Raw genomic sequence first — 41570 nt, 5'->3', positions numbered from 1 at the left:
AATATGTACGGATCTGCCAGATGGATAAGCGTGAGCCTGTTGAACAACCTAAGTCCTTTCTAATGAGAACAGCAAGGAATTTGGCTTACGATCATCTAAAAAAATCGGAAACGCGACTTGCTGATGGTGTAGAAGCCGAATGTGATTTTGACATTGACACTCTTGACCACGATGAGGTGTTTGAAAACATCGCAAGCAACCAAGAGTTTGCGCATTTTTGCGAAGCAGTTCGTCAATTACCGGTTCAGTGCAGACGCGTTTTTGTATTAAAAAAAGTGCACGGATATTCTCAAAAAGAGATAGCTAAAGAAATGAATTTAAGTCAAAGCACGGTTGAAAAACATATTGCCGTTGGATTTAAACGATGTGCAACTTACATGCTGGGTTTCAGTCAAACGAATATTACGCCAAGTCAGTCTAAACCTGCGGCAAATTTTCAAGGGGGTCGAAATGAGTAATATAATCGATATTAACATCAACAAAGACCCTATGGATGAGGCAAGCTTATGGATTACTCGTCTAGACAGAGGTTTATCTGATGAAGAACAGGTTGAACTAAGGGTCTGGTTACAGGCTTCGCACACTCATCTTAAAACTTTTATGCAGTTGGTAAAATTATGGGACAAAATGGAGTCACTGTCACAGCTTAGTGAATTGTTTCCTCACAAGTCTCGACATACCAATAATAACAAAACGCCTATTTTTGCATGGGCCGCGAGCTTTATTTTTGCTTCGCTAATTTCGTTAGGCTTGTGGCTCAATGCAGACGTTTTCTTTGGGCAAGACACCATGCAGGTTGTACAGTTTAATAGTGAATATGAAACTAAAGTGGGTGAACAATCTACTTTCTTTTTACAAGATAAAACCAAAATAAAATTAAATACCAACAGCTTTGTCAAAGTCACCTATACCGACAAACAGCGCGTGTTCGAGTTATTACGAGGGGAAATGCATGTGGATGTTGCTCACAATAAACAAAAGCCTCTAAGTGTCTATGCTGGCTCAAATATCATCCAAGCTGTGGGTACATCCTTTAATGTTGAGCTCAGTAGTGAAAACGTTGAATTAATTGTGACTGATGGCAAGGTATTAGTATCAGATATCAACACCCTGAATGTTGCTCCACTTAAGCTAAAAAATGTGCATTTATCCCCAAAATCATTTGCGGTTAGCAAAGGTCAAAAGGCGAAACTAAGATCGACTAATACCACTATTATTGGTAGTGATGAACGAAAGCTTGCTTCAGATTTAGCTTGGCAGCAAGGCAATCTGATTTTTCGTGGTGAAAGTCTTCTTGAAGCAATGCAAGAAGTTTCCCGGTACACCAACTATCAATTTGATTTCGGTGATGAGGATACTAAAGCCCTACAAATTGCCGGACTCTTCAAGACATCAGATATCAGTGGTTTATTGGCTGCTTTAGAAAGTAATTTTAATGTGGTCTTCGAAAAAATGAGCAAAAATAAAATAAGATTGAGTAAAAAACCCTAAACAACTAAATCAATTCCTTAATCTTATATAACGAGCCGCGGCTGAATTCCTCCCTGCGGCTTTTTACTAACCCTACAAAGTGAAATTCAAAGATGAACAACCATTCTCAAAAAGAAAATCTACTTTTTATTATTATCATCAGCACCGTAGCAACCATAGGCGGATTTTTGTTCGGCTTTGACAGTGGTGTTATAAACGGCACTGTCGATGGACTAACAAAAGCATTTAAATCTGAATCTATTGGTCAGGGGTTTAATGTTGCCAGTATGCTATTAGGCTGTGCTGTCGGCGCATTTGCCGCTGGAACATTAGCTGATTTACTTGGCCGCAAAGTGTTACTTATGATTGCTGCAGTATTTTTTATATTTAGTGCTTGGGGTTCTGGTATCGCAGCAACTTCTGGAGAGTTTATTTTCTATCGTATTATTGGTGGACTTGCTGTGGGTGCAGCGTCTGTGATGGCCCCCGCCTATATAAGCGAAATCGCACCTCCTAGAATGCGCGGTAGACTTGCTACCATTCAGCAAATCGCAATAATCTTTGGCTTGTTTTGCGCATTTATCAGTAACTATCTACTCGCTAAGGCCGCCGGTGGTTCTACAGAGGTATTTTGGCTTGACTATCAAACTTGGCGTTGGATGTTTTGGATTGAGCTTGTGCCAGCAGTTATCTTCTTTTTGTCTTTGCTTGCCATCCCAGAAAGTCCGCGTTTTTTAGTGATGAAAGGTAAGCGCCAAAAGGCATTAGACACTCTCACAAAACTCTACGGGGTTAACCAAGCAAACGACACGCTGAGTGAAATTGAACAATCTATTGCTTCAGAAACCCATCAACCAAAAATATCCGACTTAGTATCTGGTGGAAAGGTCAGAACGATTGTATGGGTAGGGATAGGTTTGGCCATGTTCCAGCAATTAGTGGGTATCAATGTGGTGTTCTATTATGGTGCGGTATTATGGCAAGCCGTAGGTTTCTCTGAATCAGACTCACTTATGATTAATGTGATTGTTGGTGCTGTCAGTATTGTTGCTTGTGTTATAACCATAAGCTTAATCGACAAACTTGGAAGACGTCCGTTTTTAATTATTGGTTCAATAGGCATGAGTGTTACCTTGCTTACTCTTGTTTGGGTATTCGGCAATGCCGATGTGGCTGAAAATGGTAACTTAATATTGGGTGGAAATGGAACGTTAGCTTTGATTGCAGCCAATGCCTATGTGTTTTTCTTTAACTTATCATGGGGTCCGGTTATGTGGGTATTACTGGGTGAAATGTTTCCCAACCAAATCCGTGGTTCAGGGTTAGCGGTTGCAGGCTTTGCGCAGTGGATAGCCAACTTTGCGATTACCATGACCTTCCCAATTATGCTGACAACCATCGGTTTAGCCAGCGCATATGGATTTTATGCATTATGCGCATTGTTATCAGTGATCTTTGTTATAAAAATGGTTAAGGAAACAAAGGGCAAAACCTTAGAAAGTATGCAAGGTTAAATAAACTGAGATAGAAGACCCAATTTATTTTTCTATTAAATTAAGGTCAAAATATCTTACTTATCGTCGAGCAGGATTTGAAACATTCTGAAGATACTATTTTAATATTTTCAGAATGTTTTGAAGCTTATCCGGGCAAACATTTTAATTTTTTAACACTAAGCTTAAGTAATAGTTACAAAGTGGCGTTATCCAGAAACGTTGTAAAAAAAAGACAACTTTAACTCAATCCTTGTGTTGTTACCCCGCACACAATTAACCTTATCCTTTCTACAATCGTCATTAATAATGAAGCAAAAATTATCTTCGACGTATAGACAGATAGTATCTAAAGTATCTAATATAATTTTAATTTTTCAGTGAACGAGAAGGCTTATTGTCTAAATTGGGTCTTATTTTACTTATGAGGAACTAAAGGGGTTTGAGAGCTTAAGTAACATGGCAAGAACTTAATTTATTATAGTTACTGCGAGACCAAACTTGGCTAAGAGGTCGCTATAAATTAGATGCCCTCACCTGCCCGATGATATCTAAGTGTCATTTAAAAAGAGACGGTCTGACTTTTTAACGAGTTATAGCTTGAAATGTATCGCCTGTTCACTCTTTTAGAGATTTTTAATCCCGCAACAATTTGTAGTAGTGAAAATATCAATACTTTAAAGTTTAAAGTTTAAAGTTTAAAGGTAACGTTGCCATGGACATAACAGGTACAGGTCCGCGTTTAACTACATCATAAAATATCTGAGGGCATAAAGTATTTCATTTATATAGCAGCCATTACCTTCAATTATTTATCTAAGACGGTTGTGGATTGATGGTGTTATTTCGCGGTTAGAAGTTAAGTATTTGTACCTATCGTAACTGATTATTTAGATCTTGTTATTTAAACGATTTTAGAAATAATTTATGTATAGATAAATAGCTAGAAAATAAATATTTAAAGTCACGTAATGACCTATTTCGGTGTTTTTTAAATGAAAATGTGTTTCCCTATTTCTTAATATGGAAAATTAAAATAAAAACTGACCTATTTTTATCTTGTTGAACTGAAATAAAAGCCGGCTGTAGGCTTAAGGTAGCAAAATGATTAAACCTGAAACTCCAGAAAATGAGTCGGAACGATTACATGCTTTGAAAACGTTACAAATTCTTGATACTACCCATGAAGAACGATTTGATCGTGTTACTCGTATGGCTAAACGGATCTTTGGTGTGTCTATTTCACTCGTTAGTCTGATTGACCAAGATCGTCAGTGGTTTAAATCTAAACAGGGTTTTGAAGCGACTGAAATGCCAAGAGATATTTCTTTCTGCGGTCATGCGATCAACCAAGATGGTTTATTTATTGTACCAAACGCGAGTAAAGACGAACGATTTTTTGATAATCCACTAGTAACTTCTGCGCCAAACATCCGCTTCTACGCGGGGTACCCCTTGAAAATACGAGGAGGGCTGAACATAGGTACCTTGTGTCTTCTTGATGAAGCACCAAGAGAAATGGATGAGGAAGATCAGCTACTTTTCAAAGACTTAGGGGCAATTATTGAACAAGAAATCAGATCGATACAATTAGCCACACTTGATGCGCTGACGTTAATTTCTAATAGACGCGGTTTTTTAAACCTTGTAGATTATGGTTTTAAAGTGTGTCAACGAAATAAAATCTCTATGTCGTTTTTGCTGTTTGACCTGAATAAATTTAAAGCAATTAATGATCAGTATGGGCACCACGAGGGTGATTTTGTATTAGTTAAGTTTGCTCAACTAATGATTGAAACGTTCAGGAATAGTGATGTAATTGGTAGACTCGGTGGAGATGAATTTGTTGCTATGATGACCAGCTCCGATGAAGAAAATACCAATACAATCCTAGCACGATTTGAGGTGGCTATTGAAGAAGCGAATGCAACGATGAACAAGCCATACAAAATCGAATACAGTGTGGGTTTAGTTCATTTTCAACATAATACTGAAAAAACGCCAGAGGAAATGATACAAGCAGCAGATGCTGCGATGTACAAAAATAAAAAGGGGATTTAAATGAAACTCTTTAAATGAAACTCTTTAAATGGAATTCTTTAAATGGAATTCTTAAGGTGAAGCCTACCTTTGTGCCTCTTAAAGCACGTTTTGAGGCTATAAGCCCAATACTTACATAAATACAACACTGAATCTGCCAAACACGCATCACCATGTTCGATATTGCCTTAAAAATTTAGACCTATTTAATCAAGAATAATGACGCTTGTTTGTCTATTCATTCAATTAGTTTTACCACCCTCTTTTACGTCATTTAGGAAACATTCGACTCTCAAGTTTTGTGCTATTACCACAACCTAATCTCAACATGTTACATTGACCTTATACTTCACTTATCTTCATTAATACCTATTTAATGGGTGAGTGAATCAAACGTTTGACGGTTTTCAGAATACTGCTTTTATCGATGCTCCACAGATGCTTACTATCTTGTTAATGAGTCGATTAACTGATTATTCATAGGTTTGTCTTATGTATTAAGTATTTTTTATTAATAATGAACTTCAAAAGACATTTACCCCTATTCTATTGTATTAATTTATTATTATTCTTAAATATATGAGTGCACTTTATTTATGACTTCAGACAAAAATTCCAAAGAAAACACAAATGAGATGAAGCATAGCGATGGTCTTGATGCAGGAAAAACGGAAAGATCTTTGGTGCTTGTTATTTTTCATCTGATCCAACGGATAATATTGATCATTGTTGTTGTGATGACGTTAGGAGCTGTAGCCTTTGAAATTCACGCGATTTATATTGCACAGACAATCAGCTTAGCCGACATCTTGTTAATGTTTCTTTATCTTGAAGTGGTCGGCATGGTGGCAGTATTTTACTCTGACCAACGCTCAGCGTTTGTTTACCCAATTTTTATTGCAATTACTGCCCTCGCTCGATTGATTGTTTTACAGGGTAAGGATATGGCACCTGAAAATATTCTGTATGAAGCAATAGCTATTTTACTTCTGGCCACCGCAGCAGTGATACTGATAAAAATGCGTAACGATTAATTTTTGTTGTCAGATATTAAAACCATCGAGAAAGTACAAATTTGCTCAAATATTTAGTTAATACACCTTTCAGCTCTGTAGTCTTGACCACGTATTACACCCTAACTATTGCAGGTTTTCAGAATCTGAATGATTGAATACTATCCTTATGGAAGTCTGTAAAATTGACTACAACATAGATATAAATCTTCCAGCCAAACATGCCCAAGCAGTCCTTTGATTTTTAGTATAATATTTCTTGTTTGTTGAAAACTTACATTTTGGACTAAAAGCATGTTTAAGCGCCATTCCATTTTAACTTTTGCCTTAGCACTAATATTCTTTCCTTCATCAGTGATTGCAAAAGATAAAGTTGTGGAGTGTGTCATGCAGCTTTATATTAACGCTGATGCTAATTTGACTTTAGCTGGTATAAGGGAACGTTGTAATCTTGATAACGTCTCTGAAAAAGAGATTGAGATAGCCAAACTTAGCATTACCCCCGAAAGTGTCACTGCACTTGGCGTAATATCTAAGCGGATCATTAAAGAACGGCAAACTGAATTTGACCCTTATGTTATTACGCCTTACAAAATTAATTATGTCCTACCACTGACGACTACAAATACAATAAATAAGGAGGCTTATTCATCCTACGATGGGTATGAAGATAACTTGGAAGATGTTGAAGCCAAATTTCAATTGAGCTTTAAAGTGCCTCTCAACTACAACAGCATGTTGATTGAGGGGGATGGCTTGTACTTTGGCTTTACAATTCAGGCTTGGTGGCAAGTCTATGCCGAAAACATATCAAAACCTTTTAGAGAGACCAATTACCAACCTGAGATTTTCTATTTAGCCCCTTTAAATTGGCATCCTTTTGGAGGCAACACTGGTTTTACTGTGGGTATAGAACATCAATCTAATGGTCGAGCGCAAAACTTATCGAGAAGTTGGAATCGAGTTTATGCCAATTTTTTATATGAAAAAGATAACTTTGCATTGTCATTTCGACCTTGGGTAAGATTATCTGAAGACGCGAAAGAATTTGAACTTGATCCAAAAGGTGATGACAATCCAGATATCGAAGATTTCCTTGGCTCTTCTGAATTAATGTTGGTTTATCAATGGGATAATTTGGAATTCAGTGTGAGTGGCCGTAGAAACCTTTCGACTAACAAAGGTTCGGCAGAATTTGGTTTTACCTTTCCTCTATGGGGAAAACTTAGAGGTTATGCCACCGCTTTTTCAGGTTATGGCGAGAGCTTAATTGATTATGACCACAGACAAACCAGGTTTGGTTTAGGTATTGCGCTGAACAACGTGCTCTAACCTCGTTTACAATATCTCAATATGACCAAGGGAAACTGTCGGACTAATTAACAATCTGCTTAATCCCAATGAAGTTATTAGCCAGGTCCTATTTCAGAGCTAGAAAACTGCAGAGTAATTATCATAGCTGTTTGCTAATAGACTGACATAAATCAATAAATTAAGGACCTATTCTGAACAAAACTTTGCTTAAATCTATCGATCTCGTTTATGGTTGCTGCAGCAATAAGCTTAATCAATATAATATGTCTGAACATCTTTTCTACCTATAGCCATTAATAATGTATGAAAGCCCAAAGTGTATTATATCTATTTATTGATAACTTCCGAGTTTACTCATAATGTTCACAAACTAGTGCTTTTATTGGAGCCAATCAAAGATGCTTAAATCCATTCACCATGTAGCAATAATTTGCTCTGACTACGAACACTCAAAACATTTTTATACACAGATTTTAGGACTAGAAATAGTAGCTGAAAATTACAGAGAACTCAGAAAATCTTACAAACTTGATCTTAGGCTTCCCAACGGAAATCAGATCGAGCTTTTTTCATTCCCTGATCGACCTCCAAGACCAAGTTTTCCTGAAGCGTTAGGTTTGAGACACTTAGCTTTTTCTGTCGACTCGGTTGAATCGATGTCTGCTTATTTGAATGCTGAAAACATCAATGTGGAGCCTATTAGAGTTGATGAATATACTCATAAAAAATTTACGTTTTTTAACGATCCTGATGGTTTGCCCCTAGAGATCTACGAGCATGTTGATAGCTAGCGATTCAATATACTGCTTTTAATATATTAAGAGTTCAGTGAATATTATTAATGATCAAAAATTTATTCTCTTACTAAAAAGAACAAAGAGATACTTTTCTTAATGGTTAATGATTATCGCTATAAAATTCCTCCACGGCAGTCACTACTTTAACGATATCTTCTGAATTGATATCAAGGTGCGTCACTAAACGTATCACTTTACCATTACTGATAATGATGTTTTTAGCGGCAAGAAAATCAATTAGTTGTGGTTGTTTTTGTGCACTGAGGAATAACATATTAGTTTGTGCACAACCATGCAAAGTGATGCCCTCGATGGCAGATAGTCCTTGTGCCAATAGCTGAGCATTATCGTGATCATCGTCAAGGCGATGAAGATGATTGTCTAAGGCATAAATGCCTGCAGCCGCCAGCATACCGGCTTGACGCATTCCGCCACCTAACATCTTTCTAATGCGTCTTGCCTTAGCAATAATCTCTGCACTTGCTACTAAAACCGAACCAATCGGGGCTCCTAGACCTTTTGATAAACAAATCGAAATAGAATCAAAGGCAGTCGTGATTTGCTTTACATCAACCCCCTGTGAGATCACTGCATTAAATAGCCGGGCCCCATCTAGATGAAAACTGAGGTGATATTCATCAACTAAGTCTTTTGCCTGATTAAGGTAATTCAAAGGTAGGACTTTACCGCCGATAGTGTTCTCAAGACAAAGTAACTTGGTCTTGGCAAAATGATTATCATCGGGTTTAATAACACGTTTGACGGTGTCTAAATTGAGGGTTCCATCAACATCAAATGAAATGGGTTGTGGTTGTATGCTGCCAAGAACTGCTGCACCACCAGCCTCATATTTGTAAGTATGGGCATCTTGACCAACAATGTATTCATCACCACGATCGCAATGTGCCATAAGGGCAATCAAATTACTCTGAGTGCCACTTGAACAAAAAATAGCGTCCTCTTTGCCTAGTAATAAGGCAGCTTTTTTTTCAAGCATATTGACTGAAGGATCTTCACCATAGACATCGTCACCAAGTTGAGCAGCAAACATTGCCTGCTTCATCTCAGCCACTGGTTTAGTCACTGTGTCACTGCGTAAATCGATGGTTTTCATAAACTACTATCCGATCAAAGTTAATTAATGTTATCGAAAATAAAATTTAAAAAAGCACTTAGTCATGTCGCTTTAAACTAAATTACACATTCTACCAACTTCCGCCTAGCGCAAGATTTAAGTTCACAAACTGGGTAAGTGATGCGCGGTTAATTGATAATAAATTACTGCGAGCTGAAAATACTCGCTGTTGTAGAATAAGCACATCTAATAAGCTTATTTCTCCTTCATTGAATTGCAGATTGGCAATTTTTAAAGCCTTTTCTGATTCAAGCAATACAGTCGTTAGCGCAGCTACACGTTTTCTCAATACAGAACCTTGATCAAGTGACCTTTCAACATCAGCGAAAGCATTCAATGCCACCTGAGCATAACTTGCCACAGCGGCTTTCTGATCTGCTGTTGCAGCTTCAACTTGAGCATCCAATCGTCCACCGTCAATAATGGGCGTGACTAAACTGCCTATGGCCTGCCATGCTAAATTAGCAGGGTTGAGAATATTACTGAGCGAGCTGGAGGCACCACCGAGTGAACCGCTCAAAGATAAATTTGGTAACTTGGCAGCTTTAGCCGCATCTAACCGATTAAACGCTGCTGCAACTTTTCTTTCAGCTGAAACTAAGTCAGGTCTTCGCTCCAAGAGTTGTGATGGTATACCGGCAGACAACGAGTTAGGTAAAATTGGCAGCGATTGATCAACACCTAATTCTGCACTTGGGTATCTGCCCAAGAGTAATTCAAGAGATCGAGTTGCGTCACGCTGACCTGCTTTACTTGATACAAGGCCATCTTGTGCACTAGCTAGATCTGCTTTGGCTAAGGATATGTTTTGTTGATTAGCTAAACCATTATCGAATTGAACCTGCACAATTCGATTAGTTTCCACCACCGTATCAACACTTTTTTGTGCTATTTCAAGTTGCTTGTTGGCTTCAATCGCAACAAAGTAGGTCTTAGCAACATTGGCTGCTAATGAATATTGTGCAAACTTATATTCGGCTTCCGCAGCGACTACATTTTCTTGAGCTGCAAGGTTGCCAGAACGAATGCGGCCCCAAAGATCCGCTTCCCAGCTTGCTTGCAGGCCTAAATTAAAGTTATTGCTGCCACTTCCTTCCACTCCTCCAGCAGATGTATTCCCAACACTTGTCAATTGAGGAGATAAAGAAGAAGCGGCTTGGTTGGCGAGGGCCCTAGCGCCGTCAACACTAGCCGACATGACTTGTAAATTACGATTATTTTTTTGCGCTTCTAAAACAAGTAAAGTCAAAGCTGGATCATTTAACTTCTCTAACCAGCTGACTTTCACATCACCAATACGTTGTTGTATTGAAGCCCACTGACTGGGTAAATCGGGTAAATTTGCAGCAGTGGCTGCTTTTGCATCTTCCACTCGATTTAAACTACTCGTTGCACAGCCACTTGCCAAAGTGACAATACACATTGCGATGACAGTTCTTTTAAAAAGTTTATTAGCTAGCATCTTTTTTGTTGATAGCGTTGTTGTAAATGACATCATGCCACCTCACTTTCAGAATTTTTAATTTTAAAGATCACGACATAAAGAGCAGGCACAACAATCAAAGTCAGCACTGTGGCGAAGGTCAAACCAAAAACCAATACCACCGCCATAGACTTGAAGAATGCATCGCCAAATAGAGGAATAACGCCCAGTACGGTTGTCAGCGCTCCCATCATAACCGGGCGGACTCTGCTTGCAGCTGAGTCCACAACGGCATCAAATCGTGCTTTGCCATCAGCTATTTCGATATCCATTTGATCAACTAGTACGATAGCATTCTTTATTAATAACCCAGACAAGGAAAGAAGCCCAAGGATAGCCATAAACTCCATCGGTGTGCCTGTTACTACAAGTCCCAACACAACACCAATCAATGCAAGTGGCACAACTAACCAAATGACTAGTGGTTGTCTTAATCCGTTAAATAAAATCACCACAACTAAGACCATCGCCAATAGACCCATAGGGATAGTACTAGCTAAATCTCCTTTGGCTTCAGTACTGTTACCCAGCTCACCACCCCACTCAAGTTTTACGCCAGGTGGTAATTCAATCGCATTAATTTGTGGACGTACACGACCCTGAAGATCAGATGCTAGATCTCCAGCAACAGGGTCAGACTGTGCTTTGATTTTCCAAACTCTATCTTCTCTTAATAATAGAGAATTGCGCCAAGCCATATTAATACTGTCTACCACTTGTTCTAAAGGCACTGCAGCACCTGTCACCGGACTGATAATTTGTATTTGACCAATTGATTCTGCATCTAAACGTTCTGATTCTGGCGCACGAGCAATGATTGGAATAAGTGTATCGCCTTCCCGATAAACACCCACAGTTCGACCTGAAAAATTGGTTAACAATGATCTTGAAAGATCTTCACGTGATATGCCTAAACGGCGTCCTTTGTTTGAAGAATAAACAGGCTGAATAATGCTAACAGGCTGTCGCCAATCGTCTTTAATCGATATTGCACCTCCGTCTGCAGTCATAATAGCTTTTGCTTCATCAGCTAAGCGCCTCAATACAGCTGGATCAGGTCCACTGAATTCAGCTTCGATTTTTGAACCGCCACCTGGCCCTAATTCAAATTGCCACACCTTAGCTTGTGCATTTGGGTAACCTGAATCTAAATACGCCTGAATTTTAGGAATAATATCTGGGATGTCATCGTAATTATTGACTTTCAATAAAAATTGTCCATAAGCAGAGTTTCCACTTTCTGCAGCGTATACCAACATGTAACGCAACGTTCCCTTACCTATCAGCGTTTGAACATTTTCAATACCTGAATAAGTGAGAAGCTCAGCTTCAATTTTTAACATGTCGGCTTTGGTCTGAGTTATGTCAGTGCCTTCAGGCAACCAATAATCTACTACTACTTGCGGCGTGGTAGAGGTTGGAAAAAAGCCAGACTTCACAAATTGAAAACCCCACACAGAAACCACAAACAAAATCATAGTTAAGCCAATAGGCACCCAACGTATTTTTAAGACTCTACGCATGAAGTCTTTGTAAGTGGCCATGAATTTGCCGTCTTTCGGTTCCTGTGTGGTTGCAGGGACTTCTTTGAACATAAGATCAGCGAGAAAAGGCACAACTGTAATGGCGAATATCCAACTGTACATAAGTGAAATCATCACCACCCAAAATAGATGCCCCGTATATTCCGCAGTAGAACCAGGGGCTAAACCAATAGGTGCAAAAGCGAGTATTCCTACTAGTGTACCGCCCAATAAAGGCCAAATTGATCGACTAATAATTTTCTTAACGATATCGAGCTTTCTCTCACCGCGTTGTGTACCAACGAGTATGCCATCTGTTACCACAATGGCGTTATCCACTAACATACCTAGTGCGATGATCAATGCGCCTAATGAAATGCGATGCATGGGAATGTTTAATAGATACATAGTGGCAAGTGTTGCGGCGATAGTAATGATCAAAGTCGCTCCAATAATAATGGACGATTTTATTCCCATGAAGAAAAACAAGGTAACAAGTACTATGGCAAGTGCAGCAACAACGTTTAATACAAAGCTTTGTACTGCGTCATCAGTAATTTTACCTTGGTGATAGTACTCATGGATTTCTATTCCAATGGGCCGTTGATTTTCAACGCTGGTAATTTTTGTATCAATTGCATTGCCCATTTTCACCACATTAGCGCCTGTGACATTAGAAATACCAAACCCTATAGCAGGCTCACCGTTGTAGCGAATCTCGTCAGTAAGTGGTGTTTTATAAGCTCTTTCAACAGTGGCGATATCTCTTAAATAAACAAGTGTGCCCTCATTATCTGTAGCCACCACCATGCTTTTAATTTCTTCCACTGAATCAATTGAGCCTGAAGGCTGAATGATCAAACGACGATTTCCAGCCAGAACATTACCCGCTGGACTGACCGCATTTTGTTTTTCAAGCTGCTGGTAGATATTATTAATTGATTGACCTAAAGCGGCTGCTCGTTCGCGAGACACTTCAACGTATATTGCCTCTTTTTGCAGGCCTGATAACGATACTTTTGCCACACCCTCGACGCTTAATACATCTGTGCGTAATTTTTTGGCATAATCTTCAAGTTCTTTGTAGGTATAACCATCACCTGTTAAAAGAAAATACACACCATAAACATCACCAAAATCGTCGTTTACGATCGATGCAATAGCACCTGGTGGCAATGAAGATTGCGCATCATTCACTTTATTGCGAAGTTTTGACCAGATAGCCTGCAATGCCGCCTTGGAGGGTGAAAATTCGTATTTTATTTCAACATTAATTCTAGATAAACCCGCAGATGACGTGGACTTCAAACTTTCCACTTCTTGCATTTGTTGTATCGCAGACTCTAGTGGTTCGGTGATCTCATTTGCCACTTCTGTAGGTGTAGCACCTGGATATTGAGTGATAATAACCGCCGTCCTAATAGTGAACTCTGGGTCTTCAAAACGTGACATGTTTTTGTAGGCATTCCACCCACCCACCAGCGATGCAAGAATAACAATCATTGTTATCAGACGATTCTTCATCGCAAAAATTCCTGGATTCATAAAGATAATTCCTATTGGTTTAGACTAGAAGCTTGATTAGTTTTCTAAACGACGGATTTTCATGCCTTCGTTCAAATACGAAGCTCCCGCCCCAACAATGGTATCTCCTGCAACCAAACCTGAGTCAATCGTTAGCGTTTCACCTACTCCTGCCCCAACTTGAATATTTTGCCTGGCAACTGTCATGGTTTGAGTATCGACTTTCCATACAAATTGGCCATCACTGTCAGATAATACTGCGCTTAAAGGAATGGCAATTTGACCTACACTTTTGGCATCTGTAGACAGTCTAAAAGTTGAGTGAACAACACCTGTCATACCCGGTAAAATAGTGAGCTTCTCAGGGGGAGTGAAACCAAAACGCACATCAAAAGTTTGTGAACGCTCATCTGCCAGCGTGGATATGGCCACAAATCGTGCCTTCATCTCATATTGAGTCGCAGAATCAAGCACAACGTGAGACTCAATAGGTACGATTTGTTTTGAGTGAGTAACTAAACTAGCAGGAACCTTGACCAGTGCCTCGGCAGCACCTTCAGTCTGAATAGTGAACACCGCCTGAGATGGACTCACAGTATCCAGCTCTTCTGAATGTTTGACTGCTACCACGCCGTCAAACGGCGACAATAAAACAGTGTCTTCCATTGCTTTATTAGCTGTGTCCAACTGAGCAGTGGTGACGTTTAGCTGAGTTAGGCGTTGGTCATACACGTTCTGAGCTATAGCATTTTCTACAATTAGCCGTTCTGCACGCTCAAAATCTAACTTTGCAACATTAAATTGTGTCTGAGCAGTTTGTAATCTGTTTTTGAAATCTCGCTGCACTAAGGTCCCTAAAACGTCACCTTGTTTAACCTCTGAGCCTTCTCGCACATTAAGTTTTTCAATTTGCCCTGACACTTGAAAGGTTAATTCTTTCGAACTCAAAGCCTCAACAACAGCAGGGAAGTTAAAGTACTTTATGTTTGAAGACGCAGTAACTTCAATTAATTTAGCAGGTCGGATAACCTCTACTTTTTCAGACGATACTTTTTGCCCACAGCCGCCCAATATACTAAAGGCTGCCATTATCAAAATAATAAGATGTGTCTTTGAAATCATTTCTTTACCTTATTTAATTGTTTTCACAATTAATTTGTTAATGCTATTTATGTTAAGAAACATAGTCACTTAAATGTCTATTACTAACTTTATGTCAAAAGCCTCAATGATATCTACAAAAAAACACTCTTATCATAGGTGTAATGGTAAAAGCCGCAGGTGAAGTGAGGTGATCTCTCTATTAAGTTAGAGAACGTAGGAAGATATCACTACTCAGTTTGTATATAAAAAATGAGATGTCAGTGATTTTAGAAGCTTTTAATTGTTATCTCAACTTGTACGTTTTTGTCGACGTTAAAACTCCTTGAGAGCCACAGTTAAGTATATTTAGAATTTAAATTATTCAATACATAGTTGATGTATATTTTTTCAAACTATATTTTTGTGGTCCGCAACTTATCGGAGAGTTCAGTAGGCTACTTTTGGAATTCGATTATTAAGCTTAATATAATAATTTTTTGCGGGCTGGATTTATCGCTGCTTGCAGATAGTAAAACGGGTTGATACTGAGCAATCTTCAGTGATTTTGATTTAAAAAACACATAAAAAAACCTGATGAAGCTATAAAAGCAGTAACATCAGGTTCAAAATGCTCACCTATCAAAACAATACTCGGTTTCCAGAATTATTATTGATTGACAGTCACTTTTCAGACAATCTAATTAAGCGTAACAAACTCCTCGCTAGAAGTAGGGTGAATTGCCACACAAGAATCAAAATCAGCTTTAGTTGCTCCCATTTTCATTGCTACGCCAAAGCCTTGGAGTATCTCATCCATGCCTGCGCCAATACCGTGTAAACCTACTACTTTTTCTTCAACTCCTGCACAAATCAACTTCATACGTGTCATTTGACGATGTCTAGTAACGGCGGTGTACATTGCAGCAAAACCAGAACTGTATACCGTGATATTATCTTCACCGTATTCCTTAATAGCCTCTATTTCACTTAACCCAATTGTACCGATAGGCGGATGACTGAATACAACGGTAGGGATCAAACTGTAGTCCATATGAGCGTCGGTTTGACCATTAAATAAACGTTCAGATAGTAGACGTCCTGATTTCACTGCTACTGGGGTAAGTTCAACGTAACCAATGTTGTCACCCACTGCATAAATGCCATCGATATTACTGTTTTGGAATTTATCGACCTTAACATAACCGCCTTCGTTTAGTTCAACACCTGTGTTCTCCAAGCCAATCTTATCGTTTGATGGCTTACGGCCGATCGCCCAAACCACACAATCGGTCTCGATTGACTCACCATTGTCAAAATCAATAGTTAACGAACCATCAGCATTTTTAATCACCTGGGTCGGTGCAGCGTGAGTATGCAACGTAGGACCATCTTGGGCCATCAGCTCTACCAATGTTTCAGATATCATAGTGTCAAAAGTACGTAGTGGAGCATGTTTACGAACTACCAAATCAGTTTTTGTACCCAGAGCGTGCATTACGCCAGCAAGTTCTACAGCTATATATCCAGCTCCAACCACAACAGCACGTTTAGGTTGTTCACTTAGACCGAAGAAACCATCGGAGTCAATACCGAATTCTGCACCAGGAACGTTGGGCTTAATAGGACGACCGCCTGTAGCGATAAGAATGTGATCAGCCGTGTACTGTTTACCGTTCACTTCGATAGTGTTCTTATCCACAAAATTCGCAAAACCTTTAATTAGGGTTACACCATTTTTTTCAAAACCACTACTATAACTAGCGTGAATACGTTTGATGTAAGCTTCACGGCTATCTACTAATGTTTGCCAATTAAACTTATTTAATGTGACATCAAATCCATAATCAGCGGCATAAAGATTAATTGCCTCAGCAACGTGTGCGCCAAACCACATCACTTTTTTGGGTACACAACCTACATTGACACAAGTACCACCAATTGCATTTGCTTCTACCAACGCTACTTTTTTACCATGTTTAGCTGCGCGATTTGCAGATGCAATACCGCCGCTTCCACCGCCTATACATATATAATCAAAATCTGCCATAAGTCTGCCTAATTAAAATAATGGGTTAAAGATAGTGCTTATCATACAAAAATAACACCGTAATTTTTCAATCGATGCAATCTATTCAATCGATACGTGTTGTAAATGTAAAAAGAACCTAGCGGCCATGATTAAATTGCATTGTTATTAAAATTATCGGTTACAACCGTCGGTCACCTATTGTGATTTAGTCAATGTAACCCAACTTCATTATATGACTTAGGAGAAAAGACTACTTTATGACTAACCCACTAAATGACTTATCTAGCCTGCCGCAATTTTCGGCCATCAAACCTGAACATATTCAACCTGCTATTGAAAGAGCTATTCAGGCCTGTAAAACCAAAATTACCGAGACGTTGAATCAAGGTAGTTATAATTGGGATGGTCTAGTAGCACCCATTGAAGAAATAGACGACGAACTCAGTCGCACATGGTCTCCGATTTCTCATATGAACTCCGTGGTGAGTAATGATGCATTACGTGAAGCGCATGATGCTTGTTTACCAAACTTATCAGAGTATGCCACCTGGGTGGGTCAGAACACTGACTTATATAATGCTTATTGCAAAATTGAATCAAGTAGTGAGTTTACAGACTTATCAGAGGCACAAAAAAAAGTCATCACTCACGCAATTCGTGATTTCAAACTCTCTGGTGTAGCTTTAGACGATGAAAAAAAGGCTCGTTATGCAGAGGTTAAAAGTCGCTTATCAGACTTAGGTTCAACTTTTAGCAACAATGTTATGGATGCCACCCTAGGCTGGCAGAAACATATTACCGATCAAACTGAATTGGCAGGTTTACCAGGATCCACCTTGGATGCAGCCAAGCAGCTCGCAGAAAGCAAAGATTTAGAAGGCTGGTTGTTCACTTTGGATATTCCAAGTTATCTACCCGTTATGACTTACGCTGACAGCAGCACATTACGTGAACAAATGTATCGAGCTTATACTTCAAGGGCTTCTGACCAAGGGCCAAATGCGGGTAAGTGGAACAATACTGATATCATTGAAGAAACTTTGAGTTTGCGTCAAGAATTAGCACAGTTATTAGGTTTTACACATTTTGCAGAATATTCTCTTGCCAGCAAAATGGCGAATACCGGTGAACAAGTAAATGGTTTCTTGCAAGATTTAGCCAAACGTTCTAAACCCCAAGCACAAAAAGACATCGATACGCTGACAGCTTATGCCAACGAACATTATCAAGCAGATGAATTGCAAGCATGGGATTTTGCTTATTACAGTGAAAAACTAAAAGAACAAACCTATAAAATTTCTGATGAACAACTACGTCCATTTTTTCCTGAAAACAAGGTAGTAAAAGGTCTATTTGAAGTAGTATCGCGCTTGTATAACTTAACTATCAGTGTTCGTGACGATATTGATACATGGCATAAAAATGTACGCTTTTATGATATTCATGACCAAGCTGGCGAGCTTCGTGGCAGTTTTTATCTAGACTTATATGCTCGCGAGAAGAAACGTGGTGGTGCTTGGATGGATGAGTGTCGAGTGCGCAGACAAAAAATAGATGGTAGTCAGCAATATCCTGTTGCATACCTGACCTGCAACTTTAGTGGCCCAATAGGTGACAAATCTGCACTATTTACTCACGATGAAGTGGTCACTTTATTCCACGAATTTGGTCACGGCATTCACCATATGCTAACCAAAATAAATGTAGCTGGGGTGTCTGGTATCAACGGTGTACCCTGGGATGCAGTGGAGTTACCGAGCCAATTTTTAGAAAATTGGTGCTGGCAACCAGAAGCCTTAAGCTTTATTTCTGGGCATTTCGAAACAGGTGAAGCACTGCCCCAAACGTTATTGGATAATATGTTGGCAGCACGTAATTTTCAATCAGCTATGCAAATGCTTAGGCAGTTAGAATTCAGCCTCTTTGATTTTAGTCTGCACGAAAATTTTGTTGCAGGGCAAACTAATGTACAACATTGGCTAGACAAAGTGCGAGAAGAAGTATCAGTGCTTATTCCACCGAGTTTTAACCGCTTCCAAAATAGCTTTGGGCATATTTTTGCAGGTGGCTATGCTGCAGGTTATTACAGTTATAAATGGGCGGAAGTACTATCATCTGATGCATTTAGTCGTTTTGAAGAAGAAGGAATTTTTAATCAACAAACTGGCCAAGATTTTCTGACTAACATTTTAGAGATGGGCGGAAGTAAAGAGCCTATGGAATTGTTTGTGGCATTTAGAGGACGCGAACCAGAAGTCGATGCGTTACTACGCCATTCAGGTATTTCAGCTTAGATTACTCGTTATCAATTATTCTGCTAAGCATTGTTTTGATCCCTCATCCCAATTTTGCATTACTTATATGCTGATTGGGTTTGGTATTCGACAGCTTTGCTGAGAGTGCAATTATTTAGAGTAAACACATATGCAGAACCTTGAAAGATATGCTGCCATTTATCAGCGAGCTTGTGAGCGAAAAGGCGGCCCACAAGCTTTAGCCACTGGCTTGAATAAACCTTTGTCAAACACATTACTAAGCAAAGTTGGAGATGACAGGTTTTTAGCTGAGTTTAGCAAAAAAGTTTTTCAATCTGGATTTGTGTGGCGTGTTGTAAGAAATAAATGGCCCGATTTTGAACGTGTATTTTTTGGCTTTAATATCGAAAAAATTCTCTTAGTTCCTGATGAAATGCTAGAAAAAAAAGCAACCGACCCAAGTATAATTCGCAATTATAATAAAGTTAGAACCATTCGTGATAATGCTGTAATGATTGATTCCGTAGCTCGCGAGCATGGAAGTTTTGCTAAATTTGTCGCTGATTGGCCCAACGAGGATATTATTGGCCTGTGGGCTTATTTAAAGAAACACGGAGCAAGACTTGGCGGCAATACTGGACCTTATAGCTTGCGGATGATAGGTAAGGATACTTTCTTACTTAGCAGTGACGTAGTCGCTTATTTTACTCAGCGAGATATTATTTCTGGCTCCGCAAGATCGAAACGTAGCCTGACGGCCATTCAAGATAGTTTCAATGAGTTGCAACAACAAAGCGGCCGCTCGTTGCAGGAATTGAGCATGATAATTTCGAAAAGTGTGGGTGATAACTATCAATAGTCATTTTCACATGCGTCACTGCTTTCACTCCATATCATTTTTAGCGAAACACCTCCCAATGACTCAGTGGTGGCTATCCCATCATTCTTATCTGTTGGCGTGCGCTTTTATTCGGTAAACTACCTTTAATATCACTACCTAGGATTTCTCATGAGCGCCCCTGAAGCAACTGATACCCCAGCATCGACATCAACATCAGAACAAACGACACACTTTGGTTTTAAACAAGTCGATACCAGCCAAAAAGTGAATATGGTAAAAGAGGTATTCCAATCAGTCGCTGCAAAATACGATATCATGAATGATGTGATGTCGTTGGGTGTGCATCGTTTGTGGAAGCGTTACACCATCGATTGCAGTGGTGTCCGTACAGGGCATAAAGTACTCGACTTGGCCGGTGGTACCGGCGATTTAACGGCTAAGTTTTCGCGTATTGTTGGTGAATCAGGCAAAGTAATACTGGCCGATATCAATGATGCCATGCTTAAAGTAGGCCGTGATAAATTGCGTGATAAAGGCATAGTGGGTAATGTAGAATACGTACAAGCTAATGCCGAAGCATTACCCTTTCCTGATAACAGCTTTGATATTATCACTATTGCCTTTGGGCTAAGAAATGTAACTGATAAAGACAAAGCCTTGGCTTCGATGTACCGCGTATTAAAGCCTGGTGGCCGTTTACTTGTTTTAGAATTTTCTAAACCCACAAACGAGATATTGAATAAAGCCTACGATACGTATTCATTTCATTTGTTGCCTAAAATCGGCCAACTTGTGGCCAACGATGCAAACAGTTATCAATATTTGGCTGAGTCTATCCGTATGCACCCAGAGCAAGAAGTACTGAAGACTATGATGGACTCTGCTGGGTTTGAGCAAACGACTTATCAAAATTTAACTGGCGGCATAGTCGCATTGCATAGAGGTTTCAAATTTTAATATGATCTTTGCCCAATTAGTTACCTCAGGAATCGAACTGGCGATGAATCAACTGCTTAAGCTCGACGATGATAGCCAACAACGCTTGAAAAAATTATCAGGAAAATCATTACAAGTGACAATTAGAGAGTTGCCGTGGCCACTTTTATTCACTTTTTCTGAGCAGATTGATGTTCGCGCTGTTGTCACTTCAGACCATGATGTAGAGCCTCTACCTGAACTAGTAGATTGTTTGATTGAATTAAATTTAGAGACCTTACCTAAACTCAGAGATAGCAGTAAGCTCACCCAGTTGATCCAGAAAAAGCAGCTAAATTTGATTGGCGACATTTATGTGGCGCAAACCTTTAGTGCATTACTCAAAGATTTGGATATTGACTGGGAAGAACACCTCTCCCAATATACCGGCGATGTAGCTGCCCACCAAACATTTACCAGCATGAGAACCTTGTTTGATTCGGCTAAAGCACAAATCGAACAAGGTTCTGTTGAACTTGGAGAACGTTTAACCCAGAGCGATTCAATTGCGGTTAAACCTATCGAGGTAGCTGAATTTAGTCATAGTGTGAGTGAGCTACGAAGTGTCACTGAGCGTTTGTCCGCCAGAATTTCTTTTTTAGAACAAGCAAAGAAAATTGATACAGGGACAAATAACTAGCGTGAGAATTCTACGTTTTTACCAAATTAATAAGGTGATGTTACAACATGGCCTAGACGAGCTCATTCCCAGTAAATGGTTACCTTGGTATGCAAAGTTAGGTCGCTTTGGATTTTTCTGGCTGCGAAACAAACATCCTGATAAATCACAAGGAACACGCGTCAGGTTAGCATTGCAAACTTTAGGTCCTGTGTTTATTAAATTTGGCCAGATGTTGTCTACCCGCAAGGATCTGCTACCGCCAGATGTGGCAAGTGAGCTGTCTATTTTACAAGACAAGGTTGAACCTTTTGACCCTGAGCTAGCTAAAAAAATTGTTCGTGATGCTTTTGGATTAGCACATCTTAGTGACTTGTTTAGTGAATTTGAGACTAAACCATTAGCTTCTGCATCTATTGCTCAAGTTCATGCCGCAAAATTAAAAGATGGCAATCACGATGTTATTGTTAAAGTCATTCGCCCCAATATTCAACATACCATTCAGTCTGACATTGAGCTTATGCGCACGGCAGCAAGTGCTTTACAAAAGTTGCTACCTGATGGCAAACGTTTACGTCCAGTTGAGGTTGTAAAAGAATACGAACGCACCATCATTGATGAATTAGACTTGACCCATGAAGCCGCTAACGGCATACAGTTTAAGCGTAATTTTGAAAACTCCACCGCCTTGTATGTGCCAACTATTTACAGTGACTATAGCCATAAAAATGTAATGGTAATGGAACGAATTTATGGCACCCCTATTTCTGATATAGAACAATTGATTGCGCGCAATACCAATATGAAGAGGTTAGCGGAGCGCGGTGTTGAAGTATTTTTCACTCAAGTCTTTCGTGATAGTTTTTTCCATGCAGATATGCATCCTGGCAATATATTTGTTTCTACCGTTAACCCTGATGATCCTCAATACATTACAATAGACTTTGGCATTGTGGGTACACTAAATAGTGAAGACAAACGTTATTTGGCAGAAAATTTCATTGCTTTCTTTAACCGGAATTATCGCAAAGTCGCTGAATTACATGTGGATTCAGGGTGGGTACCATCGGATACCGACATTGATGATTTTGAGGCATCCATTCGTAAAGTTTGTGAACCTATTTTTCAAAAACCTTTAGCAGAAATTGAATTCAGCAACGTTTTACTACAACTGTTCAATACCGCCAGACGTTTTAATATGGTGATACAACCACAGTTAGTTCTGCTTCAAAAAACCTTACTATATATTGAAGGTTTAGGTCGTCAGTTATACCCGCAACTTGATTTATGGAAAACGGCTAAACCATTTTTAGAAAACTGGATGAAAGAACAAATTGGTTTTAAAGCCATGTATCAAAAAATCTCTACCAACCTACCTTATTGGTCTGAGAAGCTGCCTGAAATGCCAGACTTAATTCATGACACCCTGAAACAAGTTAAAACATTACCTGAAAAACAAAAGCTTCAATTTGAAACTCAACAAGAACAACTTAGGCAACAACACACCAGCACGCTACTCATGATAATGGGGGCCACCTTGATTATTGTTGGCGCCATACTACCCATATATCAAGATAATTGGTGGCCCAGCGGTTGCTTTGACATATTAGGTATAGCTTGCTGGTTTTTTGCATTTAAAAAAAAGCGGAATTAAAACACGGTCATAAACGAATTTATTACACCTTGTTAAGCAGATTTTGATGATGATGTTTGGCTATCACCCTTTTGACATAAAAGACCTTATAAAAATATGACTAGTCTGTAAAATTAAGATGGACCAAAAAAACCTTCTACCCGCAAAGCAATACCGTAAGACGCTGAAAACATCTCGTCGCGCCGCCACAAGATAAAAGGTTCAACTTCATAAAACAACCATTTTCTTAGGATGTTTTTGCGCCACCTTAAACTCACTAAGTATTCTTCTAAACGATGATTTGGGCGACTCAGGCCCTCAATATAGACACCCGCTATCAGTGCATTTTTTTCATCAAATTGTGTGAGCTTTTGTAAGCTATGTTGCCAAAGCCAGTCGTTGGTTTGGTCTCTGAAATAGTAGTGATTATTCCACCTGAACATCGAGTAATCAGTGGCGTTGTAACCTACTTGCCAAGAAAAATCAGCACCTAAGCCATCAATACTGTATAGATATGCGGAGGTTTCCCAACGTAAAATTGTTTTATCCGTTAGAAAATGGGAATTTCGATAACGGCTTTTAACAAAAGCCTGTAATCGACGGCCTACACCAATACGGTGTGACAAACCACTTTCAGGGCTACTACGCCAGCGTAATGCCAAACTAAAACGATTCTGCTCAACAAAATTATTATTACCCGATGCTTGGATGTCGTTACCAGGTCTGTCATCGTCATAATCAGATAAAACCAAATCAGCACGGTTTTTTAAATTGGGTAATTTCACTCTTATTTTAATCCGAGTCTCGAACTCAACGACATCTCGGCTTCTTGGTTCCCATCCCAATCTAATGCGCGCTTCACCGAAGGCATGTTCACGATTTTCAAATTCTTCTAGTGCAAAAAACTCATCAAACCATAAGGCGCTAGTGTTGACTGAAGACGCAATGCTCTGATGCATGTTATCTAACCATTGGTATTCTTGTTTCATCTCTTGTGCATTGATATTTGTTATAAAAGCGATGCTGATAAAGAATAACAAATAAGATTTCTTCATACTTTTCCTCAACATAAACACCCATATACAAGTATTTAATAAGCTAACAATTAATGTTTGTAAATTTAAGATTAACGCAATTAGTGATTAAAAAGTCAAACAACCTAATTTTGGCTATCAAATCCAGTGACCTTTGCAATAAGCTACGTATAATGAAATTATTGAAACATCAGGAGTTAGGTTATGTTTGGCATCAGCCCCATGCAGTTAGTTATTATATTAGTTATTGTAGTTTTACTTTTTGGCACTAAAAAGCTACGTGGTTTAGGTGGTGATTTAGGCTCAGCTATGAAAGGTTTTAAAAAAGCGATGGGTGAGGATGATAAAGAAAAAGATGCCGATTTTGATGCTAAAGAAACAGTTGAAGATAAATCAGTTGTTAATGCCGGAGATACTAAAAATGCAGAGACTCCTATTAAGCAAACGAAGAGCGAACACAAAGAGTCTAATTAATGTTTGATATAGGCTTCTTCGAACTTTTAATTATTACTGTTGTAGGTTTAGTGGTGTTGGGACCTGAAAGGTTACCTGGTGCTATCCGTTCAACAATGAAAAGTGTGCGAAGTATCAAAGGCATGGCCAATGGTTTTCGACAGGAAGTCGAGCAACAGTTCAAGATTCATGAACTACATGAAAACTTGAAAAAAGCCGAGCAACAGAACCTCGAAAATTTGCCTCCGGAGCTTCAAAAGTCAGTTGACGAGCTTCGTGATGCAGCTAAGTCGGTTCAAAAACCTTATTCTAAAGAGTAGCTAACATGGCTGAACCAAATAGCTTAATCGCTCATTTAATTGAGCTCAGAAGCCGTGTGCTATACGCAGTTGTCAGTGTGTTTGTGGTATTTCTTTGCTTGGTTTATTTTGCACAAGACCTATATCACTGGTTAGCGACTCCTTTGTTAGATACCTTGCCAGAAAATGCACAAATGATTGCCACAGATGTAGCTTCTCCTTTCTTTGCCCCTTTTAAGCTGACAATGGTGTTGTCATTCTTCATTGCTATCCCTGTTGTGCTTTACCAAATCTGGGGATTTGTTGCGCCGGGGTTGTATAAAAATGAAAAACGCTTAGTCGCACCGCTATTGTTTTCTAGTACCTTGTTATTTTATTTAGGTATGGCCTTCGCCTACTATGTCGTTTTCCCATTAGCATTTTCTTTTTTTACCAGCGTCGCGCCAGAAGGTGTGGTGATCAATACTGACATTAGTAGTTATCTTAATTTTGTTCTCAAGATTTTTTTTGCTTTTGGATTATCATTTGAAATTCCAGTCGCAATAGTCTTGATGTGCTGGACCGGTGTAACCACACCAGATGCACTAAGAGCAAAACGCCCATACGTCATTGTGGGAGTGTTTGTAGTCGGCATGCTCCTCACTCCTCCCGACATCATATCGCAAACGCTACTAGCCATACCTATGTGGATTTTATTCGAATTTGGTATTGTAATTGGTAGTATTTACACCCGAAAAAAAGCGGAACAAGAACAACAGGATGATTTATGACTCATACAAGCAAATGGTTGACATTATTGATATTGGTAAGCCCTTTTAGCATAGCCGTTACAGCAATAGATGAATTATCGATATGTGCTAAAAAGGAGGATAGCTTGCAACGCTTAGTCTGTTATGACAAGTTAGCCGAGATCTCGAAAAATAAATCTTCGCAGCAAAAAACTCAACAACAACACCCAGTGCAAGTCACAACGACTGAACTTTTAGACCCCCTTTCTCTGGTAGAACAAACACCCCAATCAAAACGAGTTTTGATAAAACCAGAGCAACCTTCAATCTCACCAGTAATGAATCCAAAAACAGGTGTTGAGTCGGCTAATAATATTAGTCAACAGCAAGCTACTTTTGGATATGAAAACAAACAATCTATTGAAGACTTGATTGATCAAATTAAAGCTAAAATAATAAAAGTGAAAAAGAATCGATTTGGTAGTCAAACGCTTACTCTTGATAATGGACAGGTATGGCAGCAGACGAGTAGCAGACGTCTCAAGTTGAAAATAGGCCAAACCGTTATTATTGAACGCGGAGCATTGGGGTCATTTTTTATTGGCAAAGAAAATATCAACAAACGAATACGTGCTAAGCGAGTGATATAAGGTCATGTCGTGGTGTGACATTGGTGTCAACCTAAATGACAAACGATTATTTTTTGTACCCGTATTTGAAAGGGCCTTAGCGGCTGATGTAAACCATATTATTATTACCGGAACTAGTCTGGAGAAAAGCCAACAAGCTATCCTGTTGGCAGAACAATACCCCAATCACTTATGGGCCACTGCTGGTGTACACCCCCATGACGCCAGCCAATTTACACCCCAAACTATTGATGATCTTAGAACTTTATCAAAGTCTACTCGTGTAGTTGCCATAGGTGAATGTGGCTTGGATTTCAATCGAAACTTTTCAACACCCGAACAACAGTGTTTTGCTTTTGAACAGCAACTCAAATTAGCATGTGAATTGGGTTTGCCTGTTTTTTTACATGAACGCGATGCATTTGAAGTACAGATTGAATATCTCACTAAATATCGTAACGATTTACATGGTGGCGTGGTGCATTGTTTCACTGGCGATATTAAGCAGATGGAGCGTTACTTAGATTTAGGTCTATATATTGGTATAACCGGTTGGGTATGCGATCTAAAACGTGGGCAAGCGTTACGTGGCGCTATTAAATCATTACCCCTAGAGCGTATTTTGTTAGAAACTGATTCACCATATTTACGTCCCAAGGGCTTAGCCAATAACCGTAAAGTTGATAATGGAAATAACGAACCCGCTTATTTACCTTACATAGCTCAGGAAGTCGCTAGTCTAATGGCAACTGATATCGAGGTATTACAGCTAGCGAGTCAGGTGAATACACAAGCTCTATTTAATATTTCAAGCTCTCATATTAATCGTGCTAAATAATTCGAATAACATAATCTTAAGCAAGACATGGCTTTTGGTAATTATCAGTATTTTTGTTGCCGTCCTTTTTGCAATCACTAGTTTTACTAACCCAATCCGCCCAAGCCATTCATTAATAGTAGACGTTGAATACTTGGTTGATACAAATAAACAGTATTCGATTACTAGTATATTGAGCACCTCTAATAATATTTGGCAGCAACATAGTCAAGATTCAAACACATTAGACATGTTTAACAAGTTACTTTGGTTCAGGTTTACTCTCGATAGCCTAGATCCTAAACAACCTAGGTTGCTGGAAATTGATAACGCATTATTGGATAGGGTTAACCTTTGGTTTGTGCGAGGCAACGAGATACTCAATGAATATCAGATAGGGGACTCTTTACCCTTCTCGCAGCGTGTCATTGAGCATGAAAGTTTTTTATCTCCGGTACCAACAAAAAGCCAAGAGATAGTCGTTTACGTTAGCACCTTATCTAAAGGGTTAAACCGCCTGCCTTTAAATATTTGGCAACAACAAGACTACTTAAAATTCACCAGTAAAAGTAACTTAATCGCAGGTGTATTTTTTGGTTTAATGTTAACAATGGGATTCATTAGCCTGTTCTTTTTTGTCACAACTCGTAACGCCACTTTTTTAGTCTATGCTGGCTATGTTATGTTTTTAGCTTTGACACTAGCGGCGCTACAAGGTTTAGGTTATCGCTATATATGGCCTAATTCAACTTGGTTGCAGCAAAATGCAATAGGAATCTTTGCCCATTTAACTGTGTGGTTCTCGATTATATTTTGTGATCTGTTACTGAATGTCAGAGTCTACAGCGTGAAGTTTAGTAAGCTCCTTAACGTCATTGCTTACGCTTTTTTAATCAATCTAGTCATCAGTTTGTTTATACCACTCCCCCTATTTTTTAATATATTTTTAATCATGTTATGTACCAGTAGTATATTTATTTTCAACGTCTCAGTTAGATTATGGATAAAAGGTTCGCTCATCGCACGATATTACACATTGGCATTGGCAATCTTATTTATTAGTGCTTGTGTAATAAGCGTAGATACACTCAATGTAATCGACTTAAACTTATCTTCTAACTACACATTGATGCTGAATATGAGCGTAGAGACTATTCTTTTAGGACTTATTCTAGGTATCAGCCATCACCAACAACGCCAAGTATACCTTGATACGCAAGCTGAGTTATTGAACAAAGAACGTCAAGCTCAGCATAATCAAATTGATATGTTAGCGTTACAAGAGAACACTACTGAAGAGCTTGAGTACAAGGTACAAGAACGCACACTAGAATTAGAAATTGCCCTTCGTGAATTATCTGAAACTAACCGCGAACTTCAAGAAAAAAATACTATAGATGCATTAACAGGGATCCGAAACCGCAGTTATTTTAACAAAAAATATCAAGCCGAAGTGCGAAAGAGCCGACGAGAACGAACCCAGTTATCTGTAGTAATGATAGATATTGACCATTTCAAAAGCGTAAATGATCAATATGGCCATTTAATTGGCGACGAATGTATCAAAGCAGTTGCTCGCACATTCAAAAATGCCTTAAAAAGACCCAGTGATAATGTATGCCGATATGGTGGCGAAGAGTTTGTCCTCATTTTACCCAGCACCGACTTAAAAGGTGCTTTGATTTTGGTAGAACAGCTTAGAGTTAAAATAGAAAAAACGAACATACATACTGACGACGTAACAATAAACATTACTATTAGCGCCGGTATAGGGACTGCAATAGCTGACATTACACAACCAGAAGATAATATTTTAGCCTTAGCGGACAAACAACTATACGCTGCCAAAAATGCAGGTCGTAATAATGTTCAAGGTAGCCATATAGACTTCATTCAACAGCAGGATTAATTATGATTGAACAATTTCCCAAGACTCGAATGCGTAGGTTACGTAAACAAGATTTCACTCGCAAACTGGTGGCAGAAAACCAACTCACTGCCAGTGACCTAATTTATCCCATGTTTGTGTTGGAAGGCGATAATCAAAAACAAGCAGTGCCTTCCATGCCTGGTGTTGATCGTTTATCTATTGATTTGTTAGTGAAAGAGGCACATGAGCTTGTAGAACTCGGCATTCATGCTATTGCTCTTTTTCCAGTGACACCGATGCAAGTCAAATCATTGTGTGCAAGTGAAGCCTTTAACCCCCAAGGGTTGGCTCAAAGGGCAGTGCGCGCCCTTAAGCAGTCGTTGCCTAACATAGCTATTATCACTGATGTTGCGCTAGACCCATTTACCTCTCACGGCCAAGACGGTCTGATTGACGAACAAGGTTATGTGTTGAATGATGAGACCATCGAGGTCTTAGTTAAACAAGCACTATCTCATGCGCATGCAGGCGCTGATATTATTGCACCTTCTGATATGATGGATGGACGTGTCGGCGCTCTTCGTCAAGCACTCGAAAGCCATGGTTTTATCAATACTTGTATAATGGCTTATTCGGCTAAATATGCTTCAAGCTATTATGGGCCTTTCAGAGACGCGGTAGGTTCAGCAAGCAATATAAAAGGAGGCAATAAAAAAAATTACCAAATGGATCCTGCTAATTCAGACGAAGCGATGCGTGAAATCGCATTAGACTTACAAGAAGGTGCCGACATGGTCATGGTCAAACCCGGTATGCCTTATTTAGATATAGTAAGACGATGCAAAGATGAGTTCAAAGTCCCCACTTTTGCTTACCAAGTTAGCGGTGAATATGCCATGCATAAAGCTGCGTTTGCTAATGGTTGGTTAAATGAAGATGAAGTGATTTTAGAATCACTTCTAGCTTTTAAACGAGCTGGCGCTGATGGAATTTTGACTTATTTCGCAAAGCAGGCAGCAATACTTTTGAGACAAGACTAGTCGGTTGAGTATCTACATTAAGCAGCAACGTTTTCACTGTTTCATCTATTTATTTAAAATCAATAACTTAAAAGTATTTATTTAGTAGCATTCTAAAATCCAGCCCACTTTATATTGTTGCCATTTCTCGTTAGCAAGTTCAGCATCTATTAGTGGGTGCGATTTTAGCCATCCTTTAGGAAAAGTAAGTGTCCACTTTTCATCTGAGGCTTCTACCGTGAAGTCTGCTAGCAAATTATCCTTGCGTCGGATTGACAGTAAACAAGATAATCGTAACACCCTGACTAATATCAAAAGTGCTTGGCGAACTTCTGGATGAAAAGAGCTAAATAAACTGAGGATTATTTCCTGTCTGTGACACTGTACTAAGGTTTTAATCCCAGCTCTTTGCTGTTGTGTGTAACCCACCATAGGCAAGTGACTCAGTATGTATGCGCCATGTTGGTGGTGTAATTTGTATTCAATGTGTAAGCCCGTCTCATGCAACATGGCCGAAGCCATCAAAATGGCTTCACAATCGACCTTGCCTAATAAAACTTGATTTTGTACTTGTTCAAACAGACTAAGCGAAATGTCCTTAACACGATTGGCGTGTTCAGGCTCTATGTGAAAGCGCTCAATACATTGTTTAAGAGTCTGCAACCTGCGATCATTTTGTTGCATATTATCCAGCATGCCATAAATAAGGCCTTCGCGCAGTGCCCCGCCAGATATCTGCATTTCTTCGATATTTAACTGTTCAAATAAGGCAATAAGTATCGCTAATCCACTAGGGAAAATCGCACGTCTGGATTCTGTTAAGCCCTCTATTTGCAATAAATCTATCCTCTCACAATCAATACATTGTTGTTTTAGATTATGTAAATAATCAATACGGATAGAATCACTGATCCCCTGCGCTACTAATATTTCAGTAATGGCTTGGGGAGTGCCAGATGCACCTAAGCATTGCTGCCAATCGAAACTGATAAAGTCATCGATTAGAGGTTTCAGTAAAGAAGTGGCCTCTTCAATGGCACGCTCAAAATTTTGATCTGATAAAGTGTCGTCTGCAAAAAAACGTTCTTTGAAGGTGACACATCCCATATTTATGCTAACCAAATGTATAGGGCTCATATCATTACCAACGATCACTTCTGTACTTGCGCCGCCAATATCAATAACTAAAGAATTACCTTGATTGGCTGAAGTGTAAGCGACACCTAAATAGATTTGTCTCGCTTCTTCCTCACCATCAATCACATTTAATTTATGATTGAGAATTTGTTCGGCTTTTTTTATAAATACATCTGCGTTAGTCGCTAAGCGTAATGTGGCGGTACCCACAATTTTAATATTTGAAACAGGGATATCTTGCAAACGTTCAGAAAATGTTTCTAGGCACTTCCAGCCTCTTTCAAGACTCGGCTGGTCTAGCACCATATCCCTATCTAGCCCAGCGGCAAGACGCACTTTTTGCTTAACCTTACCGATAATATACACACTACCAGCCACAACCCGCACAATTACCATATGAAAACTGTTAGAACCTAGATCTACAGCTGCATACAGTTGCTCAGGCTGAGAAAAAGGGGTAATGACTTTAGCGTTATTATTCATTTATTTCGATTAGGACGTGGGCCTGAAGGGCGTTTTTGATGGCTCTTACCACTTTGCATACGTTTTTTAAAGCGAGGTTTTGGTGGTGTAACTTCACGCATTAAATCATTTGGGTTGTACTCTGTCACTGGAATTGAATGCTGAACATACTCCTCAATCGCCGGTAAGTTAAGTGCATATTTTTCACAAGCAAAACTGATCGAACTACCGCTTTCACCAGCACGTCCGGTTCTACCAATACGATGCACATAATCTTCTGCATCATCGGGTAAGTCGTAATTAAATACATGACTCACCATTGGAATATGTAAACCACGTGCCGCAACATCTGTGGCAACCAACACATCAAGTACACCAGAAGTGAAGTTCTCTAGTATTTTGAGGCGTTTATTCTGGGGTACATCACCACTTAACAAACCAACCCTGTGTTTATCCGCTTCTAACCAGTCAGATATCCTTTCACAGCCGTGTTTGGTATTGGCGAACACTATAGCTTTGTCCGGCCATTCTTCTTCCATCAAAGTGAGTAACAAAAAGGGTTTGTCTTCGTCTGATGGATAAAACAGCTCTTCTTTTACTCGTTCTGCGGTTTTCCTTTCTGGTTCAATCTGAACATGGGTAGGATTATCCATGTGATCGTACGCTAACTCTTGCACTCGGTAAGATAAGGTAGCAGAAAACAGCATACTCAGACGTTCAGTAGGTTTGGGCATTCTATTAAATAAATAACGAATGTCTTTGATAAAGCCGAGGTCAAACATACGGTCGGCTTCATCTAATACTGCAACCTGAATTGAGGCTAATGAAAAGATGTTTTGTTTATAGTAATCAATGATTCGACCTGTGGTGCCGATAATAATATCTACACCACCTTGAAGTTTCTCCCGTTGACTTTGATAACCCTCGCCCCCATAAATTAAACCAAGGCTTAATCCTGTGTGTTGGCTAAGTAATTCTGCATCGTTAAAAATTTGCACAGCTAGCTCACGGGTAGGTGCCATAATGATTGCCCTAGGCTGACGTTTTGAGTCCTGAGGGTTAGTCAACAAATAGTGGAAAGTGGCAACCAAAAATGCGATGGTTTTCCCTGTACCAGTTTGTGCTTGACCGGCCAGATCATTGCCTTTCAGCAAAGGCGGTAAGCTCAAAGCTTGGATAGGTGTGCAGAGATTAAAATTGGCTTCAGACAGCGCATCTACAACCTGCTGATGAATAGGTAGGTCTGAAAATTTTGTATCGGTTAAATGTGTAGTTGGCATAGCTTATAGCTTATCATTGCTTGCATTAATAACCAGTTTCTATATAACAATCACAACATGGCTGAGTCATCTCAGCGAAAGAGAAAATTACGGAGAAAAGAATGAGCGACAAAATTATCCAGTTAACTGATGATAGTTTCGAGGCCGATGTTATCAATGCTGCTGGTCCTGTGTTAGTTGATTTTTGGGCAGAGTGGTGTGGTCCATGTAAAATGATCGCACCGATACTGCATGAAGTGGCTGACGAATTTCACGGCAAAGTAACAGTTGGTAAGCTGAATGTCGATGAAAATAACGAAACTCCCCCTAAGTACGGCATTAGAGGTATACCTACATTATTACTATTTAAAGGCGGTAATGTAGCAGCGACAAAAGTCGGGGCATTGTCAAAAACCCAGCTTTTAGAGTTTTTAAACGAAAACATTTAATTTTGACCTTTCAAAATTAAATTTAATAAGCTCGGTGCTTGCTGAGCTTATTAAATATTTATACCATTATAATGCTTCCAGCCATTAGTTTTATTGTATATAGCTTATTCTAGGTATTCTACAAATCATATTAATTGTAGAATATGAGTCTAAATCAGCTAAGAAATCGACAATTCACTAGACGCGGCAATTATTTGGTGCTAAATTTTAATCGTTCATGACTGAACAGACCCACACTTCGCTCAAATCAGAGATATAAATAAGTAATAACCTTTGAATCAATCAATCAAACTGGCTTTTAAGACAAGCTTCTAGCATAAAGACCCACCAATTATGAATCTTACCGAACTCAAGAACAAAACTATAAGTGAACTAGTTAGCCTAGCCGAAGAAATGAAGTTAGAAAACATGGCTCGCGCTCGCAAACAAGACATTATTTTTTCTATCCTTAAATCTCACGCTAAAAGCGGTGAAGACATTTTTGGTGATGGCGTACTGGAAATTCTTCAAGATGGTTTTGGATTTTTGCGTTCCAACGACTCTTCATACTTGGCAGGTCCAGACGATATATACGTCTCTCCTAGTCAGATTAGACGCTTTAACTTGCGAACTGGTGATACGATTTCTGGCAAAATACGTCCACCAAAGGATACCGAACGTTACTTTGCTTTGTTAAAAATAAGCGAAGTAAACTACGACCGTCCTGAAAATGCGCGTAATAAAATATTATTTGAAAACTTGACACCATTACATGCCAATGAACGTTTAATTATGGAACGTGGAAATGGTAGTAGCGAAGACATTACTGCTCGAGTTTTAGATTTAGCTTCTCCAATTGGTCGAGGCCAACGTGGATTGATCGTGGCACCACCTAAAGCAGGTAAAACATTACTTTTACAGAATATTGCTCAATCTATCGCCGCTAATCACCCAGAGTGCCTTTTGATGGTGTTATTGATTGATGAGCGTCCAGAGGAAGTAACTGAGATGCAGCGCTTAGTTCGCGGTGAAGTTATTGCCTCTACTTTTGATGAGCCAGCCAGTCGCCATGTACAGGTTGCTGAGATGGTGATTGAAAAAGCCAAACGTTTAGTCGAACATAAAAAAGACGTCGTCATTTTATTAGATTCTATTACGCGTTTGGCACGAGCCTACAACACAGTTATACCTTCATCAGGCAAGGTATTAACGGGTGGTGTAGATGCTAATGCATTACACAAACCTAAACGTTTCTTCGGCGCTGCACGAAACATTGAAGAAGGCGGTAGCTTAACCATTATTGCCACAGCATTGATTGATACTGGTTCTAAAATGGACGAAGTTATATACGAAGAGTTTAAAGGCACGGGTAATATGGAATTACACCTGAACCGTAAAATTGCTGAAAAACGTGTATTTCCTGCGATTGATTACAATCGTTCTGGTACCCGTAGAGAAGAATTGTTAACCACTCAAGACGAATTACAAAAAATGTGGATATTGCGGAAAATTGTGCATGAAATGTCTGAAATAGACGCGATGGAGTTTCTTATCGGTAAATTGTCTATGACTAAAACTAACAACGAGTTCTTTACTGCTATGCGCAGACAAAAGAGTTAACTTTATCCTTTGAAAAAAAATCCGCTTGTAGGCAACTGCTGGCGGATTTTTTTGTATCTATTTCAGGTAATACTTTATACCAACATCCCTTAATATTTGACAAGCAGATGTGGTTTTAACATATTAGATATTCCCTCACTTGCAATCGATTACCAATGAAACAGTTTATACCCATCTTATTACTCTTAATTTTTGCTCCCAAATTAATCGCAGCACCTAACGTCCAACAGATGTTTAACGATATCGAACCTCAAGTTATTAAGTGGCGTCATCATTTGCACCAAAATCCTGAACTATCCAACCGCGAATTTGAAACGGCAAAGTATGTTACCAAACACCTAAAAAGCCTTGGTTTAGAGGTACAAACAGGAGTAGCAATAACAGGTGTAGTAGCAATACTTGATAGTGGTAAACCAGGACCAGTAGTTGCGTTGCGAGCTGATATGGATGGACTACCTGTACTTGAAAAAAATAATTTACTTTGGAAATCTACCAAGCGTGGTGAACTTGAAGGTAACGACGTACCAGTTATGCATGCCTGTGGTCACGATACTCATGTGGCTATGCTGATGGGTACAGCAGAAATTTTAGTTAATATGAAGAGTCAGTTGCGCGGCAAGGTGAAGTTTATTTTTCAACCTGCAGAAGAAGGTGCACCTAGAGGTGAAAAAGGTGGGGCTGAACTAATGGTCAAAGAAGGCGTACTCGATAACCCATCAGTTGACGTGATTTTTGGTTTGCATATTAGCTCTGCTACCGACGTAGGTAAAATTCGCTACAAAGAAGGTGGAATTATGGCTGCAGTTGATCCCTTTAAAATAGTGATAAAAGGAAAACAAGCACACGGCGCTTATCCCTGGTTGAGTGTCGATCCAATCACAACAGCAGCGCAAATTATCATGAGCTTACAAACTATTGTCAGCCGAGAAATCAAACTTATTGATGAAGCTGCTGTGGTAACAATAGGCTCTATTCATGGCGGTAATCGCTCGAACATTATCCCTAATCAAGTCGAGTTAGTAGGTACCATTCGTACTTTGAACAAAGCCGCGCGTGAGCACATGTATGAAGCAATACCCAGAAAAGTAAAAGGTATTGCTGACAGTATGCGTGCAGAAGTCGAAGTAACTTTGCCTTTAGATTATAATTACCCCATAACCTACAATGATCCTGAATTAACAGAAAAAATGGTACCTACACTTATTAGGAGCGTTGGTCGCGAGAATGTTATATATAGCAAACCCGTAACAGGGGCAGAAGATTTTTCGTTTTTTCAAGAAAAAATACCAGGGTTGTATATGTGGATAGGTGGTAAACCCCTAGATGTCCATGTAGACCAAGCTCCCGCTCATCATACATCAGAGTTTTATGTTGACGATTCAGGTATGAAAACAGGCGTAAAATTACTTACAGATTTAACATTAGATTATATGCATCTGCATTAAAATAGTCTTTTAAAGAACGGCTGGTCGGGATGGTTTCTATGCTGATTGCGATAGGCTACAATGCCTGTCCAAAAATTTGGGGGGATTAGTTTCTTCCCGTGTAATACATGTGATTTAGGAAGGACAGTTATGCCAAATGTAGCAATAGTGATGGGGTCAAAGTCTGACTGGCCTACTATGCAAAACGCAGGACTAATGCTAGAAAAGCTTGGGGTAAGTTACACAGCAAAAGTTATATCTGCCCACCGTACCCCAAATTTACTCACTGACTTTGCCGAAAATGCGGCTGACCAAGGTTACCAAGTCATCATTGGTGGTGCAGGTGGGGCGGCACATTTACCCGGTATGATTGCAGCACATACTCATCTTCCCGTGTTTGGTGTACCCGTTCGCTCAAGCCAACTAAATGGTATAGATTCTTTGTTATCTATCGTGCAAATGCCAAAAGGCGTAGCGGTTGGTACTCTAGCTATCGGTGATGCGGGCGCAGCAAATGCCGGATTGCTGGCAGCACAGGTCATCGGCTTACAGAACCCTGAAGTGCAACAAGCAATCAAAGATTTTCGAGCTGAGCAAACTGCTACTATTTTAGCGCAAGAAGAATTAGTTTTGCCCTCTTTATGATAAACACTAACGCGAGACTGTGTAAATGAGCATATTAGTGCTTGGAGCAGGCCAGTTAGCTAGAATGATGGCTCTAGCTGGTTATCCACTTGGAATAAGTGTTCAGGCAGTTGACGTAGTTGATAACAAAATTGTCGACCCAGTGACTAAACTTGTCATCAATAACTCCTTAGATAGACTTATTGAGGAAGTTGACGCTATCACTGTTGAGTTTGAACACATTCCTGAGGACCTACTTGAATTAGTTCATACCAGTGGCAAACTCAAACCGAGTGTCGAAGCAATTTTAACCGGTGCTGATAGAGTACGTGAGAAAAAACTGCTCGCAAAACTGGCTATCGCTAACAGTCCATTTGAAATAGTCACTGATGTTGAACAACTAGATAACGCAGTTGAAAAGCTGGGCGAAAGGTTGATCATCAAAGCCAGCAGAGACGGTTATGATGGGTATGGTCAATGGCGTTTAGAAAGCAAAAGCGAATTGCCTGGTCTTAAGCAGAAGTTGTCGAAATTAGACTTACAAAAAGTTCCCTTAATTGTTGAAACAATGCTCAACTTCGATCGCGAGCTTTCATTAGTCGCAGTTCGTAACGGCGAAGGTGACATTGCCTATTATCCGCTTGCAGAAAACTTACACCATAAGGGTCAATTACATGTTTCTATTGCTCCTGCTCCAAATGTAGACACGCCCCTTAACCAACAGGCGCAAGATATCTTCAATAAATTATCGGAGTCTTTGGATTACGTTGGGGTATTAGCAGTTGAATTTTTCCAAATTGGTCAACAATTACTGGTTAATGAAATCGCACCACGGGTTCACAATTCAGGGCACTGGACCATGCAAGGTGCAGACACCTGCCAGTTTGAAAACCACTTGAGAGCTGTCAGGAGTCTTCCTCTAGGCTCAACTAAAGTTACTTCACCGACTGCCATGATCAATATCATAGGTTGTCAAGCCTTTGCCCGCGACATGCTTAGCATCCCCGGTTGCCATTTACACTGGTACGGTAAAGCATCACGCAAAAAGCGTAAAATGGGACACTTTAATTTATGTGCTGATAATTATGCTGAGTTAGGAAAAATTATGCTTGCTTTGGCCGAATATCTGCCAATCGAACACTTTCCCATGCTTAAAGATGAAGCAGTCAAATTAACTAAACTTTAGACTTCCAGTTAAAAAATATTTTATTTGATTGACAACATATAAATTATGCATACAATAGCGCTCGTTTTCGGGGATAGCTGTGATTCAACAGTTTTACCAACAACCTGAAAGCAGCGTCATCCAGTAAGTTTTATTCTGTGTGCCGACTTAGCTCAGTTGGTAGAGCAACTGACTTGTAATCAGTAGGTCACCAGTTCGACTCCGGTAGTCGGCACCATTTTTCAAGATTTAGCGACCACTTCGTAATTAATCGCTAATTCTTGCAGCTTTTCGATTCCCGTAATCAGTTCAATTCTTTTAGAGTTTGTCAAATTCTTGTTATATCAAGCGCCTAAGCATTATAACAAAACTATTTCGCTAATCGTCGCAGCTATTACATTATTAGCTTCCTTGATTTGTAATCTACTGCACAAAACTCCTCAGCTACCATTAATCGAAAAAGTAATGTTCTATTCTCTGTTTTTTAAAACCGTTTTTCTTTAAACATCACCAATAGACTTGGTAAATAAACGACTAACTTTTAAGACTAATTACAAACAAGCGCTATCGAATATTAGTGGAATATTTTATAATATCTATTCAGCTTGTTTTCTTGGGATCTAGAACAACAGCGTAAATTTTATTTATTCTTCCATTTTCTCTAAGGCGATAATGCCAAAATTATATTTACTGTTAATCATATTGTTAATCAGCTCTTTTTTGCATGCTCAAGAAAACATACAAAATAATGAATATTGCCAAATTCAACTAATAAGCACCGAACAAACCCACTCTGCTGACCATCGTATTGAGATCCTTAATAAAGAAAAGGTAGCGTTATTATCTATACCCAAAGGTAAGAGTCGCTTGCGTCTTGACTGTAGGTTAAAAGACCAAGCGGTTTTTACCTTTGATAACACCGAAATAATGGATTTATCTTGGGAAACTAAACAAGTTAAGCTCATCCAATTAGCGGCAAATAGCCCATCATTTTTACTGCCAACTGGTACTTTTTCTGTCGATTTTTTATTTTTAAACCATCATAACCACATGCAAAATTTTGCTTGGACACCCATTGCAACTTTTCTTAATAACAGTCTGTTTAATAATATTTTTATGGGAATTTTTTACGGGTTGTGCCTGACCTTGATCTTATATGTTTATTTTATGGGTCGAATTGTTGGGGATACTAGATTTCAATTTTATAGCTTGTATGTGTTTTGTGCCGCCACCTTTTTTTTGCTTCAAGAAGGGCAACTAAATATATTCTTGGCGCGGCATAGCTTTTTATTAAGTCATCAATTTTATCTACTATTTGCTGGTTTTACTGTTTTCACAGCCACAGTCTTTATTGTGCGTTTGACAGATCTACATGCAACATGGCCCAAATTAACCCGCTATGTTTTGGAGTTAGGAGCAAGCAGTGTATTACTGGTATCTGTATTACTGTTATTTCTTAACCATAACAGCCTATCGGCTCTGTTAGGTGGGGCAATGGGCAAAATGACTCTATTGCTGATGTTGGGTATTTTAATCTTGATATCCATACAGGCCTACCGAAATATACAAAGTGCCAAGTTAGTACTGTTAAGCTTAGTCTTAATGGTGATCGCTATGGTCTTTCGAACTGTTTTGGATGACGTCAATCCATTTTTACAGCGTTATGCTCTGATCATAGCTTTTGCCGTTGAAGCCTTTATGTTAGCAGTAGCGGTGTCAGCGAGAATTAAAAATATCCAAGCAGATAAAATATTAGCAGAATCACAAGCGAATACAGATGACCTTTGCAACGTATTGAACCGGCGTGGTTGGGATAAGAAGGTTAACGATGTATTAAGCAAACAAAAAATAGAAGGCGGCGTTATTTGTTTATTATATATAGATTTAGATAACTTCAAACAGACAAATGATAAATGGGGTCATGATATAGGTGACAAGGTACTCAAGGTATTAGCAGACATCATCCGTAACCAGTTACGTTCTGTCGATAGTATTGGGCGAATCGGGGGCGATGAATTTGTTGCGTTAGGAATCTTTAACGATCGCACGGAAGCCAGTAATTTAGTCCTAAGAGTACAAAAGAAATTACAAAACGTTAGCTTGCATATTGATAAACAGACAATAATAAAAATCAGTGCCAGCGTCGGTCATGTTATTTATGATGCGCCGCCTAAAGGTGCAAATGATATGTTAAGTCAGGCCGATAAGTCTATGTACCAAATAAAAAGGGCAAACAAACAGGGACCTTACTGATAAGTGCAGTATTTTAGAAATAAGCACTAGTATTGATAATTCAACACCCCCACTGATCTGCTAACTCTAAAGCGTTATTTTAACCCCAGACACCCTCGCCCATTCACCGTCTATTTCGATCGGTTCCATATGAAAATCTTGACTGTATAAGTCGTTAATTTCTTGGGCTTGGTTGTCTAGAATTCCCGACAACACTAATTTACCACCCGTTTTACAGTATGCGGTGATGACCGTTCTTAATTCACGCAATGGTGCGGCCAGTATATTGGCTAACACCACATCAGCTTGAAGTTCAGGTTGATGTTCTGGTAAATACAATTCAATTTTTTCGCCCACATCGTTACGATTAGCATTATCTTGACTGGCTAATAAAGCTTGAGGATCGATATCGATACCTACAACACGCTGAGCACCTAGTTTAAGAGCAGCTATACCCAATATCCCCGAACCACAACCAAAATCAACCACGGTTGCTTCAGACAGTTCTAAACGGTCTAACCATCTTAGGCACAGACTTGTTGTTTGGTGTGTGCCCGTTCCAAACGCTAATCCAGGATCGAGCATCACATTCACTGCATTGGGATCAGGTACATCACGCCAGCTAGGACAAATCCATAAGCGTTCGCCAAATTGCATAGGGTGGAAATTTATCATCCATTCCCTTTCCCAATCTTTGTCTTCTAGTTGGTCTAATTTATGATTGAAGTTTTTACCCAGCAGCTTGGACTTACTCAGTTGGCTAATCACTCGCGACATATCGTATTGCGCGTCATACAAGCCTACAATTTGGGTATCTGGCCACAACATTACTTCACCAGGTTTAGGTTCATACATGGGCGTATCTTTAGCATCCACAAAAGTCACGGCTTGTGCACCATTGGCTGATAACATTTCGCCAATTTGTTCAGCGTATTCTGCTTGGCTATTTATTTTTAATTGGATCCAAGGCATTAGCAAACTCACGATTAGAAATTTTAACGAGTATAACATTAGCAAACCTGAGATTAGTTAAATGATCAGGCATAAAAAAAGAGCGATAAACGCTATCTATGTGTAATACACTCTTTACGACAAGTTAATGTCCACCCAGACCGAGTACTTTCTCTAAATAATGACTGTTTG

General features: G+C 39.3%; 34 protein-coding genes and 1 tRNA gene. 26 read left to right on the top strand and 9 right to left on the bottom strand.

Going from position 1 to position 41570, the window contains the following annotated elements:
- From QZ562_RS03950 to QZ562_RS03920, 7 genes are all read left to right on the top strand, one after another.
- Positions 1 to 458, top strand: a 458-nt coding sequence (locus QZ562_RS03950) for an RNA polymerase sigma factor (protein ID WP_293757128.1), incomplete at its 5' end; no start/stop codon positions are given.
- A complete protein-coding gene (locus QZ562_RS03945) occupies positions 451 to 1491 on the top strand; it encodes a FecR domain-containing protein (protein ID WP_293757126.1) in 1041 nt (346 codons plus the stop codon). The genes QZ562_RS03950 and QZ562_RS03945, both read left to right, overlap by 8 nt.
- A 92-nt stretch (positions 1492 to 1583) precedes the next feature.
- Positions 1584 to 2984: a sugar porter family MFS transporter gene (locus QZ562_RS03940; protein ID WP_293757124.1), complete on the top strand. Its 1401-nt coding sequence runs from the start codon at positions 1584 to 1586 to the stop codon at positions 2982 to 2984.
- Positions 2985 to 4067: 1083 nt separating this feature from the next.
- On the top strand, positions 4068 to 5024 hold the full coding sequence (locus QZ562_RS03935; RefSeq protein WP_293757123.1) for a sensor domain-containing diguanylate cyclase: 957 nt from the start codon (positions 4068 to 4070) through the stop codon (positions 5022 to 5024).
- A 575-nt stretch (positions 5025 to 5599) separates the two neighbouring features.
- Complete coding sequence (locus tag QZ562_RS03930) at positions 5600 to 6037, top strand: phosphate-starvation-inducible PsiE family protein (protein WP_293757121.1); 438 nt, start codon at positions 5600 to 5602, stop codon at positions 6035 to 6037.
- A gap of 273 nt (positions 6038 to 6310) precedes the next feature.
- Entirely contained in the window at positions 6311 to 7348 is a 1038-nt protein-coding gene (locus QZ562_RS03925) for a phospholipase A (RefSeq protein ID WP_293757119.1), read from the top strand.
- 380 nt (positions 7349 to 7728) lie between these two features.
- Positions 7729 to 8121, top strand: a complete 393-nt coding sequence (locus QZ562_RS03920) for a VOC family protein (protein WP_293757117.1) — start codon at positions 7729 to 7731, stop codon at positions 8119 to 8121.
- 106 nt (positions 8122 to 8227) lie between these two features.
- Here QZ562_RS03920 and ltaE read toward each other — a convergent pair whose 3' ends face one another.
- From ltaE to gorA, 5 genes are all read right to left on the bottom strand, one after another.
- Positions 8228 to 9241, bottom strand: coding sequence for a low-specificity L-threonine aldolase (gene ltaE, locus QZ562_RS03915; RefSeq protein ID WP_293757115.1), 1014 nt, complete (start codon positions 9239 to 9241; stop codon positions 8228 to 8230).
- A 91-nt stretch (positions 9242 to 9332) separates the two neighbouring features.
- Positions 9333 to 10757: an efflux transporter outer membrane subunit gene (locus tag QZ562_RS03910; protein ID WP_293757113.1), complete on the bottom strand. Its 1425-nt coding sequence runs from the start codon at positions 10755 to 10757 to the stop codon at positions 9333 to 9335.
- Positions 10757 to 13813: an efflux RND transporter permease subunit gene (locus QZ562_RS03905; protein WP_293757111.1), complete on the bottom strand. Its 3057-nt coding sequence runs from the start codon at positions 13811 to 13813 to the stop codon at positions 10757 to 10759. The genes QZ562_RS03910 and QZ562_RS03905 overlap by 1 nt, the downstream gene beginning before the upstream one ends.
- Positions 13814 to 13849: 36 nt before the next feature.
- Positions 13850 to 14914 (bottom strand): efflux RND transporter periplasmic adaptor subunit, encoded by a 1065-nt coding sequence (locus tag QZ562_RS03900; protein WP_293757109.1) that lies wholly within the window; start codon positions 14912 to 14914, stop codon positions 13850 to 13852.
- A gap of 658 nt (positions 14915 to 15572) precedes the next feature.
- Entirely contained in the window at positions 15573 to 16922 is a 1350-nt protein-coding gene (gene gorA, locus QZ562_RS03895) for a glutathione-disulfide reductase (RefSeq protein WP_293757107.1), read from the bottom strand.
- Positions 16923 to 17161: 239 nt separating this feature from the next.
- On the opposite strand from gorA, the gene prlC reads away from it, so the two are divergent.
- The 5 genes from prlC to ubiB all read left to right on the top strand — a co-directional run bounded on the left by prlC (position 17162) and on the right by ubiB (position 23248).
- Complete coding sequence (prlC, locus tag QZ562_RS03890; protein WP_293757105.1) at positions 17162 to 19198, top strand: oligopeptidase A; 2037 nt, start codon at positions 17162 to 17164, stop codon at positions 19196 to 19198.
- 130 nt (positions 19199 to 19328) lie between these two features.
- Complete coding sequence (locus QZ562_RS03885) at positions 19329 to 20018, top strand: DNA-3-methyladenine glycosylase I (protein WP_293757103.1); 690 nt, start codon at positions 19329 to 19331, stop codon at positions 20016 to 20018.
- A 150-nt stretch (positions 20019 to 20168) separates the two neighbouring features.
- Positions 20169 to 20957, top strand: a complete 789-nt coding sequence (ubiE, locus tag QZ562_RS03880; RefSeq protein ID WP_293757101.1) for a bifunctional demethylmenaquinone methyltransferase/2-methoxy-6-polyprenyl-1,4-benzoquinol methylase UbiE — start codon at positions 20169 to 20171, stop codon at positions 20955 to 20957.
- 1 nt (position 20958) lies between these two features.
- Positions 20959 to 21615: an SCP2 sterol-binding domain-containing protein gene (locus QZ562_RS03875; protein ID WP_293757099.1), complete on the top strand. Its 657-nt coding sequence runs from the start codon at positions 20959 to 20961 to the stop codon at positions 21613 to 21615.
- Position 21616: 1 nt separating this feature from the next.
- Positions 21617 to 23248, top strand: a complete 1632-nt coding sequence (gene ubiB / locus QZ562_RS03870; RefSeq protein ID WP_293757097.1) for a ubiquinone biosynthesis regulatory protein kinase UbiB — start codon at positions 21617 to 21619, stop codon at positions 23246 to 23248.
- A 113-nt stretch (positions 23249 to 23361) separates the two neighbouring features.
- Here the strand turns inward: ubiB and QZ562_RS03865 are convergent, their stop codons facing one another.
- Positions 23362 to 24282, bottom strand: a complete 921-nt coding sequence (locus tag QZ562_RS03865; protein ID WP_293757095.1) for a hypothetical protein — start codon at positions 24280 to 24282, stop codon at positions 23362 to 23364.
- A 183-nt stretch (positions 24283 to 24465) separates the two neighbouring features.
- Here QZ562_RS03865 and tatA point away from each other — a divergent pair, with 183 nt between their 5' ends.
- The 7 genes from tatA to hemB are packed head-to-tail and all read left to right on the top strand — an operon-like array spanning position 24466 to position 30097.
- A complete protein-coding gene (gene tatA / locus QZ562_RS03860; RefSeq protein ID WP_293757093.1) occupies positions 24466 to 24735 on the top strand; it encodes a twin-arginine translocase TatA/TatE family subunit in 270 nt (89 codons plus the stop codon).
- Positions 24735 to 25034 (top strand): Sec-independent protein translocase protein TatB, encoded by a 300-nt coding sequence (tatB, locus tag QZ562_RS03855; protein WP_293757091.1) that lies wholly within the window; start codon positions 24735 to 24737, stop codon positions 25032 to 25034. Before tatA ends, tatB begins: the two co-directional genes overlap by 1 nt.
- A 5-nt stretch (positions 25035 to 25039) precedes the next feature.
- Entirely contained in the window at positions 25040 to 25783 is a 744-nt protein-coding gene (tatC, locus tag QZ562_RS03850; RefSeq protein ID WP_293757089.1) for a twin-arginine translocase subunit TatC, read from the top strand.
- On the top strand, positions 25780 to 26391 hold the full coding sequence (locus QZ562_RS03845) for a hypothetical protein (RefSeq protein ID WP_293757087.1): 612 nt from the start codon (positions 25780 to 25782) through the stop codon (positions 26389 to 26391). The genes tatC and QZ562_RS03845 overlap by 4 nt, the downstream gene beginning before the upstream one ends.
- A 4-nt stretch (positions 26392 to 26395) precedes the next feature.
- Complete coding sequence (locus QZ562_RS03840; RefSeq protein WP_293757085.1) at positions 26396 to 27208, top strand: TatD family hydrolase; 813 nt, start codon at positions 26396 to 26398, stop codon at positions 27206 to 27208.
- 34 nt (positions 27209 to 27242) lie between these two features.
- Complete coding sequence (locus QZ562_RS03835; RefSeq protein ID WP_293757083.1) at positions 27243 to 29096, top strand: diguanylate cyclase; 1854 nt, start codon at positions 27243 to 27245, stop codon at positions 29094 to 29096.
- Positions 29097 to 29098: 2 nt separating this feature from the next.
- Positions 29099 to 30097, top strand: coding sequence for a porphobilinogen synthase (gene hemB / locus QZ562_RS03830; RefSeq protein WP_293757081.1), 999 nt, complete (start codon positions 29099 to 29101; stop codon positions 30095 to 30097).
- A gap of 81 nt (positions 30098 to 30178) precedes the next feature.
- Here the strand turns inward: hemB and QZ562_RS03825 are convergent, their stop codons facing one another.
- Together QZ562_RS03825 and rhlB are read right to left on the bottom strand one after the other, a co-directional pair.
- Positions 30179 to 31696, bottom strand: a complete 1518-nt coding sequence (locus QZ562_RS03825) for a guanosine-5'-triphosphate,3'-diphosphate pyrophosphatase (RefSeq protein WP_293757079.1) — start codon at positions 31694 to 31696, stop codon at positions 30179 to 30181.
- A complete protein-coding gene (rhlB, locus tag QZ562_RS03820) occupies positions 31693 to 32955 on the bottom strand; it encodes an ATP-dependent RNA helicase RhlB (protein ID WP_293757077.1) in 1263 nt (420 codons plus the stop codon). Before rhlB ends, QZ562_RS03825 begins: the two co-directional genes overlap by 4 nt.
- Positions 32956 to 33056: 101 nt before the next feature.
- Between rhlB and trxA the strand changes: the two genes are divergently transcribed.
- The 7 genes from trxA (at position 33057) to QZ562_RS03785 (ending at position 40448) form a co-directional block, all read left to right on the top strand.
- Entirely contained in the window at positions 33057 to 33383 is a 327-nt protein-coding gene (gene trxA / locus QZ562_RS03815) for a thioredoxin TrxA (protein WP_293757075.1), read from the top strand.
- A gap of 333 nt (positions 33384 to 33716) precedes the next feature.
- Positions 33717 to 34982: a transcription termination factor Rho gene (gene rho / locus QZ562_RS03810; protein WP_293757073.1), complete on the top strand. Its 1266-nt coding sequence runs from the start codon at positions 33717 to 33719 to the stop codon at positions 34980 to 34982.
- 155 nt (positions 34983 to 35137) lie between these two features.
- Complete coding sequence (locus tag QZ562_RS03805) at positions 35138 to 36427, top strand: amidohydrolase (RefSeq protein WP_293757071.1); 1290 nt, start codon at positions 35138 to 35140, stop codon at positions 36425 to 36427.
- A gap of 129 nt (positions 36428 to 36556) precedes the next feature.
- Positions 36557 to 37051: a 5-(carboxyamino)imidazole ribonucleotide mutase gene (gene purE / locus QZ562_RS03800; RefSeq protein ID WP_293757069.1), complete on the top strand. Its 495-nt coding sequence runs from the start codon at positions 36557 to 36559 to the stop codon at positions 37049 to 37051.
- Between the two features lie 25 nt (positions 37052 to 37076).
- The gene (locus QZ562_RS03795; RefSeq protein WP_293757067.1) at positions 37077 to 38216 is read left to right on the top strand and encodes a 5-(carboxyamino)imidazole ribonucleotide synthase; all 1140 of its coding nucleotides are present in this window, start codon (positions 37077 to 37079) and stop codon (positions 38214 to 38216) included.
- A 141-nt stretch (positions 38217 to 38357) separates the two neighbouring features.
- A tRNA-Thr gene (locus QZ562_RS03790) sits at positions 38358 to 38433 on the top strand.
- 434 nt (positions 38434 to 38867) lie between these two features.
- Complete coding sequence (locus QZ562_RS03785) at positions 38868 to 40448, top strand: GGDEF domain-containing protein (protein WP_293757065.1); 1581 nt, start codon at positions 38868 to 38870, stop codon at positions 40446 to 40448.
- Between the two features lie 66 nt (positions 40449 to 40514).
- Here QZ562_RS03785 and prmA read toward each other — a convergent pair whose 3' ends face one another.
- On the bottom strand, positions 40515 to 41399 hold the full coding sequence (gene prmA, locus QZ562_RS03780; RefSeq protein WP_293757063.1) for a 50S ribosomal protein L11 methyltransferase: 885 nt from the start codon (positions 41397 to 41399) through the stop codon (positions 40515 to 40517).
- Positions 41400 to 41570 lie beyond the last annotated feature (171 nt).

The organism is uncultured Paraglaciecola sp. (genome assembly GCF_913058035.1).
Classification (GTDB): domain Bacteria; phylum Pseudomonadota; class Gammaproteobacteria; order Enterobacterales; family Alteromonadaceae; genus Paraglaciecola.
This window is presented reverse-complemented; position numbering and strand designations above follow the sequence as displayed.

Bases quoted from the DNA above. Each gene is read 5' to 3' on its own strand.
- QZ562_RS03945 (WP_293757126.1), top strand. From the start codon at position 451: ATGAGTAATATAATCGATATTAACATCAACAAAGACCCTATGGATGAG.
- QZ562_RS03940 (WP_293757124.1), top strand. From the start codon at position 1,584: ATGAACAACCATTCTCAAAAAGAAAATCTACTTTTTATTATTATCATC.
- QZ562_RS03935 (WP_293757123.1), top strand. From the start codon at position 4,068: ATGATTAAACCTGAAACTCCAGAAAATGAGTCGGAACGATTACATGCT.
- QZ562_RS03930 (WP_293757121.1), top strand. From the start codon at position 5,600: ATGACTTCAGACAAAAATTCCAAAGAAAACACAAATGAGATGAAGCAT.
- QZ562_RS03925 (WP_293757119.1), top strand. From the start codon at position 6,311: ATGTTTAAGCGCCATTCCATTTTAACTTTTGCCTTAGCACTAATATTC.
- QZ562_RS03920 (WP_293757117.1), top strand. From the start codon at position 7,729: ATGCTTAAATCCATTCACCATGTAGCAATAATTTGCTCTGACTACGAA.
- ltaE (WP_293757115.1), bottom strand. From the start codon at position 9,241: ATGAAAACCATCGATTTACGCAGTGACACAGTGACTAAACCAGTGGCT.
- QZ562_RS03910 (WP_293757113.1), bottom strand. From the start codon at position 10,757: ATGTCATTTACAACAACGCTATCAACAAAAAAGATGCTAGCTAATAAA.
- QZ562_RS03905 (WP_293757111.1), bottom strand. From the start codon at position 13,813: ATGAATCCAGGAATTTTTGCGATGAAGAATCGTCTGATAACAATGATT.
- QZ562_RS03900 (WP_293757109.1), bottom strand. From the start codon at position 14,914: ATGATTTCAAAGACACATCTTATTATTTTGATAATGGCAGCCTTTAGT.
- gorA (WP_293757107.1), bottom strand. From the start codon at position 16,922: ATGGCAGATTTTGATTATATATGTATAGGCGGTGGAAGCGGCGGTATT.
- prlC (WP_293757105.1), top strand. From the start codon at position 17,162: ATGACTAACCCACTAAATGACTTATCTAGCCTGCCGCAATTTTCGGCC.
- QZ562_RS03885 (WP_293757103.1), top strand. From the start codon at position 19,329: ATGCAGAACCTTGAAAGATATGCTGCCATTTATCAGCGAGCTTGTGAG.
- ubiE (WP_293757101.1), top strand. From the start codon at position 20,169: ATGAGCGCCCCTGAAGCAACTGATACCCCAGCATCGACATCAACATCA.
- QZ562_RS03875 (WP_293757099.1), top strand. From the start codon at position 20,959: ATGATCTTTGCCCAATTAGTTACCTCAGGAATCGAACTGGCGATGAAT.
- QZ562_RS03865 (WP_293757095.1), bottom strand. From the start codon at position 24,282: ATGAAGAAATCTTATTTGTTATTCTTTATCAGCATCGCTTTTATAACA.
- tatA (WP_293757093.1), top strand. From the start codon at position 24,466: ATGTTTGGCATCAGCCCCATGCAGTTAGTTATTATATTAGTTATTGTA.
- tatB (WP_293757091.1), top strand. From the start codon at position 24,735: ATGTTTGATATAGGCTTCTTCGAACTTTTAATTATTACTGTTGTAGGT.
- tatC (WP_293757089.1), top strand. From the start codon at position 25,040: ATGGCTGAACCAAATAGCTTAATCGCTCATTTAATTGAGCTCAGAAGC.
- QZ562_RS03845 (WP_293757087.1), top strand. From the start codon at position 25,780: ATGACTCATACAAGCAAATGGTTGACATTATTGATATTGGTAAGCCCT.
- QZ562_RS03840 (WP_293757085.1), top strand. From the start codon at position 26,396: ATGTCGTGGTGTGACATTGGTGTCAACCTAAATGACAAACGATTATTT.
- hemB (WP_293757081.1), top strand. From the start codon at position 29,099: ATGATTGAACAATTTCCCAAGACTCGAATGCGTAGGTTACGTAAACAA.
- QZ562_RS03825 (WP_293757079.1), bottom strand. From the start codon at position 31,696: ATGAATAATAACGCTAAAGTCATTACCCCTTTTTCTCAGCCTGAGCAA.
- rhlB (WP_293757077.1), bottom strand. From the start codon at position 32,955: ATGCCAACTACACATTTAACCGATACAAAATTTTCAGACCTACCTATT.
- trxA (WP_293757075.1), top strand. From the start codon at position 33,057: ATGAGCGACAAAATTATCCAGTTAACTGATGATAGTTTCGAGGCCGAT.
- rho (WP_293757073.1), top strand. From the start codon at position 33,717: ATGAATCTTACCGAACTCAAGAACAAAACTATAAGTGAACTAGTTAGC.
- QZ562_RS03805 (WP_293757071.1), top strand. From the start codon at position 35,138: ATGAAACAGTTTATACCCATCTTATTACTCTTAATTTTTGCTCCCAAA.
- purE (WP_293757069.1), top strand. From the start codon at position 36,557: ATGCCAAATGTAGCAATAGTGATGGGGTCAAAGTCTGACTGGCCTACT.
- QZ562_RS03795 (WP_293757067.1), top strand. From the start codon at position 37,077: ATGAGCATATTAGTGCTTGGAGCAGGCCAGTTAGCTAGAATGATGGCT.
- QZ562_RS03785 (WP_293757065.1), top strand. From the start codon at position 38,868: ATGCCAAAATTATATTTACTGTTAATCATATTGTTAATCAGCTCTTTT.
- prmA (WP_293757063.1), bottom strand. From the start codon at position 41,399: ATGCCTTGGATCCAATTAAAAATAAATAGCCAAGCAGAATACGCTGAA.